Annotated in this window: 46 protein-coding genes (1 of these 46 only partly in view); 24 read left to right on the top strand and 22 right to left on the bottom strand. The window is 75.5% G+C overall.

Features of this window, described 5'->3' with window-relative positions; all coding sequences use genetic code 11:
• A protein-coding gene (locus AB0E19_RS33505; protein ID WP_362187111.1) for a dipeptidase crosses the window boundary here: on the bottom strand, positions 1-1,309 show its 5' portion. It extends 59 nt beyond the left edge of the window; 1,309 of the gene's 1,368 nt are visible here — the first part of the coding sequence; it begins with the start codon at positions 1,307-1,309; its stop codon lies beyond the left edge, outside the window.
• Between the two features lie 360 nt (positions 1,310-1,669).
• Between AB0E19_RS33505 and AB0E19_RS33500 the strand changes: the two genes are divergently transcribed.
• On the top strand, positions 1,670-2,935 hold the full coding sequence (locus tag AB0E19_RS33500) for a geranylgeranyl reductase family protein (RefSeq protein WP_362187128.1): 1,266 nt from the start codon (positions 1,670-1,672) through the stop codon (positions 2,933-2,935).
• A gap of 58 nt (positions 2,936-2,993) precedes the next feature.
• Here AB0E19_RS33500 and AB0E19_RS33495 read toward each other — a convergent pair whose 3' ends face one another.
• On the bottom strand, positions 2,994-3,464 hold the full coding sequence (locus AB0E19_RS33495) for a nitroreductase/quinone reductase family protein (RefSeq protein WP_362187108.1): 471 nt from the start codon (positions 3,462-3,464) through the stop codon (positions 2,994-2,996).
• 208 nt (positions 3,465-3,672) lie between these two features.
• Between AB0E19_RS33495 and AB0E19_RS33490 the strand changes: the two genes are divergently transcribed.
• The 3 genes from AB0E19_RS33490 to AB0E19_RS33480 all read left to right on the top strand — a co-directional run bounded on the left by AB0E19_RS33490 (position 3,673) and on the right by AB0E19_RS33480 (position 6,595).
• Positions 3,673-4,377: a TetR/AcrR family transcriptional regulator gene (locus tag AB0E19_RS33490; RefSeq protein ID WP_362187105.1), complete on the top strand. Its 705-nt coding sequence runs from the start codon at positions 3,673-3,675 to the stop codon at positions 4,375-4,377.
• A gap of 156 nt (positions 4,378-4,533) precedes the next feature.
• Positions 4,534-5,760 carry an ROK family protein gene (locus tag AB0E19_RS33485; protein ID WP_360610400.1) on the top strand — a complete coding sequence of 409 codons (1,227 nt, stop codon included), beginning with the start codon at positions 4,534-4,536 and terminating at the stop codon, positions 5,758-5,760.
• 64 nt (positions 5,761-5,824) lie between these two features.
• Positions 5,825-6,595 carry a methyltransferase gene (locus AB0E19_RS33480; protein ID WP_362187101.1) on the top strand — a complete coding sequence of 257 codons (771 nt, stop codon included), beginning with the start codon at positions 5,825-5,827 and terminating at the stop codon, positions 6,593-6,595.
• Positions 6,596-6,702: 107 nt separating this feature from the next.
• On the opposite strand, the gene AB0E19_RS33475 is transcribed toward AB0E19_RS33480, so the two are convergent.
• Positions 6,703-7,293: an ATP-binding protein gene (locus AB0E19_RS33475; protein ID WP_362187098.1), complete on the bottom strand. Its 591-nt coding sequence runs from the start codon at positions 7,291-7,293 to the stop codon at positions 6,703-6,705.
• A 188-nt stretch (positions 7,294-7,481) separates the two neighbouring features.
• Positions 7,482-7,799, bottom strand: coding sequence for a hypothetical protein (locus tag AB0E19_RS33470; protein ID WP_362187095.1), 318 nt, complete (start codon positions 7,797-7,799; stop codon positions 7,482-7,484).
• Positions 7,800-8,034: 235 nt separating this feature from the next.
• Between AB0E19_RS33470 and AB0E19_RS33465 the strand changes: the two genes are divergently transcribed.
• Positions 8,035-9,132: a PLP-dependent cysteine synthase family protein gene (locus AB0E19_RS33465; RefSeq protein WP_360610453.1), complete on the top strand. Its 1,098-nt coding sequence runs from the start codon at positions 8,035-8,037 to the stop codon at positions 9,130-9,132.
• Here the strand turns inward: AB0E19_RS33465 and AB0E19_RS33460 are convergent.
• The 3 genes from AB0E19_RS33460 to AB0E19_RS33450 form a co-directional block, all read right to left on the bottom strand.
• Entirely contained in the window at positions 9,092-9,592 is a 501-nt protein-coding gene (locus AB0E19_RS33460) for an SRPBCC family protein (RefSeq protein ID WP_362187092.1), read from the bottom strand. The two genes, AB0E19_RS33465 and AB0E19_RS33460, sit on opposite strands and share 41 nt — an antisense overlap.
• 153 nt (positions 9,593-9,745) lie before the next feature.
• Positions 9,746-10,198 carry an SRPBCC family protein gene (locus AB0E19_RS33455; RefSeq protein ID WP_362187089.1) on the bottom strand — a complete coding sequence of 151 codons (453 nt, stop codon included), beginning with the start codon at positions 10,196-10,198 and terminating at the stop codon, positions 9,746-9,748.
• Positions 10,195-11,013 carry a DeoR/GlpR family DNA-binding transcription regulator gene (locus tag AB0E19_RS33450; protein ID WP_362187086.1) on the bottom strand — a complete coding sequence of 273 codons (819 nt, stop codon included), beginning with the start codon at positions 11,011-11,013 and terminating at the stop codon, positions 10,195-10,197. Before AB0E19_RS33450 ends, AB0E19_RS33455 begins: the two co-directional genes overlap by 4 nt.
• Positions 11,014-11,148: 135 nt before the next feature.
• Here AB0E19_RS33450 and AB0E19_RS33445 point away from each other — a divergent pair, with 135 nt between their 5' ends.
• Positions 11,149-13,497: a hypothetical protein gene (locus AB0E19_RS33445; protein ID WP_362187083.1), complete on the top strand. Its 2,349-nt coding sequence runs from the start codon at positions 11,149-11,151 to the stop codon at positions 13,495-13,497.
• Here AB0E19_RS33445 and AB0E19_RS33440 read toward each other — a convergent pair.
• The 5 genes from AB0E19_RS33440 to AB0E19_RS33420 form a co-directional block, all read right to left on the bottom strand.
• On the bottom strand, positions 13,467-15,896 hold the full coding sequence (locus AB0E19_RS33440) for a right-handed parallel beta-helix repeat-containing protein (protein ID WP_362187080.1): 2,430 nt from the start codon (positions 15,894-15,896) through the stop codon (positions 13,467-13,469). The two genes, AB0E19_RS33445 and AB0E19_RS33440, sit on opposite strands and share 31 nt — an antisense overlap.
• A 340-nt stretch (positions 15,897-16,236) precedes the next feature.
• Complete coding sequence (locus AB0E19_RS33435; protein ID WP_362187077.1) at positions 16,237-16,845, bottom strand: hypothetical protein; 609 nt, start codon at positions 16,843-16,845, stop codon at positions 16,237-16,239.
• A 112-nt stretch (positions 16,846-16,957) separates the two neighbouring features.
• Entirely contained in the window at positions 16,958-17,782 is an 825-nt protein-coding gene (locus AB0E19_RS33430) for an MOSC N-terminal beta barrel domain-containing protein (protein WP_362187074.1), read from the bottom strand.
• Positions 17,783-17,836: 54 nt separating this feature from the next.
• Positions 17,837-18,352, bottom strand: coding sequence for a DUF6643 family protein (locus tag AB0E19_RS33425; protein WP_362187071.1), 516 nt, complete (start codon positions 18,350-18,352; stop codon positions 17,837-17,839).
• 316 nt (positions 18,353-18,668) lie between these two features.
• Positions 18,669-19,988: a glycosyltransferase gene (locus AB0E19_RS33420; RefSeq protein ID WP_362187068.1), complete on the bottom strand. Its 1,320-nt coding sequence runs from the start codon at positions 19,986-19,988 to the stop codon at positions 18,669-18,671.
• Between the two features lie 58 nt (positions 19,989-20,046).
• Here AB0E19_RS33420 and AB0E19_RS33415 point away from each other — a divergent pair, with 58 nt between their 5' ends.
• The 9 genes from AB0E19_RS33415 to AB0E19_RS33375 all read left to right on the top strand — a co-directional run bounded on the left by AB0E19_RS33415 (position 20,047) and on the right by AB0E19_RS33375 (position 31,518).
• On the top strand, positions 20,047-20,844 hold the full coding sequence (locus AB0E19_RS33415; protein WP_362187065.1) for an aspartate/glutamate racemase family protein: 798 nt from the start codon (positions 20,047-20,049) through the stop codon (positions 20,842-20,844).
• Between the two features lie 91 nt (positions 20,845-20,935).
• Entirely contained in the window at positions 20,936-21,496 is a 561-nt protein-coding gene (locus tag AB0E19_RS33410) for a hypothetical protein (protein WP_362187062.1), read from the top strand.
• A 109-nt stretch (positions 21,497-21,605) separates the two neighbouring features.
• Complete coding sequence (lnt, locus tag AB0E19_RS33405) at positions 21,606-23,219, top strand: apolipoprotein N-acyltransferase (RefSeq protein ID WP_362187059.1); 1,614 nt, start codon at positions 21,606-21,608, stop codon at positions 23,217-23,219.
• A 40-nt stretch (positions 23,220-23,259) separates the two neighbouring features.
• Positions 23,260-23,742 (top strand): NUDIX domain-containing protein, encoded by a 483-nt coding sequence (locus AB0E19_RS33400; RefSeq protein ID WP_362187056.1) that lies wholly within the window; start codon positions 23,260-23,262, stop codon positions 23,740-23,742.
• A 98-nt stretch (positions 23,743-23,840) separates the two neighbouring features.
• The gene (locus AB0E19_RS33395) at positions 23,841-25,736 is read left to right on the top strand and encodes a GAF domain-containing protein (protein WP_362187053.1); all 1,896 of its coding nucleotides are present in this window, start codon (positions 23,841-23,843) and stop codon (positions 25,734-25,736) included.
• Between the two features lie 195 nt (positions 25,737-25,931).
• Entirely contained in the window at positions 25,932-27,698 is a 1,767-nt protein-coding gene (locus AB0E19_RS33390; protein WP_362187050.1) for a CoA transferase, read from the top strand.
• Between the two features lie 128 nt (positions 27,699-27,826).
• Positions 27,827-29,530: a class I adenylate-forming enzyme family protein gene (locus AB0E19_RS33385; RefSeq protein WP_362187047.1), complete on the top strand. Its 1,704-nt coding sequence runs from the start codon at positions 27,827-27,829 to the stop codon at positions 29,528-29,530.
• A 95-nt stretch (positions 29,531-29,625) separates the two neighbouring features.
• Positions 29,626-30,882 carry a nucleotide sugar dehydrogenase gene (locus AB0E19_RS33380; protein ID WP_362187044.1) on the top strand — a complete coding sequence of 419 codons (1,257 nt, stop codon included), beginning with the start codon at positions 29,626-29,628 and terminating at the stop codon, positions 30,880-30,882.
• Between the two features lie 117 nt (positions 30,883-30,999).
• Entirely contained in the window at positions 31,000-31,518 is a 519-nt protein-coding gene (locus AB0E19_RS33375; protein WP_362187041.1) for an EF-hand domain-containing protein, read from the top strand.
• A gap of 76 nt (positions 31,519-31,594) precedes the next feature.
• Here the strand turns inward: AB0E19_RS33375 and AB0E19_RS33370 are convergent, their stop codons facing one another.
• From AB0E19_RS33370 to AB0E19_RS33350, 5 genes are read right to left on the bottom strand one after another with little or no spacing between them, the layout of a single operon-like run.
• Entirely contained in the window at positions 31,595-32,041 is a 447-nt protein-coding gene (locus tag AB0E19_RS33370) for a hypothetical protein (protein ID WP_362187038.1), read from the bottom strand.
• A complete protein-coding gene (locus tag AB0E19_RS33365) occupies positions 32,038-32,982 on the bottom strand; it encodes a Gfo/Idh/MocA family oxidoreductase (RefSeq protein WP_362187034.1) in 945 nt (314 codons plus the stop codon). The genes AB0E19_RS33370 and AB0E19_RS33365 overlap by 4 nt, the downstream gene beginning before the upstream one ends.
• Entirely contained in the window at positions 32,979-34,130 is a 1,152-nt protein-coding gene (locus AB0E19_RS33360) for an Ldh family oxidoreductase (RefSeq protein ID WP_362187031.1), read from the bottom strand. The genes AB0E19_RS33365 and AB0E19_RS33360 overlap by 4 nt, the downstream gene beginning before the upstream one ends.
• Positions 34,127-36,352 (bottom strand): M20/M25/M40 family metallo-hydrolase, encoded by a 2,226-nt coding sequence (locus AB0E19_RS33355; RefSeq protein ID WP_362187028.1) that lies wholly within the window; start codon positions 36,350-36,352, stop codon positions 34,127-34,129. The genes AB0E19_RS33360 and AB0E19_RS33355 overlap by 4 nt, the downstream gene beginning before the upstream one ends.
• The gene (locus tag AB0E19_RS33350) at positions 36,336-37,367 is read right to left on the bottom strand and encodes a Gfo/Idh/MocA family oxidoreductase (protein ID WP_362187025.1); all 1,032 of its coding nucleotides are present in this window, start codon (positions 37,365-37,367) and stop codon (positions 36,336-36,338) included. Before AB0E19_RS33350 ends, AB0E19_RS33355 begins: the two co-directional genes overlap by 17 nt.
• 336 nt (positions 37,368-37,703) lie before the next feature.
• Here AB0E19_RS33350 and AB0E19_RS33345 point away from each other — a divergent pair, with 336 nt between their 5' ends.
• The 8 genes from AB0E19_RS33345 to AB0E19_RS33310 all read left to right on the top strand — a co-directional run bounded on the left by AB0E19_RS33345 (position 37,704) and on the right by AB0E19_RS33310 (position 47,074).
• Complete coding sequence (locus AB0E19_RS33345; protein ID WP_362187022.1) at positions 37,704-38,786, top strand: DegT/DnrJ/EryC1/StrS family aminotransferase; 1,083 nt, start codon at positions 37,704-37,706, stop codon at positions 38,784-38,786.
• Positions 38,783-39,958 carry a DegT/DnrJ/EryC1/StrS family aminotransferase gene (locus AB0E19_RS33340; protein WP_362187019.1) on the top strand — a complete coding sequence of 392 codons (1,176 nt, stop codon included), beginning with the start codon at positions 38,783-38,785 and terminating at the stop codon, positions 39,956-39,958. The genes AB0E19_RS33345 and AB0E19_RS33340 overlap by 4 nt, the downstream gene beginning before the upstream one ends.
• A gap of 58 nt (positions 39,959-40,016) precedes the next feature.
• Positions 40,017-41,369: an NAD(P)/FAD-dependent oxidoreductase gene (locus AB0E19_RS33335; RefSeq protein ID WP_362187016.1), complete on the top strand. Its 1,353-nt coding sequence runs from the start codon at positions 40,017-40,019 to the stop codon at positions 41,367-41,369.
• On the top strand, positions 41,366-42,982 hold the full coding sequence (locus AB0E19_RS33330; RefSeq protein ID WP_362187013.1) for a class I adenylate-forming enzyme family protein: 1,617 nt from the start codon (positions 41,366-41,368) through the stop codon (positions 42,980-42,982). The genes AB0E19_RS33335 and AB0E19_RS33330 overlap by 4 nt, the downstream gene beginning before the upstream one ends.
• The gene (locus AB0E19_RS33325; protein WP_362187010.1) at positions 42,979-43,821 is read left to right on the top strand and encodes a methyltransferase; all 843 of its coding nucleotides are present in this window, start codon (positions 42,979-42,981) and stop codon (positions 43,819-43,821) included. Before AB0E19_RS33330 ends, AB0E19_RS33325 begins: the two co-directional genes overlap by 4 nt.
• Positions 43,818-44,819, top strand: a complete 1,002-nt coding sequence (locus tag AB0E19_RS33320; RefSeq protein WP_362187007.1) for a UbiA family prenyltransferase — start codon at positions 43,818-43,820, stop codon at positions 44,817-44,819. The genes AB0E19_RS33325 and AB0E19_RS33320 overlap by 4 nt, the downstream gene beginning before the upstream one ends.
• Before the next feature lie 210 nt (positions 44,820-45,029).
• The gene (locus tag AB0E19_RS33315) at positions 45,030-45,233 is read left to right on the top strand and encodes a cold-shock protein (protein WP_169093332.1); all 204 of its coding nucleotides are present in this window, start codon (positions 45,030-45,032) and stop codon (positions 45,231-45,233) included.
• An 89-nt stretch (positions 45,234-45,322) separates the two neighbouring features.
• A complete protein-coding gene (locus AB0E19_RS33310) occupies positions 45,323-47,074 on the top strand; it encodes a DEAD/DEAH box helicase (RefSeq protein ID WP_362187003.1) in 1,752 nt (583 codons plus the stop codon).
• Between the two features lie 27 nt (positions 47,075-47,101).
• Here AB0E19_RS33310 and ligA read toward each other — a convergent pair whose 3' ends face one another.
• From ligA to AB0E19_RS33295, 3 genes are read right to left on the bottom strand one after another with little or no spacing between them, the layout of a single operon-like run.
• Positions 47,102-49,219, bottom strand: coding sequence for an NAD-dependent DNA ligase LigA (gene ligA, locus AB0E19_RS33305; protein WP_362187000.1), 2,118 nt, complete (start codon positions 49,217-49,219; stop codon positions 47,102-47,104).
• A gap of 57 nt (positions 49,220-49,276) precedes the next feature.
• A complete protein-coding gene (locus AB0E19_RS33300) occupies positions 49,277-50,311 on the bottom strand; it encodes a nucleotidyl transferase AbiEii/AbiGii toxin family protein (RefSeq protein WP_362186997.1) in 1,035 nt (344 codons plus the stop codon).
• Positions 50,308-50,952: a hypothetical protein gene (locus AB0E19_RS33295; RefSeq protein ID WP_362186994.1), complete on the bottom strand. Its 645-nt coding sequence runs from the start codon at positions 50,950-50,952 to the stop codon at positions 50,308-50,310. The genes AB0E19_RS33300 and AB0E19_RS33295 overlap by 4 nt, the downstream gene beginning before the upstream one ends.
• Positions 50,953-51,037: 85 nt before the next feature.
• Between AB0E19_RS33295 and AB0E19_RS33290 the strand changes: the two genes are divergently transcribed.
• Positions 51,038-55,297, top strand: coding sequence for a HEAT repeat domain-containing protein (locus tag AB0E19_RS33290; protein ID WP_362186991.1), 4,260 nt, complete (start codon positions 51,038-51,040; stop codon positions 55,295-55,297).
• A 113-nt stretch (positions 55,298-55,410) separates the two neighbouring features.
• Here the strand turns inward: AB0E19_RS33290 and AB0E19_RS33285 are convergent, their stop codons facing one another.
• Positions 55,411-56,199, bottom strand: a complete 789-nt coding sequence (locus tag AB0E19_RS33285; protein ID WP_362186988.1) for an ABC transporter permease — start codon at positions 56,197-56,199, stop codon at positions 55,411-55,413.
• On the bottom strand, positions 56,196-56,745 hold a 550-nt coding region (locus AB0E19_RS33280), incomplete at its 5' end, for an AAA family ATPase (protein WP_362186985.1). The genes AB0E19_RS33280 and AB0E19_RS33285, both read right to left, overlap by 4 nt.

The following is a 56,745-nucleotide window of genomic DNA, read 5'->3' as shown; positions in this document are numbered from 1 at the left end:
GCTCCAGTTCCTCCGGCGACACGGACTCGTTCACCGCGTGGATCTGCGCCTCCGGCTCGCTCAGGCCGATGAGCAGGATCTCCGCCTCCGGGTAGAGCGTGGCGAGCGTGTTGCACAGCGGGATCGAGCCGCCCATGCCGGCCGCCTGCATCTCCTGGCCCGGGTACGCCACCCGCATCGCCTCGGCCATCGACGCGTACGCCGGGCTGGAGGTGTCCGCCTGGAACGGCTGGCCCTGGCCGACCTGCTCCAGGGTCACCCGCGCGTTCCACGGCGTGTGCTTCTCGATGTGGGCGAAGAGCAGCTCGGTCGCCTTGGCCGCGTCCTGCCCGGGCCCCACCCGCAGGCTCATCTGGGCGCGCGCGGTGCGCGGGATCGACGGGGTGGCGCCCGCCACCGGGTGGCAGTCGATGCCGATGACGGTGACGGCCGGACGCGCCCAGATGCGGTCGGCGACCGACCCGGAGCCCGGCAGCTCCACGCCCGGCAGCACCTTCGCGTCGGCCCGGAACTGCTCCTCCGGGTACTGGAGGCCCTCCCACACGGCGTCCGCCGGCAGGCCGTCGATCACCGTCGAGCCGTCCTCCGCCCGCAGCGAGTCCAGCACTCTGATGAGCGCGGCGAGCGCGTCCGGCGCGGCCCCGCCGAACTGGCCCGAGTGGAGGTTGCCCTCCAGGGTGTCGATCTGCACCCGGATCATGGTCATGCCGCGCAGGGTCGCGGTCACCGTCGGCAGGCCGACGCGGAAGTTGCCCGCGTCGCCGATCACGATGGTGTCGGCGGCCAGCAGCTCGGGGTGCTGCTCCGCATACCGCTCCAGACCGCCGGTGCCCTGCTCCTCCGAGCCCTCGACGATCATCTTCACGGTCACCGGCACGCCGCCGTTGGCCTTGAGGGCCCGCAGCGCCAGCAGGTGCAGGATGAACCCGCCCTTGCAGTCGGCGGCGCCGCGGCCGTACCAGCGGCCGTCCTCGCGCTCCGTCAGCCGGAACGGCGGGGTCAGCCACGCCGACTCGTCGAGCTTCGGCTGCACGTCGTAGTGGGCGTAGAGGAGTACCGTCGGCGCGTCCGCCGGGCCCGGCAGAACGCCGTACACCGACTGCGAACCGTCCGGGGTGTCGAGCAGCGCCACGTCCTGGAACTCCTCGGCGCGCAGGGCGTCGGCGACCCAGCGCGCGGCGCCCTCGCACTCGCTGCGGGGCGCCACGGCCTCGTCCGCGACCGACTCGAAGGCGACCAGCTCCGTCAGCTCGGCCTTCGCGCGAGGCATCAGGGACCGGACGGTCTCGGCGATCGGATTCGGGGACATGGGCACGCTCCTCGTGGGTGCGACGTTGAGAGTCAGGGGAGCGAACGGCGTATCGGGTGGTACGGCGTTCGCACCGTCGATCCTACGACCGGGCTCCGGCCTACCGAGCCGTAGGATGCGGGAAGCAGACGCCGGTCGGATCAGGAGCAGAAGCACATCGTGAGCAGCGAGAACGCAGAGAACGCCGGTCCGGAGCCCATCGAGCCGCTCGCGCCCGGCGATCCCGCCGCGGCGGCCGGGCCGTCCGCCCCGTCGGCTGACGCGGCGACGGACGCGGCGACGGACGTTCCGGCGGATGCGGAGCCCGGTGCGGAGGTTGGTGCGGAGCCCGTCTCCGCGGACGACCAGGACCGGCCCGAGGTGTGGGACGTCGTGGTCGTCGGCGCCGGCCCGGCCGGTGCCTCGGCGGCGTACGCCGCGGCGGTCGCGGGCCGCCGGGTGCTGCTCCTGGAGAAGGCCGAGCTGCCCCGGTACAAGACCTGCGGCGGCGGCATCATCGGCCCCTCCCGCGACTCCCTGCCGCCCGGCTTCGAACTCCCCTTCCTGGACCGGGTGCACGCGGTCACCTTCTCCCTCGAAGGCCGCTTCGCCCGCACCCGCCGCTCGCGCCGGATGCTCTTCGGGCTCGTCAACCGGCCCGAGTTCGACGCCCAGCTCGTCGAGCACGCGCAGAAGGCCGGCGCCCAGCTGCGCACCGGCGCGACCGTCACCCGGGTGGAGCAGCACGGCCCGTCCGTGCCGGACCGGCGGACCGTCGCGGTGGTCCTCGCCGACGGCGAGACGGTGCTCGCGCGGGCCGTGGTCGGCGCGGACGGCAGCGCCAGCCGGATAGGGGCGCACGTCGGGGTGAAGCTCGGCCAGGTGGACCTGGGCCTGGAGGCGGAGATCCCGGTGCCGCCGTCGGTGGCGGAGGACTGGAAGGGCCGGATCCTCATCGACTGGGGCCCGATGCCGGGCAGTTACGGCTGGGTGTTCCCGAAGGGCGACACGCTCACGGTCGGCGTCATCTCGGCGCGCGGCGAGGGCGCGGCGACCAAGCGGTACCTGGAGGACTTCGTCGCCCGGCTCGGTCTCGCCGGCTTCGAGCCGTCGATCTCCTCCGGCCACCTCACCCGCTGCCGCACCGACGACTCCCCGCTCTCCCGTGGCCGGGTCCTGGTCTGCGGCGACGCCGCGGGCCTGCTCGAACCGTGGACCCGCGAGGGCATCTCGTACGCGCTCCGCTCCGGCCGGCTCGCGGGGGAGTGGGCGGTCCGGGTCGCGGAGGCGAGCGACGCGGTGGACGCCCGGCGCCAGGCGCTGAACTACGCCTTCGCGATCAAGGCGGGACTCGGGGTGGAGATGGCGGTCGGGCGGCGGATGCTCGCCGTCTTCGAGCGCCGCCCGGGGCTGCTGCACGCGGTGATCACGGGCGTGCGGCCGGCCTGGAAGGCGTTCGCGGACATCACCCGGGGCTCGGCCACGCTCGGCGGCATGGTCCGCTCGAACGGCCTGGCCCGGCGGGCCCTCGAAGTCCTCGACAAGCGCATGGACACGGAGTCCGGCGTCGGCCCGGCGGGCCGTGGGGTGACCCGGAAGGACGAGGAGGACGCCGCCGCTCCGGAAGAGGCGGCCGGGACGCTCTGACGACCGGGCGTCGCCGGGGTTACGAGGGTGGGTGCGGGCCAGGGGGCCGCGCCCACCCTCACGCGTGCGCGGCGGCCGTGATGCGGAACACGGGGTGCTTGTGCGCGATGGCGCGCAGCTCGTCGTCGGTGGAGTCCGGGCCGACACCGCCGAAGAAGACGCCGACCTCGGCCTTCCAGCGCTTGAGGTAGGCGCGCAGCACCGCCACCTTGGCGTCGTCGTCGCCGACCTCGGCCGCGGTGAACGGCTCGACCTGCTTGCCGAGGTGCAGCTCGCCGCCGCCGACCGCCCGCATGTTGCGGGTCCACTGGACGTGGCCCCGCGGGGCGACCAGGTAGCGCTCGCCGTCGAGGGTGAGCACGTTCACGGGGGTGGTCCGCCAGGCGCCGCTCTTGCGGCCCCGGACGGCGAGGATCCGCGAGCCCCAGACGCTGACGCCGCGGCGGGTCAGCCAGGCGACGGAGCGGTTGACGACGTGGACGGTGAACCAGCCGGGCTTCATGACGTGGGCGGTGGTCTCGGCGGACATCGGATCCTCCTGGAGGGGGTGGGCGTCGGCGGGGCCGGCGGGCGGGCGGACTGGTGCTGCTTGTGTGAGCACTGCTCTCGATTCGTACCGACCCCCTGAACCGTGAGCATTGCTCTCACTTGAGAACAGTCTGCACGGATCGCCGCTCACAAGCAAGAGCACCGCTCTCATTTCAGTGCGCCGCTCCGAACCGTGGCAGACTGCTCCCATGACCACCGTTCAAGGAGCCCGTGCCCGAGCCCGGGTCGAGATCACCGCCGCCATCAAGGACGAGGCCCGCCGGCAGCTCGCCGCCGAGGGCGCCGCCAAACTCTCGCTGCGCGCCGTCGCCCGCGAGCTCGGCATGGTCTCCTCGGCGCTCTACCGCTACTTCCCCAGCCGCGACGAGCTGCTGACGGCGCTCATCATCGACGCGTACGACTCCGTCGGCGCCGCCGCCGAGCAGGCCCACGCCGCGGCCGTCCGCGCGGCCCCCGCCGACCACCTCGTGCAGTGGACCGCCGTCTGCCGCGCCGTGCGCGTCTGGGCCCTCGCCCACCCCCACGAGTACGCCCTGATCTACGGCTCCCCGGTCCCCGGCTACACCGCCCCCCGGGACACCGTCGTTCCGGCCGGGCGCGTCGCCCTGCTCCTGGTGGGGACCGCGCGTGCCGCGTACGAGGCCGAGGGCGTCGCGCTTCCGCCGCTCCCGGACGTCCTCGCGCCGGAGGCGGAGCGGCTCGCCGCCGACGTGGCCCCCGACCTGCCGCCCGCGCTCGCCGTCGCCCTCGCCTCCGCGTGGGCGCAGCTCTTCGGCCTGGTCTCGTTCGAGGTCTTCGGCCAGTTCAACCGGGTCGTCGAGGACCGGGACGCCTTCTTCGCCGTCGCCGCCGAGCGCCTCGGCCGCGAGGCGGGCCTGCTCCCGCGGCCCTGACCGCCGACGGTGGATCCGGTCGCCGGTCGCCGGATCCGGTCGCCGGGGCCGGTCACGGCGTCCCGTCCGACCGGTGCGCGCGGCCGGTGCGTCCGGGGGCGAGGACCGGTCCGGCCGCGTCCGGCGGGTGGCCCCGATCATGGCAGACTCGGGCGCATGAACGGCAAGGCGACGACGACGCGTACTCGGCTGGACAGGGGGCGCAGCGCGCTCGGCCCCGCGCTGGAGCTGGTGCACACCGGCCGGGCGCCGACGCGGGCCGTCCTCACCGCGGAGCTCGGCGTCACCCGGGCCACCGCCGGTGCCGTCGCCGCCGAGCTGGAGGCCCTCGGGCTCATCCGGGTCGACTCCAACCCCGGGGCCGCCGCCGGTTCCCAGGGCCGGCCCTCGCACCGGCTCGCCGTCGACGAGAAGGGGCCCGTGGCGCTCGCCGCACAGGTCCACGCGGACGGGTTCCGGGCCGCGCTGATCGGCCTCGGCGGCACCCTCGTCGCCACCGTCCCGGGCTCGGTGACGGTCTCGGCCGACCCGGCGCAGGTCCTCGGCGCCGTCGTGGACGCGGGGGCGGCGCTGCTTCGCGAGAGCGGACGCCGCTGCGTCGGCGCCGGCCTCGCCGTGCCGTCCGCGGTCGCCGAGCCCGAGGGCACCGCGCTCAACCCGCTCCACCTGGCCTGGCCGGCCGGGGCGCCCGTCCGGGAGATCTTCGCCGAGCGGATCCGGGCCGCCGGCATCGAGGGCCCGGCCTTCACCGCCAACGACGTCAACCTCGCCGCGCTCGCCGAGCACCGGCACGGCGCCGGGCGCGGGGCCCGCGACCTGCTGTGCGTGGCGACCGGACACCGGGGCGTCGGCGGGGCGCTCGTCCTCGACGGGCGGCTGCACACGGGCAGTTCGGGGCTCGCCCTGGAGGTGGGCCATCTGACGGTCCATCCGGAGGGCCGCCCCTGCCACTGCGGCGGCCGCGGCTGCCTGGACGTGGAGACCGACCCGCTCGCCTTCCTCACGGTGGCCGGCCGGGCGCCGGGTCCCGAGGTGTCCCTGCTCCAGCAGGCCCGCGACCTGCTGCGGACCGCACCGGACGACCCGGGCGTGCGGGCGGCGGTGGCGGAGCTGATCGACCGTCTCGGCCTGGGCCTCGCCGGCCTGGTGAACATCCTCAACCCGGACCGGATCATCCTCGGCGGCCTCCACCGCGAGCTGCTCGACGCCGACCCGGAGCGGCTGCGCGCGGTCGTCGCCGACCGGAGCCTGTGGGGCCGCAGCGGCGGCGTCCCGATCCTCCCCTGCACCCTGGACCACAACAGCCTGGTGGGCGCGGCCGAACTGGCCTGGCAGCCGGTCCTCGACGACCCCCTGACCGCCCTGGCCGGCGCCCCCGCCTGACCGGGGCGGACCCCACGGAAAAGGAGGTGGGCGTCCGGGGCGCGGACGGGTAACGTCCCCGTTCATGATCTCTTCCGACGCCCCGCTCCCGCCCCGCCTGGGCAGCCTCACCTTCCACGGCCCGCTCTCCGAGGAGCGGGCCGGGCGGCTGGTCCGCCGCATCGCCGACTCCGGTCCGGCCGACGTCCTCGACATCGGCTGCGGCTGGGGCGAGTTGCTGCTGCGGATCCTCGACGCCGCCCCCGGTGCCAAGGGCGTCGGCATCGACATCAACGCCGAGGACCTCGCCCGCGGCCGGGGGCTCGCGGCGGAACGCGGGCTCGCCGACCGCACCACGTTCGTCGAGGAGTCCGCCCGCGGCAGCGAGCGCGGCCCCGTCGACGCGATCCTCTGCCTCGGCTCCAGCCAGGCGCTGTGCGACCCGGAGCTGCCGCTCGACCCGGCGGAGGCGCTGCGCGAGCTGCGCCGCCTCGTGCGGCCCGGCGGCGTGGTCGTGCTCGGCGAGGGCTTCTGGGAGCGCACCCCGACCGAGGCGGAGCTCGCCGGGATGTGGCCCGGCGCGAGCACCGGCGACCACCTTCCGCTGGGGGAGCTCGTCGACCTGGCGATCGCGGCGGGGTTCCGCCCGGCGTGGATCGAGACGGCGAGCCGCGAGGAGTGGGAGCACTTCGAGTCCGGCTACCGGTACGACACCGAGCTCTGGCTCGCCGCCCACCCGGACCACCCGCTGGCCGCCGAGACCCGCGAGCGGGTCGACCGGCAGCGCTCCGGCTGGCTGAACGGCTACCGGAACGTCCTCGGCATCGCGTACCTGACGCTGGTCGCCACCGCCTGACACCCGGCCTCCGACATCCGGGCGCCGACGGCCACCCGGCCTCCGACACCCGGGCGCCTGACACCCACCCGACACCCGGGCGCCTGACACCCACCCGGCGCCCGGGCTCAGGCGCGGGCGCCGCTCGCGGCGAGCGCCGGGGTCTCCGCGGGCGTGCCCAGGGGGACGCCCGCGAGCCGGCTGTACGAGACGATCGGGGCGAGCGGCACCGCGTCGAACCCGAGCCCGAAGCCGAACCCCGCCTCGGCGCCGGCCGCGGCCGGTCCGTCGGCGGACGGCGGCGCCGTCAGGGTGAACCAGACGACCTTGCCGCTCGCGCCCCGCGGGCGGACGCCCCAGCTGTCGCTGAGCGCCCCGACGATGGCGAGGCCGCGCCCCGAGGTGGCGAGCGCCTCCGGCTCGTCCCACGGGTCGAGGAAGGCCGACTCGGTCGCCACCGGTATCCGGGGGTCGTTGTCCCGGACCGAGACGGTCAGCCGGTCGAGCAGGAGTTCCAGCTCGACGGTGCACTCCTTGTCGGGCTGCGCATGGCGGTGCACATTGCTCAACAGCTCGGTCACTCCCAGTTGGACGGGATCGACCAGAGCGTCGAGGCTCCAATGGCGCAGATGGGCGGCGACGATCCTGCGGATCTGACCGATCCGCGACGGCAGGGCCTGGAGCTCCACCGCGTAAAACCTGCTCGGCTCGCTGATCACGGCTGCGACTCCCCGAAGTAGTCCTGAGAAACGGAGATTCGGATCTGTCCTGCGGTACATCAGGGGCGGCGCACTGAGCACAGTGTCACCACCGTTGAACCCTCAGTGAGGTGGTTCCAGCGTGAACCACCCGTGACCGCGCCGCAACCCGCCGCGAGCCGCCCCAGGTCAGCGCCCCGACGAGCCGGTCACCTGCCGCCGCCCGCCCGCCTGAGCGCGGCGAGGAAGCGCCCCGCCTGCTCGACGTCCCGGGCGTCGTCCTCCCCGGCGGCGTCCATGGTCAGCCGGTAGCGCGTGCCGTTCACCGTCGCCACCGTCTCGTCGCCCTTCGCGAACCACGGGCGGCCCGCCCGCACCGCCTTGACGGGCGCGCTGTCGATCTCGGAGCCGTAACTCGTGAGCAGCGCGAGCCGGCCGTCCTCGATGCGGACCTCCCCGGCCCGGGTCAGCGAGCGCGGCCACCGCGCGATCCGTACGCCCCTGGCGCTGAACTCCGGCTCCGCCATGCCGATCCACCCCTTCCGACTGCCCGTCCCTCCCAGTGTGCCGGGCCGTCGGCGCGGACGCCAGGGCCCCCGCGCAGGTGTTCCCCAAGGCGTTCCTATGGAGCGTCAAAGTGAACGTTTGCCCAGGTCGGAGCGGTATCGTCGGCAGCGGGAAGCCGGGTTCCGACCCGGCGGGACAGCGAGGAGAGAACCGTTGAGCACCGCCCCCAGCACCACCCCCCACGGCGGCGAGGCGATGGCCACCGTGGACGTCGACCGCACCGACCCGGCGTACCGCACCTGGCTGAAGGAGGCCGTCCGCAAGGTCCAGGCGGACGCCAACCGCTCCGCCGACACCCACCTCCTGCGCTTCCCGCTCCCCGAGAAGTGGGGGATCGACCTCTACCTCAAGGACGAGTCCACCCACCCGACCGGCAGCCTCAAGCACCGCCTCGCCCGCTCGCTCTTCCTGTACGCGCTCTGCAACGGCTGGATCCGGCCCGGCAAGCCCGTCATCGAGGCGTCCAGTGGCTCGACCGCCGTCTCGGAGGCGTACTTCGCGAAGCTCATCGGCGTCCCCTTCGTCGCCGTGATGCCCCGCACCACCAGCCCCGAGAAGTGCCGGCTCATCGAATTCCACGGCGGCCAGTGCCACTTCGTCGACGACTCGCGCACGATGTACGAGGAGGCGGCGGCGCTCGCGGCGCGCACCGGCGGCCACTACATGGACCAGTTCACCTACGCCGAGCGGGCCACCGACTGGCGCGGCAACAACAACATCGCCGAGTCGATCTACCAGCAGCTCCGCCTGGAGCGGTACCCCGAGCCGGCCTGGATCGTCGCCACGGCCGGCACCGGCGGCACCTCCGCCACCATCGCCCGCTACGTCCACTACACCCAGCAGAACACCCGGATCTGCGTCGCCGACCCGGAGAACTCCTGCTTCTTCGACGGCTGGGTGCACCACGACCCCGACGCCACCTCCGACTGCGGCTCCCGCATCGAGGGCATCGGCCGGCCCCGGATGGAGCCCAGCTTCGTGCCCGGCGCCATCGACCGCATGATGAGGGTCCCGGACGCGGCGAGCGTGGCCGCCGTCCGGGCCCTGGAGGGCGCGATCGGGCGGAAGGCGGGCGGCTCCACCGGCACCGGCCTGTGGAGCGCCCTCAAGATCGTCGCGGAGATGGTCGCCGAGGAGCGCACCGGCAGCGTGGTCACCCTCCTGTGCGACCCGGGCGACCGCTACCTCGACAAGTACTACTCGGACGCCTGGCTCGCGGAGCAGGGCCTCGACATCGCCCCGTACGCCGCCGCTATCGAGCGCTTCCTGGCGACGGGCGTCTGGCCGGAGTGAGCCGCCGGTCCAGCGCGGCGGCGGCGCGCCGGAAGGAGAGCCCCAGGCCCGGGGAGGCGAGCCGCAGCCCCGCGCGGAACGCCGCGGGACCGTCGGCGGCCATCGTCCAGAGCAGCCGGGTCCCGGTGCCGTCCGGCGCCAGGGCCCACTCCTCGGCCAGCGCGGAGACCGCGGGCGCGTTGGTGAGGTCCACCCGGTAGGCGTAGCGCAGGTCCGGCTCGGAGGCGAGGATGGTCTCCTCGAACCGGATCCCGCCGCGCAGGCGGATCGTCCGGCGCGCCCCGTCGTCGAGCGGGACGGCCGAGGCGACGGGGGTGAACCAGGCGGGCAGGCTGCCCACTTCCACCGCGATCGAGCGGTAGACCGCCGAAGGCGGCGCCTGGAGGGCGGCCTCGAAGGCGAGGCGGACGGGCGCGTTGGCGGTGAAGCCGAGCTCCACCGGCCGCAGTCGGCGCTGCATGGACCGGACCTCCCGGATGAGTGGAAGAAGCACCCTAGCTGACAGTGCGTCAGCGCGAAAGTCCGTTCGAGGAACGGCTGTCGGGGGATCGCCGGCGGGGGTATGGGGCGTCACCGTCCGGGCGCGCGCCCCCGCCGGACGGCGCCGGACCCTTCACCGCCCGCCCCCGGGGTCCGCGGCCAGCAGGCCGTCCAGCGCCCGGCCGAACACCACCCGCCCCGCCCGCGCCAGCACCCCGTCGAAGACGCGCGGCAGCCCCCGCACCGCCAGGTCCTCGGTCCACACCACCCGGGTGCCGCCGGCCTCCGGAGCCACCTCGATCTCGGCCCAGCCCCGTACGAGCCGCCCGTACTTCTCCAGTCGGCACAGCCCGGGCCGGTCCGCGTGCGGCGGCTCCCAGCGGACCACCTCCATCGGATCGTCGAAGCCCAGCGGGCCGAGCCCGGTGCGCGCCGTGAAACGGGTCCCGGCCCGGCTCGGGCCGGACGTCAGGACCGTCGTCCGCGTCAGCGGCACCCGCCGGCCGTGCGCCGGCCAGTCCGTCAGCCGCCGCCACGCCTCCGCCGGAGGCAGCGGCACCGCCCGCACCACCCGGAAGCGGCTCACGCCGCCGTCTCGCCGGCCACCAGCAGCCCCGGCACGTGCTCGGCGACCTCGGCCCGCAGCTCCGCGGCCATCCCCCGGTCGGTCACCCAGGTGTCCACCTCGTCGAGGGTCCCGAAGGAACTCAGGCCCACTGTCCCCCACTTGGTGTGGTCGGCGACCACGACCACCCGGCGCGCCGACCGGATCAGGCAGCCGTTCGTCTCCGCCTCCGCGAGGTTCGGCGTCGACAGGCCCGCCTCCACCGACAGACCGTGCACGCCCAGGAAGAGCAGGTCGAAGTGGAGCGAGCGGACCGCCCGGTCCGCCACCGGCCCCACCAGCGCGTCCGACGGCGTCCGTACCCCGCCCGTCAGCACCACCGTCGCCGCCCGCCGGCCCTCGCCGGACGTCTGGCGCGCCTCGTGGAAGACGTCCGCCACGCGGACCGAGTTCGTCACCACGGTCAGGTCCGGCACGTCGAGGAGCTGCCGCGCCAGCGCGTACGTCGTCGTCCCGCCCGACAGCGCGATCGCCGAACCCGGCAGCACCAGCGCCGCCGCCTCGCGCGCGATCTCGTCCTTCGCGCTCGGCTCCAGCACCGACTTCGCCTCGAACCCCGGCTCGTGCGTGCTCGGATCCGTCACCGGCACGGCCCCGCCGTGCACCTTCGCGACCATGCCCTGCCGGGCCAGCGCGTCCAGGTCGCGGCGGATCGTCATGTCCGAGACGCCGAGCCGACGGGTCAGTTCGTTCACCCGTACGCCGCCGCGCCGCCGCACCTCGTCGAGGATCAGGGCGCGCCGCTGCTCCGCGAGGAGGTTCTGATTGTCAGTCACCGCCGGGGCCGGTCCTTCCGCAGGAGACGAGGGGATGGCTGTCGGATTCGGTGAGAGACCGTGCGCGGGCACACGGTCGTCCGCGATCCTGGAGCCGACGTCGCATCCTCCCACTCCCGAGAGGAGGACTCCTAAGTGTCCCCTGCCACACCCGCCCCGGAGCACGGGGGCGCGGCGCTCGAACTCCTCGTCCACGGAGTCGGCGGCGCCACCCCCCAGTCGATGCTGGACGACCCCAGGACCGTACGGGTCACCGGCGACGAGACCGCCGCCGTGCACCGGCGCGCCGAGGACCTCGACGCCGAGGACCACCCCGGGCGGTACGCCGCCCGGCCGGTGCCGGAGGCGTACGTCTGGTCGCACCTCACCTCGGGCGACGGCGCCCGCGCCCTCTGGCTGCTGCTCCTGCCGTTCATGGTGGTCAACCTCGCGCACTGGATGCGCCCGCCCGCCGCCGGCCGCCCCGGACTCGTCCGGCTCTACGGCGTCCTCGTCCGCCTCCTCGCCCTCACGCTCACCGCGCTGCTCACCGCCGCCGCCTGCGAGGTCGCCCTCGACCTGACGGCCTGGCAGTGCGCCGGGACCGCCGGCTGCGCCGACGGGCGCGCCTGGCTCGGCTTCCTCGCCGCCGACCGGGGCGGCTGGTGGTCGGGGCCCGGCCGCCGGCTCGCCCTCGCCGCCGTCCTCCCGGCCGCCCTCGTCGGCCTCCTCTGGTACCTCTCCCACCGCACCTGGAGCGCCTACGAGGCCCAGCGCCCGCCCACCGACGAGGCCCCGCCCGGGCCCGTACCGCCCGGATCCGGGGCCCCCGGGCCCGTACCGCCCGAGGACCCGCGGCCCGCGCTCGGACGGCCCGGATTCTGGTACGGGAGGCGGCTCGTCGCCCGGCTGCGCGCCGCGCACACCGTCGCCGGCCTCCTCACCGTCGCCGGCGCCCTCGCCGCCGCGCCCGCCCGCCACGACACCGGCGCCCTCGCCGCGACCGGACTCGCCCTGCGGGCCGCCCTCCTGGCGGTCGCCGCCGTCGTCCTGTGGTCGGTCTGCGCCCGCGGCCGCAGCGAACGCCGGCTCGACCAGCGCGTCGAGAGCGCCCTCTTCACCCGGCTGCCCACCGCCGCGCTCGTCCTGCTCGCGCTGACCGCCCTGCACACCGCCTGGGACCGGCCCGGCTGGACCTCCGCCGGCACCCTCCCCGGGAACGCCGCCTTCGGGGCGCTCACCCTCGCCCAGGGCGGGCTCGTCGTCGCCCTCGGCGCCGTCGCCCTGCTGCTCCAGCGGCCCCGGCGCGATCCCCGCACCGCCCTCGCCGGACTCGGCGGACCGGCCACCGCCATGCTGGCCTGCGCCCTGGGCGGCGTCATGTCGGGCGGCGTCGCCCAGTGGGTCGCCGACCGCCTCGGCGACTCCGGTCCCCTCGCCGGCCCGCCCGTCCTCCTCAGCTGGCAGGCGTCCGCCATCCCGGTGCTGCTCCTGCTGCTGCTCGTGCCCGCCGCCCTCCTCGGCGTCAGGACCGTCCTTGCGACCCGCCGGCTGCGGGCCGCCGTCGAGGCGGACTACGCCGGCGAGCACCCCGACCCGGTGCGTACCGGCCAGATCGCCACCAGCCGCGCCCGAGCCTCGCTCACCGACTCCGCGCCCGTCCTGATCGGCGTCGTCTCCGGCACCGCGCTGCTGCTCGGCGCGGCCTCCGTCGCCGGGGCCTGGGCCAGCGGAGAGGTCCCGGGCAGCGCCTTCTCCGGCGCCCACCCGGCGATCGCCGCCCTCGCCTCCACCACCCAGGAGCTCGGCTCCTGGATGATCGGCTTCGGCTTCCTGCTCTTCGTCACCTGGGGCCGCCGCGCCTACCGTGACGCCTCCGCCCGCCGCACCATCGGCATCCTCTGGGACGTCGGCACCTTCTGGCCGCGCGCCGCCCATCCCTTCGCGCCGCCCTGCTACGCCGAGCGGGCCGTGCCCGACCTCACCTGGCGGATGAGCTCCTGGACCCGGCACTCCGGCGGCCGGCTCGTCATCTCCGGCCACTCCCAGGGCAGCGTCCTCGCCGCCGCGGCCGTCTGGCAGCTGCCGTCCGCGACCCGGGCGCGCGTCGCCCTCCTCACGTACGGCTCCCCGCTGGAACGGCTCTACGGCCGCTGGTTCCCCGCCTACTTCGGCCCCGAAGCGCTGCGCGGACTGCACCGCGCCGTGCACTGCTGGACCAATCTGCACCGCGCCACCGACCCCATCGGCGGCCCCGTCCGCGTCCCCGCCGAGGACGGCCGTCCGCCCGTCGACGCGCCGGTGCTGCTCGACCCGGTCGCTTACGGACGCACCCGCGCCCACCCGCTGCCCGAACCGGTCCTCGGCCACTCCGACTACCAGGCCGACCCGGCCTTCGCGGCCTGCCGGTCCGACCTCCTCGACCGGCTGCCGCCCGCCCTGCCCCGCCAGCGCACGGCTGACGGGACGGCGGATCAGGGGAGTTCGGGCAGGTCCTCCGGATAGAGCAGGGTCAGGTCGTCGGTGCTCGCCTCCGCGAGCACCGCGACCCGGCCCGCGTGCCGCTCCACCATCGACTCGAAGGTCTGCCGCGCGGTGCGCCCGTTGCCGAACGCCGGCCCCTTCGGCAGCTTCTCGAAGTACCTCAGGAGGGCGTCGTCCGCGCCCTCCGCCAGCCGGTACTCGTGCTCGTCCGTCTGCTGCCGCACGATCCGCAGCAGCTCCTCCGGCGTGTAGTCGCCGAAGCTGATGGTCCGTGAGAAACGGGACGCCACACCGGGGTTGACGGTGAGGAAGCGCTCCATCTCGGCGGTGTACCCGGCGACGATCACCACCACCGCGTCCCGGTGGTCCTCCATCAGCTTCACCAGCGTGTCGATCGCCTCGCGTCCGAAGTCCCGCCCCGAGTCCTCCGGCGACAGCGCGTACGCCTCGTCCACGAACAGCACCCCGCCGCGCGCCCGGTCGAACGCCTCCTGCGTGCGGATCGCGGTCGACCCGATGTGCTCGCCGACCAGGTCGACCCGGGAGACCTCCACGAGGTGACCGCGCTCCAGGACGCCGAGCGAGGCGAGGATCTCGCCGTAGAGGCGGGCGACGGTGGTCTTGCCGGTGCCCGGGTTGCCGGTGAAGACGAGGTGGCGGCGGACCGAGGCGGCCTTCAGCCCCGCCTCCTGCCGCTTGCGGCCCACCTCGATCATGTTGGTGAGCGTCCGCACCTCGTGCTTCACGCTGTCCAGGCCGACCAGCGCGTCCAGCGCCCCGAGCACGTCGTCCGAGGAGCGCGGAGCCGGGACCGGCACGGTGGCCGGGGCCGCCGGGGCGGGGGCGGCGGCGGTACGCGCGGGGGGATAGGCGCCGAGCAGGCCGGGGGAGTGCTGGACGGCCGTCAGGGCCGGGGCCGGAGCCGCCGCGGCGGCCGCCGGAGGGGTCCGCACGGCGCTCTCGTCGCCGGTGCAGTCCTCCACGACGGGCCCGTCGTCGGGGAACTCGTACCCGCCCCGCGCGCACCGCTCGGTCCGGCAGCGGCGCAGCACCGTCCGGCAGCCGTCCATCACGTGGAAGCCGTAGCCGCCGCTGCCCGTGACCCGGCAGCCGAGGAAGGTGCCCCGGCCCTCCGCCGACACGTAGAAACCGGCCTCGGCGGGGGAGGTGACGACACAGCGCTCGACCGTGGGGTCCGCGCCCTTGGTGACGATGACGCCCGTCTGCACGGTGTCCACGGTGCAGTTGGCCAGGGTGCCGCCGCTGCCGTGGTCGCGGAACCACGCCCCGGTGGACGCCTCCTTGATCCGGCAGTCGTCCAGCTGGGCGGTGGCGCCGTCGCTCACCGACACGGCGGTGTTCCGCACCTGCGTGAGGTCGCTGTCCACGACGTCCACCCGGGAACCCCGGTCGAGCACGAACAGCGCGTCCGGCACGTCGTGCACCCGGCACGCGTCGAGCACGGCGCTCGCCCCGTCGCTCACCCACACCGCCGGATAGTCGCCGGTGCTGTCGTGGATCTCGCACTGGTGGGCGTCCACGCGCGTGCCCGGGTCCCACACCGACAGACCGTTGCGCCCGAAGCGGCGCACGGTCGACCGGGTGAGCGTCAGCACCGAACGCGACCGCAGGTCCACGGCGTTCTCCGGCACGTCGTGGATGTCGCAGTCGGAGAGCGTGAGCACGGCGTCGGTGTCCAGGGTGACGCCGTCGGCCGAGGTGCGGTGCACGGAGGAGTCCACGAGGTGCGCGGTGGCGCGGCCCGCGATCTGGAGCCCGGCGCCCTTGATCTCGTACACCTCGCAGCCGACGCCCTCCAGGCCGCTTCCCTCACCGGTGACGGCGATGCCGGCGCCGGAGGCGTGGTGCACCCGGCACCGTTCGAGCCGGGGGTGCGCCCCGCCGCGCACGGCCACCCCGGCCTGCCCGGCCGCGACGACCTCGCACTCCTCGAAGACCCCGCCGGCGCCGTCGACCGCCGCGATGCCGACGCCCGCCGGATTGTCCACCGTGCAGCGCCGGGCCGTCGGCCTGGCCTGCCCGCGCACCTCGATCCCGGCGGCCGAGCGGGTCATGATCCGCAGGTCGAGCAGTTCGGGCGTGCCGTCCTCGACGAGCAGCGCCGGCGCCGCCACGTCCTGGCCCTCGATGTGCAGATCCTGCACGATCGCCGAGGCGCGCAGCGTCAGCGGCACCCCGTCCGGGGGCGCGATCCGCACCGGCCCGGCCCCGTCCTCCGGCCCCCGCAGCGTCACCGCCCGGGTCACCACGAGGTTCTCGCGGTACGTGCCCGGCGCGACGGTGAGGACATCGCCGTCTCCGGCGGCCTCCAGCGCGGCGGCGAGGGAGGCGTACTCGCCCGTGCGGCGCCGCCACCGCGACGTGCCGGTGTGCGTCACCTGGACCGTGCCCTGTGCCATGGGTGTGCTCTGCCCCCGCCTCGTGCCGTCGACGCTGAACCGGATCCAGGATCCGATGCATGGGATCCGACGTAACGCATCCTGGATCCAATACAACGGATCCTGGATCCGACCTACGGGATCCGATGTACCGGATCCGATGTACAGGATCCGATGTACAGGATCCGGTGTACTCGGGATCCGGTGTACTCGGGATCCGGCGTATTGGATCCCATGCGGTGGATCCGATATCCGGGATCGTGGACCCGATGCCCCACCGTAGCGCGCGCGGCGGCGCGGGGTTGACGGGTCGTCGAGCCGCACCCTTACGGGGCACGGAACCCGGGGTTCCAGGGTGGGGTCAACTGCCGGTGCCGGTACGTCCCCAGTCGGGGCCGACGGCCGCCCAGGCGCGGTCCAGGCGCGCGTACCGACGGGAGCACAGACGGCGCATGACCAGCCGTCGGACCAGCTCGACGCCGACCCCGGCGAGGACGGCCGCCATCAGGCCGACGAGGACCGCGTGGGCGCGGGCCGTGTCGCGGGCCAGGGGCGCGGCGACGGGCCGGCCGTCCCGGTCGGTCCAGAGGGAGAAGGCGTCGCCGGGCGCGGAGCTGGCCCGGGAGGTGGTGACGGTACCGGTGCGGGAGGTGCCGTCGGGGGCGGTCCACCGGGCCACGACCGCGCGCCGGAAGCGCTGCTCGGCGGCCTGGTCGCCCGACGCGGCGGCGCTCGACGGCTTCGCGGCGGGACGCAGCACATGGGCCGTGGTCTCCACGCGCCCCTGCTGCTGGGCGTGGACCGCGCGCTGGAGCGAGTGCTGCGCCGCGGCACCGGCCGTCCAGCCGGCCACGGGCACCGCCAGGCACAGCGCGAGGGCGGCCACGAGCGCCACCCACGCCTCGACCAGGTCCGTCGTGCGGCGCAGGGGATTGTGCCGCCAGCGCCAGAGTCCGGTGACTGCGCGCATGTGCCGGAACCCCCTCGTTCGTCGGTCCTCCGACGAGTCTGCCCTCGGGGCGCGCGGTTCGCCTGTCGAGCGGGGAGGGGGAAGGGAGGAGGGGGAGGGAGGGGGACGGCGGTCAGTCGAGGATCTTCACCGGATCGCCGACGCGGACGGTGCCGCGCTGTTCGGGGACGAGGTTCTGGCCGAAGACGAGCTTGCCGTTCAGCTTGCGGTGTCGGCCGAGGGTCCGCAGCGGTTCCTTGCCGCGCGCCGCGGTCGTCTGGTCGGTGGTGGTCACGACGCACCGCCCGCACGGCTTGGCGACCCGGAAGGTCACGTCGCCGACGGCGAGCCGGGTCCAGCCGTCCTCCGCCCACGGCTCGGTGCCGTCGACGACGAGGTTGGGCCGGAAGCGGCTCATGGGCAGCGGGCCCTCGTGGGCGTGGTCGCCCTCGCCGATCAGCGCGTTGAGGGCGTCGAGGGAGGCGCTGGAGGCGACGAGGAGCGGGTAGCCGTCGGCGAGGCTGACGGTCTCGCCGGGGAGTGCGTACGCCGGGTCGATCGGGCGCCGGTGCTCGGGCGCGTCCAGGTGCACGAGGCGCGCGTCGGTCTCCAGGTAGGCGGAGAACCAGGCGGCGGCCGGTTCGCCGGCGGGCACCGTCTCCACGTCCTTGTCGAAGAGGTTCGTGGTCAGCGTGGCCGAGGGCTCCGGCACCGGGACCACCAGCGGTTCGCGTCCGGGCGCGGTCAGCCGCAGGCCGCCGTCCGGGAGGGGCTCGGCGGCGGCGAGGGCGAGCAGGGGGTGACGGCGCTGGGTCATGACGGTGCCGGTGGCGTCGACGACCGCCCAGCGGCGGTCGTGCGCGAGGCCCCAGGGCTGCACCTCCGCCTCCGCGCGGTCGAGCGCGCGCAGGGCTTTCACCGGATGGACGTGGACGGAGCGGAGGACGGGATCAGCCATGGGCTCATCCTGCCAGCCGCTCCGCCCCCGCCGTGACCGGAGCCGCGCGTGCCGTCAGTAACCGCCGCCCTGGTAGGGGCGGTTGTACGGGTCGTGGTACTGCGCGGGGGCCGGGACCGGCGCCGGTGCGGGGCGCGGGGCGGCCGGGCGCATCGCCTCGTAGCCGGGGGCGACGGGCCGGGCCGGCTGCGGGACCGGTCCGCCCGGGTAGCCGCGCGGCGGCATGGGCTGCTGCGGGATGTACGGCGTCGGCGCCGGCTGGAGCGGCGCGGGCGCCGTCATCTGCGGGGCCGGCTGCGGATAGCCGTAACCGCCGCCGAGGTAGCCGGGCGCCGGCTGGGGGGACGGCGCCGCCGGGAGGGCGGGAAGGGCCGCCGGGAGCGCCGGCAGGTAGGAGCCGGTCGGCGCGGGCGCCGGATAGCCGACGGGGGCCTCGTACGCGGCGGGCACTCGGATCGGGGCGATCTGAGGCGTGCCCCGCTCCGCGACCAGGGAGTCGTAGATAGGGGTGTCCGGGAAGGACGGCGCGGTGTGGTAACCGCCTCCATAGCTGGAGCGGGGGGAGGTCATGGCACATAAGTTAAGCCCACGATCTGCCGATTGGGGAGCCTGCTCAACGGCTTCTTTGACGGGCTTCCGGCGGCCGTGGATCCCCAACCAGAGCGAACTCGTAGAAAACGGGCACGCCGCTGTCCCATGATCGCGTAAAACCCGAGTTGAGAGGGGGTTACCGCCGGGTCGGGCCGCAAGGCGCCGACGACTCCGTCCGGTATGAAGAACGGATAAAGAAAAGGCGTCCGGAAGGAGTGGGAGAAGCGATCTTGGGTAAGTCGAATCGTCAATCCGATGCCGAACGGCGAGACGCGCACACGCCGAATTCGCCGCGTTACTCCCCGTGGCGGGGAGTGAATTCCCCGCCCTCCGTCGCCGTCCGGCCCCCGGAGTAGACCCGGCCCTTCCACGCCCCGCCCCGCCCGCGGTAGTGCCGCACCGCCGAATCCACCGTCATCAGCAGATAGAGGAAGGCGGTGAACGGCAGCAGCGGCGCCGTCCACACCGGCTGGCGGTAGTAACGGAGCATCGGCACGTACGTCCCCGTCATCACCGCCCAGGCCGCCCCGCCCGCCCATGCCGCCGGCGCGTCCCCCGACACCAGCCCCGCCACGCACGCGGCCGGCGGAACCAGATAGACGAGCACGAGCCCGGCGACCGTCCCGAGCAGCAGCGGCGGGCTGTAGCGCAGCTGGGCGTACGCGCTCCGCGTCACCATCCGCCACAGCTCCCCGAGCCCCGGGTACGGGCGCACCGAGTCGACCCGCTCGGCGAGCCCCAGCCAGATCCGGCCCCCCGCCGCCCGCACCGCCCGCGCCAGCGACACGTCGTCGATCACCGCCGTACGGATCGCGTCCGGCACCCCGGCCGCCACGGCGGTCTCCGTCCGCAGCAGCACGCACCCCCCGGCCGCCGCCGTCGCCCGCGGCCGGGCCGCGTTGATCCGGCGGAAGGGGTAGAGCTGGGCGAAGAAGTAGACGAAGGCCGGGACCACGAGGCGCTCCCAGAGACTCGTGACCCGCAGCCGGGCCATCTGCGAGACCAGGTCCCGGCCGTCGTCCCGCGCCGCGGCCACCAGCCGCCGCAGGCTGTCGGGTTCATGGGCGATGTCCGCGTCCGTGAGGAGCAGGAACTCCGGCCCACGCGCGCGTGCCAGCGCCATCCCGTGCCGCAGCGCCCACAGCTTCCCCGTCCATCCCGGCCCGGGCTCGCCCGGCGACACCACCGTGAGCGGCAGCCCGTCGTGCCGCGCGGCCAGCTCTGCGGCTAGCCGGCCCGTGCCGTCCGTGCTGCCGTCGTCCACCAGGATCACCTCGGCCCGGCCCGGATAGTCCTGGGCCAGGAGCGACGGCAGGCTCAGCGGCAGCACCCCGGCCTCGTCCCGCGCGGGCACCACCACCACGACGCCGGGCCACACCTCCGCCCTCCCGTCCGCCCGCCTCCCGTCCGCCCGCCTCCCGTCCGCCCGCCTCCCGTCCGCGTCCGCCCTCCCGTCCGCGTCCGCCCGCCTTCCGTCCGCCCGTACGCGCGCGCGGCCCCCGCCGCGGCCGGTCTTCGGCAGGCGCTGGTCGGTACGCCAGAAGAAGCCCTGTCCGAGCAGGAGCCAGACCCAGACGACCAGGGAGACGGAAGCGAACCAGGCGAGAGGGCTCATTTGCCGCAGTCTGCCCCAGAACGCCGGGCGCGGCGGGCCCATCGGCTAGGGTGACCGGGTGAAGATCGCGCTCATGGACTCCGGAATCGGCCTCCTCCCGGCGGCCGCCGCGGTGCGCCGGCTCCGCCCGGACGCCGAGCTGCTGCTCTCCAACGACCCCGACGGCATGCCGTGGGGACCGCGTACCCCCGAGGACCTCACCGGACGCGCCCTCGCCGTCGCCCGCGCCGCCGCCGCCCACCGGCCCGACGCCCTGATCGTGGCCTGCAACACCGCGACCGTCCACGCCCTGCCCGCGCTGCGCGCCGCCCTCGAACCGGTCATCCCGGTCGTCGGCACCGTCCCCGCGATCAAGCCGGCCGCCGCGGCCGGCGGCAAGGTCGCCATCTGGGCGACCCCCGCCACCACCGGCAGCGCCTACCAGCGCGGACTCATCCGTGAGTTCGCCGGGGGCGCCGAGGTCACCGAGGTGCCCTGCCCCGGCCTCGCCGACGCCGTCGAGCACGCCGACCCCGAGGCCGTCGACCGGGCCGTCGCCGCCGCCGCCGCCCTCACCCCGCCGGACATCCGGGCGCTCGTCCTCGGCTGCACCCACTACGAACTCGTCGAAGACCGCATCCTCGCCGCCCTGGCCCCCGGCCGCCGCCCCGGTCTGCCGCCGATCGTCTTCCACGGCTCCGCCGACGCCGTCGCCGCCCAGGCCCTGCGCCGCGTCGGTGCCGCACCGGCCCCGGACGCCGAGCCGACCGGCACCCTCTCCGTCCTGCTCAGCGGCCGCCCCGGCGTCCTCCCGGCCGCCGCCCTCGCCTACGCCGACGGCCGGCTCCTGGCCGCTGCCCCGGCCCCCACCGCCTGACCGCTTCGGGCCCTCGACGGCATCACCCAGGGTCACCGGACGGCTCCCCTCCGACGCGCTGAACCGGGCACCGCTGGGTAGTCTTCCCGGTATGAGGAAGCAATCCGGCCAGGTGCGTGCCGGCGGGCGTCCGCCCGCCGTGTGGACCGGCCGCGCGACGAACCGCTTCCAGTGGATCGCCGCCGTCGCCGGCGCCGCCTTCATGGCGCTCGGGATCACCCTCGCCGTCGAGTCCGCCTGGACCTCCGGCATCGCCGCGCTCGTCATGGCGGTCTTCGGCTGCGTCGCCGCCGGACTCCTCGTCCTCTTCGGCACCCTCGCCTTCGTCCACGTCGAGGTCCGCGTCGACGACCGGGCCATGGAGGTCCGCTGCGGCCACATCGGCGTCCCCCGCCGGACCATCCCGCTCAGCGAGGTCGTCGACGCCGACTACGCGCCCCGGGTCAACCCCCGCCACTGGGGCGGCTGGGGCTACCGCTGGCGCCCCGACCGGGGCACCGCCGTCGTCGTCCGCCGGGGCGAGGGACTGGTCCTCCGCCTCGCCGACGGACGGACCTTCACCGTCACTGTCGACGGCGCCGAGGGAGCGGTCGACTCCATCCGGGGCCGCCTCGGCCACCCGGCCCCGCCCCAGACGCACGCCGGCGCCTGACCGGCACGCGCGCGGACGGGTGGGACGCTCCCGTGGGGCCCGGCGTCGCGCCCGGAGCCGTACGGTGCCGGACCGGGCGTCAACAGGCACGGCACGTACACTCCGCAAGGTGAGCACCACCATCACCCCCGAGGCGGCCGGAGCCGCCGACGACCCGTCCGCGACCGACGACCGGCCGCGCCGTCTCGCCCGGCTCCAGCGGTTCGTCCGCCCCGGAACGGCCCTGCTCTCCGGCGTCCTGCTCTACCTGAGCTTCCCGCCGCGCCCCCTGTGGTGGCTCGCGCTGCCCGCCTTCGCGCTCCTCGGCTGGAGCCTGTACGGGCGCCGCCTCCGCGCCGGCTTCGGCCTCGGCTACCTCGCCGGTCTCGGCTTCCTGCTGCCGCTCCTCGTCTGGACCGGCGAGGAGGTCGGCCCGGTGCCGTGGCTCGCCCTCGCCGCCATCGAGGCGCTGTTCGTCGCCCTCGTCGGTCTCGGCGTCGCCGCCGTCTCCCGGCTGCCCTGGTGGCCGGTCTTCGCCGCCGGGGTGTGGATCCTCGGCGAGGCGGCACGCGCGCGTGTGCCCTTCGGCGGCTTCCCCTGGGGCAAGGTCGCCTTCGGCCAGGCCGACGGGATCTTCCTGCCCCTCGCCGCCGTCGGCGGCACACCGGTGCTCGGCTTCGCCGTCGCCCTCTGCGGCTTCGGCCTCTACGAGGCCGTCCGCCTGGTCCGCCTCCACCGCGCCACCGGCGCCGTCCCGCGCGGACCGCTCGCCGCCGCCGCGCTCTCCGTCCTCGTCCCCGTCACCGGCGCCCTCGCCGCCCTGCCGCTGGTCAGCGACGCCCCCGAGGACGGGACCGCGACCGTCGCCGCCATCCAGGGCAACGTGCCCCGCCTCGGCCTCGACTTCAACTCCCAGCGCCGCCAGGTCCTCGACAACCACGCCGCCCGCACCCGCGAGCTCGCCACCGAGGTGAAGGCCGGGACCAAGCCGCAGCCGGACTTCGTCCTGTGGCCGGAGAACTCCTCCGACATCGACCCCTACGCCAACCCCGACGCCGCCGCCGTCATCGAGGGCGCCGTCGACGCCGTCAAGGCCCCCACGGTCGTCGGCGCCGTGATCGCCCCGCCCACCGGCAAGCTCCGCAACACCCTCATCCAGTGGGAGCCCGGCAAGGGACCCGTCGCCACCTACGACAAGCGGCACGTCCAGCCCTTCGGCGAGTACATCCCCATGCGGTCGGTCGTCCGGCTCTTCAACAGCGACGTCGACCGCGTCGCCCGCGACTTCGGCCCCGGCAGCGAGGTCGGCGTCTTCGACCTCGCCGGCACCAAGGTCGGCCTCGCCACCTGCTACGAGGCCGCCTTCGACTGGGCCGTCCGCGACACCGTCACCCACGGGGCGCAGCTGCTCACCGTCCCCAGCAACAACGCCACCTTCGGCCGCAGCGAGATGACCTACCAGCAGCTCGCCATGTCCCGCGTCCGGGCCGTGGAGCACAGCCGCGCCGTCGTCGTCCCGGTCACCAGCGGCGTCAGCGCCGTCATCCGCCCCGACGGCGAGATCGTCTCGCAGACCGCGATGTTCACCCCGGACTACCTGGTCGAGGAGGTCCCCCTGCGCTCCACGCAGACCCCCGCGACCCGGCTCGGCACCCTTCCCGAGGCCCTGCTCGCCGCCGTCGCGGCCGCCGGCCTGGGCTGGGCCGCCGCCCGGGGCGTACGGGCCCGCCGCACGCGCGCCTGATCCCCGGGACCCGTCCGGAAAGATGATCTAGGGTCGGCCCATGGCTACCCCTGACTTCATCCGTGAACTGCGCAAGACCGCCGGGCACCAGCTGCTCTTCCTGCCCGGGGTCAGCGCCGTCGTCCTCGACGACCGGGGCCGGGTCCTGCTGGGCCGCCGCGCCGACACCGGCGCCTGGGCCGTGATCGGCGGCATCGTCGAGCCCGGCGAGCAGCCCGCGGACTGCGCGGTCCGGGAGGTCGAGGAGGAGACCGGGGTGCGCTGTGTGCCCGAGCGGGTGCTCCTGGTCGAGACCCTGCGCAAGCCCGTCGTCTACCCCAACGGCGACATCTGCCAGTACATGGACGTGACGTTCGCCTGCCGGGCCGTCGGCGGCGAGGCCCGGGTCAACGACGACGAGTCGACCGACGTCGGCTGGTTCGAGATCGGCGCCCTCCCCGAGATGAAGCGTTTCTCCCTGCGCCGGATCGAAAAGGCGCTCGCCGACGAACCCACCTGGTTCCGCGCCGCGTCCGGCGACTGAGGCACGGCCCGGCGGCGCCCGGCACCCGGCGGACGTTGTCCACAGGAGCCGTCCACAGGGGTGGTGCGGGCACACGCCCGCCGGGTATTCCTGTGTCCATGTCCCACGAACACGTCTCCTATCTGGAACTCCTCGCCCGGGGAGCCGCCACGGAGGCTTACGACCGGCCCGTGCTCCTCGCCCGCGCGAGCGGCGCGGGGGCCGAGGTGCTGGCCGGGCTCGAAGAGGCGAAGCAGCTCGCCCTGCGGGTCCGCGCCGACCTGGAGGGCCGGCGGCGGCGCGAGGCGGAGCTGTCCGCGCTCTTCGCCACCGCCCACGACCTCGCGGGACTCCGTGACCTCGACGCCGTGCTCCGCGCCATCGTCCAGCGCGCCCGCGCCCTGCTCGGCACCGAGGTCTCCTATCTGAGCCTCAACGACCCGGTCGCCGGCGACACCTACATGCGGGTCACCGAGGGCTCCGTCTCCGCCCGCTTCCAGCAGGTCCGCCTCGGCATGGGCGAAGGGCTCGGCGGTCTGGTCGCCCAGACCGCCCGCCCCTACGTCACCGCCGACTACTTCGGCGACGACCGCTTCCAGCACACCGGCACCATCGACTCCGCCGTCCGCGACGAGGGCCTGGTCGCCATCCTCGGCGTGCCGCTCAGCCTCGGCAGCCAGGTCATCGGGGTGCTCTTCGCCGCCGACCGCCGCGCCAGGGTCTTCGAGCGCGAGCAGGTCGCCCTCCTCGGCTCCTTCGCCGCCCACGCGGCCGTCGCCATCGACACCGCCAACCTGCTCGCCGAGACCCGCTCCGCCCTCGCCGAGCTGGAGCGGGCCAACGACATCATCCGCGAGCACAGCGCCGTCATCGAGCGCGCCTCCGAGGTCCACGACCGCCTCTCCGAGCTGGTGCTGCGCGGCGGCGGCGTCCACGACGTCGCCGAGGCCGTCTCCGAGGTCCTCGGCGGCACCGTCGACTTCACCGAGACCCCCGCCGGCGGCGCCGCCCGCCGCTCCGGCGGGCACGCGGTCCGCGAGGGCGACGACTGGGTCGCCGCCGTCTCCGCCGGAGGCGAGCACCTCGGCGCCCTCGTCCTGCGCGGCAGACCCGACCTCGACCCCGTCGACCTGCGCACCCTGGAGCGGGCCGCGCTCGTCACCTCCCTGCTGCTGCTCGCCCGCCGCTCGGCCGGCGAGGCCGAACAGCGGGTGCGGGGCGAACTGCTCGACGACCTCCTCGACGCCCCCGACCGCGACCGCCGCCTGCTGCGCGAGCGCGCGGCCCGCCTCCGCACCGACAGCGCCGCCCCGCACGTGGTCCTCGCCGCCCGCATCGACCGCACCGGGCCCGCCGACGACACCGGTCGGCCCGGCCGCGAGAGCGCCGACCGGCAGCGGCTGTGGTCCGCCGCCTCCCATCTCGCCGCCACCCGCGGCGGCCTCGCCTCCGCCCGGGACGGCGGTACGGTCCTCCTGCTGCCGCTGGGCCCCGGCGAGGACGCCGCCGAACTGGCCCGCCAGACCGCCCGCCACCTCGGCGGCACCCTCCGCGAGCCCGTCACCGTCGGGGCCTCGGCCCCCGTCCGGCACCTCCTCGACCACCCGGACCGGGTGGCGGGCGCGTACCAGGAGGCCCGCCGCTGCCTCGACGCCCTCGGACTCCTCCACCGCGCGGGCGAGGGCGCCGCCGCCGAGGACCTCGGCTTCCTCGGCCTGCTGCTCGCCGACGGCCGTGACATCGGCGGCTTCGTGGAGCGCACGATCGGCCAGGTCGTCGCCTACGACCGGCGGCGCGGCACCGATCTGGTGCGCACCCTCGACGCCTACTTCGCCAGTGGCATGAGCCCGGCCCGCACCAAGGACGACCTGCACGTCCACGTGAACACCGTGGCCCAGCGCCTGGAGCGGGTGGGCCGGCTCCTCGGCCCGGACTGGCAGGCGCCCTCCCGCGCCCTGGAGATACAGCTGGCGCTCCGCCTGCACGCCCTCTCCTCGGCCGTCTCCCGCGCCTGACCGCCCGCCCGCCGCCCCCGGAGTGGCCGGTACTGCTCCCGGACGGCCGTGCGAGCGCTCGCCCGTCGGGCGGAAGCCGGGGCGGTGGCCGTGCCCTCCCCGTCCGTCCGCTGTTCTCACCCGGAGATCAAAGATCGTTTCGACGGTGGGAGAGGGACGGCGCATGCTGCGGGACGGGGAAGGCGGTCGGCGTAGGTGAGCCTGTCCGAGGAGACCGGTACGAGGGCGCCGTCCGCGCCCGCCGACGCCGCCCGCACCGCCCGCGCCGTGGCCGGGGCACTGCTCGACCGCACGCTCGACGCCCTGCCCGGCGAGGACCGGGACCGCCCCGCCTGGACCGTCGGCGGCGCCGGACCCGTCGGCATCGACGCCGGCGACGAGCGGGCCGCCCAGGCCGCCTGCGGCCTCATGCACGTGCACGGCCGGGCCACCGGCGCCCCCGCGCCCCTCGCCGCGGAGTACGTCTCCGCCGTCACCGGCGTGCTCGCCGCCCAGGGCGTCACGGCCGCCCTGTTCGCCCGCGCCCAGGGCCGCCCGCCGCTGCGCACCGGCACCTCCCTCGCCCAGGGGGCGCTCCTCACGGTCACCCAGTACCTCGCCGCCGCCACCGCGCCCGAGGACGCCCCGCCGTCCGGCGGCCCGCCCGGACTCGCCACGCTCGTCACACGCGACGGCGCGCGCGTCGAGATCGAGACGCTCGACCCCGACGCCTGGGCCGGATTCTGGAGTCGCCTGGGCGTTCCCCCGCGTACGGCGGGCCGCGGCTGGCTGCCCTTCCAGTCCCGCTTCGGGACGGCGGTCTGCCCCCTCCCTCCGGAGCTCCGCGCCGCCGTCCTGGCCCTGCCCCTGGAGGCCGTCCGCCGCGCGGGCGCCGCCCACGGCGTGTCCGTCGCCGAGGTCGGCGAGTCCACGGCACCCCCGCCGGGCCTCACCCCCTGGACGCTGGAACCCGCCCCCCACGCACCCCACCGCCCCCCGGCCGCCATCCCGCTCGGCGGGGACGCCCCGCCGCTGGCAGGGGTGCGGATCGTCGAATCGGCCCGTCGCGTCCAGGGCCCGATGGCCGGACACGTCCTGCGGATGCTCGGCGCCGAGGTCGTCCGCGTGGAACCGCCGGGCGGCGACCCCCTGCGCCACCTGCCGCCGGTCGCCGCCGGCTGCTCGGTCCGGTTCTCCGCGCTCAACCACGGCAAGGCCGTCGTCGAGGCCGACCTGACCACCCCCCGGGGCCGGGACGCCGTCGCCGGACTCGCCGCCGACGCCGATGTCTTCCTGCACAACTGGGCCCCCGGCAAGGACCGCGCCCTCGGCCTGGACGCCGACGCGCTGCACGCCCGCCACCCCCGCCTGGTGTACGCCTCCGCCTCCGGGTTCGGCACCGCCCTCGGACCCGTCCCGCCGATCGGCACCGACTACCTCGCCCAGGTCCACGGCGGCCTCGCCGCCGCCCTGCGCCCCTCGGCGGAGCCCCCGGCCCCCTCCCTGATGACCGTCACCGACGTCCTCGGCGGCCTGGTCCTGGCCCAGGCCGTCCTCGCCGGTCTCCTCGCCCGCGAGCGGACCCGCCGCGGCGCCCGCGTGCACTCCTCGCTGCTCTCCGCCGCCGCGCTGGTGCCCCGGGCCGGCCACCGGGTCGCCCTCTCCCCGCTCGACCACCCGCTGCCCACCGCCGACGGACTGCTCTACCTGGGCGCCCGGGCCCGCTCCAGGCCCGCGGAGCTCGCCCGGGCCCTGGGTGCCACCGGGGCAGGCACGGTGGGGGAGCGGCTGCGGAGCCGGACGACGGAGGCCTGGCTGGCCGAGCTCCGCGCCGCCGGACTGCCGTCGGTCGCCGTCCGCACCGACCTCGCCGCCCTCGCCGCCGACCCGGCCTTCGCCCGCGCCGTCCTCCCGCCGGACGAGCACCTCCCGTACGCCCGTCCGGCCGCGCCCTGGACCTTCACCGAGGATCCCTCCGCGTGAGACGCCGCCGCCCGACCCCCGGCGTACCGGCGCCCACGCCGGCCCGTACGCACTGACCCCACGCTCGTACGCGCGTCGCGCCGAGGCCCCACGCGCGACCCGAACCCACCCCGGAAGGCAGAACACCGATGACCGCGACGACCGCCGTGCGGGAGACCCCCTGGCGTTCCCGCAACGGCCTGGAGCTGCCCGACCGGGTGCCGCGCGCCGACCGCGAGGCGTGGGCGGCCCGGGGGCTGTGCCCCGACGCCGACCTCTTCACCCTCTTCCGGCGCAACGCCCTCGCCTTCCCCGACCGCGAGGCGGTCGTGGACGACCGGGGCAGCCTCACCTACGGCGAGCTGTACGCCGAAGTACTGCGCGTCGCGGGCCTGTTCGCGGAGGCCGGGCTCGGCGCCCGGGACGTGATCGCGCTGCGACTGCCCAACGGGCGGCTCGCCGCGGCGGCCGAGCTCGCCGTCTACGCCCTCGGCGCGGTCGCCCTGCCGTATCCGCTCGGCGGCGGGGTCCGCGACACCCGAGCGCTCCTGGCCCGCTCCCGGGCGGGCGGAGCCGTCCTCAGCGAACCGCAGGACGCCGAGGCGGCGGCCGAACTGCCCTGGACGCGCGCCGTGTTCCGCACCTCCTCCGGTGCGGACGGCCTGGACCGCGCCGTGCCGCGTACGGCCTACCGGCCGGCGGACCGCCCCGCCGGGCCCGGCGCGCCGGCGCGGTTCCTCGTCTCCTCCGGTTCCGAGGCCGAGCCGAAGCTGGTGGCCTACAGCCACCAGGCGCTGGCCGGGGGCCGGGCCGCCTACGTACGGGCGCTCGCGGGCTTCCCCGCGGAGCCGCCCCGCTTCCTCGTCCTCGTCCCGCTGGCCTCCTCGTACGGTTCGCTCGGCGTCCCGGTGGCGCTCGCCGCGCTCGGGGCGACCCTGATCGTCCGCGAGCGGTTCGACGCCCGCGAGGCGCTCCGGGCGGTCGTCGACCACCGGCCCACCCATGTCTTCGGGGTGCCGACCATGCTGCGGCGGATGGCTGACCTGCCCCGGCTGCCCGGGGAGTCCGCCTCGGGGCTGCGGGCCGTCGTCTCCAGCGGCGCCGCGCTGCCCGCCTCCACCGCGACCGCCTGCCGGGAACGCTTCGGCGTGCCGGTCGTCACCGTCTACGGCTCGTCCGACGGCGTCAACTGCCACACCGTCACGCCGTCCGGGGACACCGCCGGCACCCCCGACCCCGCCGTGGCCGAGCTCAGGATCGTCCGGCCGGACGGCACGCCCGCCGCCGTGGGCGAGCCGGGGGAGATCCAGGCCAAGGGGCCGATGACGCCGCTGTGTTACGTGGACGCGCCCGAACTCGACGCCCGCTACCGCACCGCGACGGGCTGGGTCCGCTCCGGGGACCTCGGGGCGCTGGACGGGGCGGGGCGGCTGAGGGTTCTCGGCCGGCTCAAGAACGTGGTGATCAGGGGCGGTTACACGATCAGCCCCGCCGAGGTGGAACGGGAACTGGGCGCCGACCCCCTGCTCGCGGAGGCGGTCTGCGTGCCCGTGCCCGACGAGGAGTTCGGCGAGCGGCTGTGCGCTGCCGTACGCCCGGTCCCGGGGGCGCCCGCGCCGGACCTGGGGACCGTGACCGCGCACCTCGCGGCCCGGGGCCTGGAGCGCCGCAAGTTCCCCGAGTACCTCCTGGTGCTCGACCGGATGCCGCTGCGGCCCACCGGCAAGGTCTGCCGGCGCACCGTCACGGCCTGGGCCGTGGACGCCCTGGGCGGCGCCACACCGGCCGGCACGACGGTGCGCGTCGACTTGAAGGCAGAAGATGTCACTCATGCGGGCGAACTCGTGCATTGATTGCGCAACAGCCCGGAATTGCATGCAATCCTGTTACTGCAAACGGAATCTTTGATTCAACTTCTCTTGCCGGGAAGTGAATCGCGGGGGGACGAATGTTCACAGAAGTCGCCGTGGTCGGTCTCGGCTACGTCGGTCTTCCGCTGGCCCGCCGGGCCTGCGAAGCAGGGCTCGTGACCGTCGGCTTCGACGTCGACGCCGAGGTCGTCGAGGGGCTCGGCCGGGGGCGCTCGCACATCGAGGACATCCCGGACGAGGACGTCGAGGCGATGCGCGCCGCCGGCTTCCGGGCCTCCACGGACCCCGCCGTCCTCGCCGGCGCCCACACCGTCGTCGTCTGCGTGCCCACCGGGCTCACCGAGACCGGCGAGCCCGACCTTTTACCGCTGACGACGGCCGTCCGCACGGTCGCCCGCCACCTGGAACCCGGCGTGCTCGTCTGCGTCGAGTCCACCAGCCACCCGGGCACCACGGAGGAGATCGTCCGGCCCCTCCTCGAAGCGCACGGACTGCGCGTCGGCGAGGACTTCCACCTCGCGTACTCCCCCGAGCGCATCGACCCCGGCAACCGCCACTACGGCCTGCGCACCACGCCCAAGGTCGTCAGCGGCTGCACCAAGCTCTGCGCCAAGCACGCCACCGCCTTCTACGAGCGGCTCGTCGACGAGGTCGTCGTCGCCGCCGGGACGCGGGAGGCGGAGATGGCCAAGCTCCTGGAGAACGCCTACCGGTACGTCAACATCGCCCTGGTCGACGAGGTCGCCCTCTACTGCGACCGGGTCGGCATCGACATCTGGGACGTGCTGCGCTGCGCGGACACCAAGCCCTTCGGCTTCACCGCCTTCCGGCCGGGCCCCGGCGTCGGCGGCCACTGCATCCCCGTCGACCCCCGCTATCTGATGACGCACGCGGCCGAACAGGGCTTCACCTTCCACACCCTGGGCGCCGCCCGCGCCGTCCTCGACGCCATGCCGGAACACGTCGCGGGCCGGGCCCGCGACCTGCTCATCGCGGCCGGGAAGGACCCCGCCGGCGCCAGGGTGACCCTGCTCGGCGTCGCCTACAAGGCCGACATCTCCGACACCAGGGAGTCGCCCGCCTACCCCGTGGCCCGGGCGCTGGGCGCGCTCGGCGCCCGGCTCTCCTACCACGATCCGTACGTCGGGCGCTTCGAGGTGGACGGCGTCGCCGTACCCCGACAGCGCTCGCGCGAACAGGCCCTCGCCGACAGCGACCTGGTGGTGCTGCTCCAGGAGCACGCCGAGTACCGGTCCACCGACTGGGACGGCGCGGACTGCCCCGTCCTGGACACCCGGGGGACGGCCGAGGGCAGACGCGTGGTGCGGCTCTGACGCCGCCCCACGCCCCACAGACCTCCGGTCCGGCCACGCGCGCGCGTGGCCGGACCGAGGAAAGGCCGTCCGGACGCCTGTCCGAACGGCACCATGAAGAAATCTAAGGAGAAAATCATGACCATCGCCCAGGAGCGTCTCGAGAAGCGTTTCGAGAAGTGGGACGTGAACGGCGACGGTGTGCTGGAGCTCTCGGACTTCACCACCGAGGCCGCCAACATCGCCCGTGCCTTCGGTGAGACCCCGGAGTCGGCGAAGGGCGTCCAGCTCCGCAACGGCTTCACCGAGATGTTCGAGAAGCTCGCCGACAAGGCGGGTGCGTCGGGTCAGATCAACCGCGCGCAGTTCCTCCAGGCCGCCGGTGACGTCGTCAAGGGTGGCCCCGCCACCTTCAACCCGGTCCTCGGCCCGGTCACGAAGGGCATCGTCGCCCTCGCCGACAAGAACAACGACGGCGTCATCGACGAGGCCGAGTTCGCCGCGTGGCTCGGTGCCATCGGCCTCGACGAGCAGGCCGGCCGCGCCGCCTTCCAGCAGATCGACACCGACAAGAGCGGCTCGCTCTCGGAGGACGAGCTGCTCGACGCCGTGCGCCAGTTCCACACCGGTGAGCTCGACGTAGAGCTGCTCGGCTGAGCCCCACCGTGCCGACGGCGGCCGGCCGGCACCCTCTCGGGGGGTGCCGGCCGGCCGTTTCCCTGTCCGTCGCGGCTCAGTCGGCCGGAGCGAAGACCACGGGCGTCTCGGGTACGAGGGCCAGGGAGCGGCCGGTGAGCAGCCGGGGCGCGTGGATCACGATGTTGTAGTGGTTGGGCAGGTGGCAGCCGTCGAAACCGAGCACGGTGCCGACCGGCTCCCCGCCGATGAACACCGTGTCGCCCCGGTCGACGACCCCTCCGGCCTCCAGTTCCACGAAGCCGAGGAAGCCGACCCGGTCCACCCGCGCGCCCGGCGCGTCGGTCCACCGGTCGGTCGTCAGCAGCTCGTGGACCTCGCCCCGGCGGACACAGCGGGCCGCGAACGGCTCCAGGGTCATGCCCCGGTCCGTGCGCTCGTGCAGCAGCACCTTCACCAGCGTCCCGGTCACCGCGCGCTTGGCGCCGTTCTCGTGCCGGCCGGCGTCCAGGGAGGCGGTCGGCAGCGCGGGGGACGCGGTCATCGGGCCGCCTCCGCGGCGTAGACGTCGGCGACCAGTCCGAGCGCGGCCAGGCCGCCCTCGACGGCCCGGGAAGGGTCGGGCAGGTCGCGGAGCCCGGCGACCTCCCTCAGCACGCCCTCGTACTCGTGCCACAGCGACTCCTTGAAGCCCGGCCGGCCGCCCAGCATGTCCGCGGTGAGCTCGGTGCCGTCGCTGAGCCGTACCACGACATCCTTGACCTCCCCGGGGTACGACCAGTCCAGTTCCACGAGGCCGCGCCCGCCCGGACCGGCGAGCTCGACCACGGCCTGCCGGTCGATGCCGGCCCCGTCCCGGGTCACCTTCGCCCCGACCACCTCCAGAGGCGTCTCGCCCAGCAGCAGACGGACGAGGTCGAAGGCGTTGGGGCCGTTGTCGGCGACGCAGCCGCCGCCGCAGCGGGCCGGGTCCAGGTACCAGGTGTCGGTGCCGATGTGCTCCTCGATCCGCTCCAGGTACCGCACCCGTACGGACTCCACCCGCACCGGCGCGTCCGGTGCGGGCAGCCGGCCGAGCAGCGCGAGGACCCGGTCGTTGTAGCGGCGGTGGAAGGCGGTGAGGAGCGGGACGCCGTGCTCCTTGGAGAGCGCGGCGAGGCGGTGGCCGTCCGCGGGGTCCAGGGCGAGCGGCTTCTCCACGCAGACCGGGACGCCGGCCCGCAGCGCGTCGGCGCACACCTCGGCGTGCGCGTGGTTGGGCACGGCGACGACCAGGGCGTCCAGCGGGCCGGCGGCGAGCAGCTCCCGGTGGTCGGTGTGGCAGGCGACCCGGCCGCGGAAGGGGGCCAGGGCCTCCTCGCGCAGGTCGCAGACCGCGGCGACCTCCCATGCGGGCATCGCCTCGGCGGCGGCCACGTAGAAGCGGGAGATCACGCCGAGTCCGGCGATCCCCAGGCGGAGGGGGCGGTCCGCTGCGGGCGTCATCGGTTCTCCTCCGGGGCGAGCGGGAGGCGGAGGCCGAGGGCGGTCAGCTCGGCGTGCAGGGCTGCGGAGAGCGGGACGCCCGTGGCGCGCCGCCGCTCGGCCCGCTCGGCCTCCGGGTGGCCCGGGTAGCGGACCGGCCCCTGGCCGGGCAGCGGCGGGCAGTCGACGATCGTGCCGAACATCTCCCGGGCGTCGTCGTCGAAGCCGTCGCGGAGCACGTGCGGCGCGAGGGCGAGGACGAGGAAGCCGATGTCGTCGTCGCTGCCGCCGGGCCTGCCGTCGCCCTCCAGCGCGGCGGGGGAGGGGCCGGTGGCGGCGCCGGGCAGCACGGCGGCGAGAAGCTCCACGGCGAGGCCGAGGCCGAAGCCCTTGAAGGCGCCGGTCGCGGGGGTGCCGCCGAGCCAGCCCAGCCAGGCCTCGCCCCGGTCGTAGGCGGCGGCGTCCCGCACCGGCCGTCCGGCGTCGTCGGTGAGCCAGCCCTCGGGCGCCTCCCGGCCGTCGCGGGCGGCCGTGCGGATCCGGCCGGTGGGAACGACGGTGGTGCTCATGTCGAGGACGAACGGGCGGCCTTCGAGGGCGGGGGCCGCCACGCTCAGCGGGTTGGTGCCCAGGAGGGCGGTGGCGCCGAGCGGCGGGCGGGCGATGCGCTGGCCGCCGCAGTTCGAGGCGACGACGCCGATCATGCCCCGGTCGGCGGCCCGCTTGGCGTGCACGCCCGCGCAGCCGAAGTGGGTGGCGCCGCGCACCGACACGAGGCCGATGCCGCAGCGGGAGGCGCGCTCCACGGCGAGGTCCATCGCCTCCGACGCGGCCCACAGGCCGAGCGCCCGGCGGTGGTCGAGGACCACGCAGGGGCCCAGGTCGCGCAGGACCAGCGGTTCGGCGGCGGGGTCGGCGCCGCCGGAGCGCAGCAGCGGCCCGTAGAGACGCGCCAGGTTGAACACGCCGTGCGAGTCCATGCCGGTCAGATCGCCGTAGCAGAGCGCCTCGGCGGCGAGTCGGGCCCGGCCCTCGGGGAGGCCGAGCCGGACGAAGCAGGCGGCGGTCTCGTCGAGCAGCGTCTCGTACGCGACCGTCACCTCCCGGCTCTCTCCGGGTGCCGGGCCGGCGCTCCGGGGTACGGCGCCGTCGGGCAGCGTGGACGTCATGCGGTTCCTGCTTTCTCGGTAGGGGCCGGCAGGGCGCGGTGGTCCGCGTCGTGCCGGAGGTCGTCGGCGAAGGCGGTCAGCAGCGCGGCGACGTGGTCCGCGAAGGTCTCCAGGTCGGCGAGGTCGACGAACTCGCCCGGCGCGTGGGCCCCGTTCGCGTCCAGGGAGCCGGGGCCGAACACGGTGGTGTAGGTGGCCTCCGTGCCGTCCAGCCAGATCGCGTCACAGGTGAAGGCGGGCTCGTCGTCGGGCCACCGGGGGATGCCGGCGCGGGCCAGCAGTTCCGCGCCCCAGGCCGGTTGGGGGCCGAGCGCGGGCAGGCCGCGCTTGTCCCAGTCGAGGCGGGTGATCCGGGCCGCGTCGGCGGCCGTCCGCGCGAAGAGGGGGAGGCCGGAGAAGCGGGCGGTGAACTCCCGCAGCCCTTCGTCGAGGGCCCGGGCGAGCGCGCGCTCGGCGGCGGCGCCCGCCTCGGCGGTGGCGTAGGCGAGGTTCAGCAGCAGAGTGCCGGTGCCGTGCACCTTGTTGTGCAGGGTGCCGGTGTGCAGCCCCGCGACGCAGACCGTGGGCGAGGGCCCGCCGGAGGGGGCCGGGCCGAGTGCGCCGGCGAGGTGCTGGGCGAGGAAGCCGAGGAGGACGGTGGCGTTGTGCCCGGCGCCGGGCCGGTCGTCCACGGCGTCCTCGCCGTCGACCGTGACGCGGGCGGTGGCGGCGGCCGTGGCGCGCGGCAGATGGCGCAGCCCGGTCGGTTCGCAGAACACGTTGAGCCGGCCCACGTGGCCCGCCTCCACCAGCGGCCGGGTGCCGAAGGTGCCGAGCGCTCCGCCCTCCTCGCCGGCCACCGCCTGCACGAGGACCGTGACGTCCCGCCCGATCGCCGGGCGGCGCGCGGCGGCCGCCGCGATCCCGGCGAGCAGCGCGACCGCGGGGCCCTTCGCGTCGACGGCGCCCCGGCCGTGGAACCGGGCTCCGTCGAAGGCCGGGGGCGCGTCGCCGGCGACGGTGTCCAGGTGCGCGTTGAACATCACGGTGCGCTCGCGGGGCAGTTCGGGGCCGAGCCGCAGCACGAGGCTCGGCTGGCGCTGCAGGAACGCGGGGTCGGCGGCGACCGCGCGGCGTACCGGCCGGGGGGTGTCCTCGCGCAGCACCGACTCGGGGGCCGGGGAGCCGAGGCGTACCGTCGTGAAGCCGATCCGGGCCGCGGCCGTGGCATAGGCGTGCAGCGCGGCCGTCAGGTGGTGGGGCGCCTCGGGGCCGGTCTCCAGGGGGCCGGCGGTGGGCGTGTGGAGGAGGTGCAGCAGCAGGCCCGTGTCGACGCCGGACGGTTTCCGGGGCCGGTCGGGGTCCGGCGCCGGGGCGGGGACGGCGGGGGCGGGGATCCGCAGGGCGGCCAGGCGGCGGGCGGCCCGGACGAAGGGCACGGCCGGGTCGGTGTCCTCGGCGCGGCGGCCCTCGTGCGGGACCACCGCGAGATGGGGTTCGAGGGAGTACGCGCCCCGGTAGCCGTGCTCCTCCAGGAGCCGTACGCAGTCGGCGACCCGGGCGACTCCCTCGCCGGGCAGCGTGTACTCGGCCTCGCCGGGGCGGTCGCCGGGCAGCGCGTCCTTGACGTGGACGTGGGCGACGTGCGGCAGGAGCCGTTCGAGGAGGGCGTGGCCGTCGTAGCCGTACGGGACGCCGTTGCCGATGTCGAAGAGGAGGCGCAGCGCCGGGCTGTCCACCTCGGCGAGGAGCCGGAGCGCGCGGTCGGCGTCGGAGCCGGCCCAGCCCGCGCAGTTCTCGTGGAGCAGTTCGACGCCGAGCCGCTCCGCCCGGCGGGCGAGCCGGCGCATGCGGCCGATCGCCTCGGCCGCCCACTCCTCCTCGGGCAGCCCGCCGTCCGTCCACGACATGACGCGGAGGCTGCGGCAGCCCAGCACCCTGCCGTGCTCGGCGAGCCGGTCCAGCTCGTCCAGGTCGGCGGAGAAGGGGCCGGTGACCGGGCGGGCCCAGTTGCCGATGCGGGAGTCGAGGCAGACCACGCCGAGCCCGGCCGCCTGCAGCCGCGCCGCCGCCTCCCGTACGGCCTTCGCCGGCAGGTCGGCCAGGGCGGTGCCGTCGAGGCTGCGCAGCTCCAGCGAGGACCAGCCCAACTCTTGTGCGACGGCGATCTGTTCGGTGAGGCCGGGGGCGGCCTCGTCACCGATGCCGGTGATCCGGCCGGTCAGGTCAACGGGCCACGGCACGGCGGTCCTCCTTGTGGAGCTCGCCGGCCGCGTCCGCCGCGCAGCGCCTCTTGGCCGCGTCGAGGATGCGGACCACGTCGGCGTGCAGGGCGAAGTCCGCGCCCCAGGAGGGCTCTTCGGCGGGGACGGTGGCGAAACGGGTGTAGGTCCGGTGCAGGAAGGCCGACAGGGCGTCGTCGCGGAACACCTCGCGGTGCCCGTCGGCCTCCAGCTGGACGTGGTCGTCGGCGTCGCTCGGCGCGAAGTGGCCCACGACGGTGCCGCGTTCGAAGGTGAGGGCGACCCGCCGCTCGCGCACCGGGGCGGTGAGGTCGGAGTGGATCCGGGTGCGCGCCCCGCATCCGTGGAGGAGGTCGAGGACCGCGGAGCCCAGGCCCGGTCGGACCGTCTCCCCGATCCGCAGGTCGGTCAGCCGGGCGCCGGTCGTCTCGGCCGGGCCCGCGAGCGACAGGACCAGGCCCAGGGAGTGCGGCAGCTCCACGTCGAACGCCGTGGGGTGGCCGTCGTCGGGGCGCAGCGAGCGGGTGAAGCGCGGCTTGTGCTGGACGACGTCGATGCGCAGCAGCCGCCCCCGCTCCCCCGAGGCGAGGGGGGCGCGCAGCCGGTCGGCGAGGCCGGAGGCGGGCCAGTGCGCCACCACCGCGACCCGCAGGGCGTGCCGGGTCACCAGCTCGGTGACGGCGGCCAGTTCCGCGGCGTCGGCGGCGAGCGGCTTCTCCACGATCAGGTCGCGGTAGCCGGCGGCGGCCAGCTCGGCGAGGACGGCGAGCCGGGTGGACGGAGGAGTGCAGACGTGGACCACGGCGCGCCCGGGGGGCAGCAGGGCGCGCGCCTCGGCGAGCGTGGCCGTCACGGTGACGCCGTCGGGCACCGGGGCACGCTCGCCGGGCCGGGGGTCGACGGCGACGGCCGGGCCGTGCCAGAGCCCGGGCGAGCGGTCCCGGGCGGTGCGCAGGGCCCGCAGATGCAGCCCGGCGCCGGCCCGGCCCAGTCCGATGATCAGGGGCTGCCTCATACAGTTGTTCCCTTTCGGTGATTCGGGCGGGACGCAGCGAAGAATCTCGCCGTCGCGCGCGACATCGGTCAAGGAAATCGGAGGCATGATCACCGAGAAGTATGAATTTCCATGAGGGATTCGTGACGCAGATCTTCGTACTGTTACGCTCGCTCGGCAGGCTTCCAGGGCAGGCAGAGACCGGCCCTTCATCCCTCTCGGGCCTTCTCTCCGGCCCCAGTTGACGCCGGCGTCCCGTCGGCCGAGAAGAATTGTTTCCGCGTGACGCGATCCAGCATTCCCTTTTTCTCCCAGGCGAAGACGTTCGAAAAGATCTGGCCGGAACTCCGGGCCGGAGTGGACGAGATTTTCGCCGACGGCAAGTTCTCGCATTCCCGCCGGGTCGGCGTCCTGGAAGACGCCCTCGCGCGGTACACCGGCGCCCGCCACGTCATCGGCGTGAACAGCGGCACCGACGCCCTGGTGCTCCTCCTCCAGGCGTGCGGGCTGCGCCCGGGGGACCGGGTCCTCGTCCCCACGTACTCCTTCGTCGCCACCGCCAGCGCCGTCGTCCTGGCCGGCGGCCGGCCCGTCTTCACGGACGTCGAACCGGACACGTACGCCATGAGCCCCGACACGATCCGGGACGAGGACGCGGACGGCGCACGGTTCCTGATGCCCGTGCACCTCTTCTCCCGGATGGCCGACATGGCGGCGCTCTCCGCCTACGCCGCCGACCGGGGCCTCACGCTCCTGGAGGACAGCGCCGAAGGCATCGGCATGCGGCAGGACGGCGTCCACGCCGGACTGCACGGGCGCGGCGGCGTGCTCTCCTTCTTCCCCAGCAAGACCCTCGGCGCGCTCGGCGACGCCGGCGCCGTCCTCACCGACGACCCGGAACTCGCCGAGCACGTCGCCGCCCTCCGCCACCACGGCCGCACCGGGCGCACCCTCGCCCACTTCCCCGGCATCTCCCACGAGACCGTGCACATCGGCCACAACAGCAAGATGGACGACCTCCAGGCCGCCGTCCTGCTCGCCAAGCTCACCGTCCTCGACGAGGCCATCCGCCACCGGGCCGCCCTGGCCCGCCGCTACGACGAAGGCCTGCGGGGCACGCCCGGCCTCACCCGGCTGCCCGCCGTCACCGGCGCCCCCGACGAGGTCTTCTACGTCTACCTGATCGAGACGGAACGGCGCGACGCCCTCGTCGACCACCTCCAGGACCAGGGCATCGGCACCGAGACGTACTACCCGCGCCCGCTCCACCTCCAGCCCTGCTTCGCCGGACTCGGCCACCGGCCCGGCGACTTCCCCGTCGCCGAGGCCGCCGCCCGCGCCGCCGTCGCCCTGCCCCTCCACGCCGATCTGACCGAGGCCGAGGTGGACCGGGTCTGCGCCGCCGTCCGCGCGTTCCACACCGGGAAGGTGCCCGCATGACCACCACCAGCGACCGGACCGGCGAGCCGACCGCCGGCCCCGGCGACCGCGTCCCCTTCTTCCCGCCCGACCTCTTCCACGAGGACCGCGACACCCTGCTGCGGCTCCTGTACGAGATCGGCACCGGCGCCGACCAGAAGTTCATCCTCGGCGACCGCACCCGCCGCTTCGAGGACGCCCTGCGCGAGCGGCTCGGCGCCGCCGACGTCGTCGCCTGCTCCAGCGGCACCTCCGCCCTCCAGCTGATCCTCACCGCCCTCGGCATCGGCGCCGGCGACGAGGTCGTCGTCCCCGCCTTCGGCTGCGCCCCGCTCGCCGCCGCCGTCCTCCACACCGGCGCCGTCCCCGTCTTCGGCGACATCGACCCCCGCACCCTCACCCTCGACCCGGCCGACGCCGAGACCCGCGTCACCCCGCGGACCAAGGCCCTGATGCCGGCCCACATGTTCTCCGTCATGGCCGACATGCCCCGCTTCACCGCCCTCGCCGCCGAGCACGGCCTGCGGCTCGTCGAGGACTCCGCCGTCGCCCAGGGCGCCGTACTCGACGGCACCCCCGCCGGACTCTGGGGCGACGCCGGGCTCTACTCCTTCGTCCAGGTCAAGTCCTTCGGCATGCCCGGCGAGGGCGGCGCCGTCGTCACCCGCGACGAGGAGACCGGCCGCACCGTCCGCATGCTCCGCAACCACGGCCAGGACGGGGTCAACCGCTTCCTCCACCACCGGATCGGCGTCAACAGCCGCTTCGACGAGATCCAGGCCGCCTTCCAGCTCCACCGGCTCGCCGGCCTCGACGCCCGCCTGGAGCGCCGCGCCCGCATCGCCGCCCACTACACCGCACACCTCGCGGAACTGCCCGGCATCACCACCCCGCCACCCGGCACCGACGGCCGCTGCTACTACGTCTACACCCTGCTCGCCGACGACCGGGACGCCCTGCGCGACCACCTCTCCGCCGCAGGCGTCGACACCCACGTCTACTACCCGAGGACCCTCCCCGAGCAGATCGCCTTCGCCCCCGTCGCCGCCGCCCAGCCGGGCCCCGGCCTGCCGCACGCCCGCGACGCCGCCCGCCGACACCTCTCCCTGCCCGTCCACCACCGGCTCACCGACACCCAGGTCGAACGCGTCACCGACGCCGTCCGCGCCCACGTCCTGCGCACCCGCCGGTGACCGCACGGCCCCGGACGGGCCGCGTCCCCCGCCCCCGCCCCGCACGGAGTAGCCCCGCATGACCCCTGACCTCGACATCGCCGTCATCGGCTCCGGCCTCGCCGGACTCGCCGCCGCCCACGAACTGCGCCGCAACGGCCACGAGGTGTGCGTCTTCGAGGCCGCCGACGCCCCCGGCGGCCGGATGCGCAGCGTCCGCCGCGACGGCTACCTCATCGACACCGGGGCCGAACAGATCTCCGCCCAGGGCTACCGCGCCACCTGGCAGCTGATCCGCCGCGCCGGACTCACCCCCGACGACGTGCCCCGCATCGGCCGTCCCATGGCCGTGTGGCGCGGCGGCCGGCCCCACAACGGCGTCGGCGAACCCCGGGCCGTCCTCACCGGCGCCGGCCTCGTGCCCGCCGCCCGGCCCTCCCTGGCCCGCTTCCTCTCCTGGAGCGGGCGCCGTCGCGCCGAGATCGACCACGACCACCCCGAGACCACCCCGCTCGGCTCCGACACCATCGCCGACGCCGCCCGCGCCTACCACCCCGACCTCCACGACCACCTGCTCCAGCCGCTCTCCGCCGCCTTCTTCGGCTGGGACGCCGGGCGCAGCGCCGCCGCACCCCTCGTCGGACTGCTCCTCGCCGTCGGACCCGTCTCCGCCTGGCGCACCTACCGGGGCGGCATGGACCTCCTCGCCACCCGCCTCGCCGCCGGACTCACCACCCGCTACGGCCACCGGGTCGACGAGGTCACCGACCACGGCGACCACGCCCGGCTCACCGTCGACGGCGCCACCCTCACGGCCCGGGCCGTCGTCCTCGCCGTGCCCGCCCCGGTCGCCGTCGGGCTCACCGGCGGCCCCCACCCGGCCGACGCCGGCTACGTCGCCGCCTCCACCTTCCGGCCCATGTTCAAGGTCAGCTGCGCCCTCGACCGGCCCCTCGCCCCGCGCGGCGGCGGCTACGCCCTGCTCACCCCCGCCGTCGAGGAACCCCTCCTCTCCTGCGTCATCGCCGACCACCTCAAGTGCGCCGACCGGGCCCCCGCCGGCGCCGGCCTCATCAGCCTGCTCGCCTCGCCGCGCCACATCCCCGAACTCGCCGGCGCCACCGAGGAGGAAGCCGCCCGCCGGCTCACCGCCGCCGCCGAACGGTACGTCCCCGGCCTCGGCGCCGCCCTCACCGCCACCCACGTCCACCACTGGCCCGAGGCCATGCCCGAACTCACCCCCCGCGCCCTCGCCGTCCGCGCCGCCTTCCTGCGCCGCCCGGCCCGCGCCGTCGAGTACGCCGGCGACTGGGTCGCCGCCCGGCCCTCCAGCGAGGGCGCCGCCCGCTCCGGGGCCCTCGCCGCCGCCCGCGTCCTCGCCCACCTCGCCCCGCACCGGGGCCGTACCACCCGGCAGGAGACCGCCGCATGACCCCGCACGACCTGGGCACCCTCTTCGACGAACTCGCCGACGCCGGCACCCCCACCCGGATCCACCTCGACCGCCCCTTCGACCTGGCCCCCTCGCCGACCGGCAACGGCGCCACCGAATGGACCGTCCCCGAACTCGCCCTGCTCGTCCGGGAGACCGCCGGCGCCCTCGCCACCGCCGGAGCCGGCCCCGGCGACCGCGTCGCCATCGTCAAGGCCAACCACTGGGACTACGACCTGATCGCCTGCGCCGCCGTCCGCGTCGGCGCCGTCCCCGTGAAGCTCTCCGACCGGCTCGCCCCCGGGGTCCTGCGGGTCCTCCTGGACCGCTGCGCCCCCGCCGTCCTCGTCACCGACGCCGACGTCCTGCGCCGCGACCCCGCCGTCGACCTCGCGGGAGCCGCCCGCACCACCGTCGTCGTCGGCCCCCGCGACGCCCTCCCCGACGGCACCGTCCACCTCGACGAGCTCGCCGGCGGGACCGACCCCGGACCGCACCCCCGCGACGACGACGCCCCCCTGGTCGTCGTCCACACCAGCGGCACCACCGGCGTGCCGAAACTCGTCTCCCACACCACCCGCACCCTCATCCACCAGCTCGCCCGCTTCGAGACCCTGCCGACGCCCCGCATCGGCCTGCGCCGCGACGACACCCTCTTCAACGCCAGCTCCTACGCCCACGGCCGCACCATCTGCTGGACCGCCGTCGCCCCCGTCCGCGGGCCCCGGCACATCTCCATCGACTCCCAGGGCCGGCCCGACACCGCGGACCTGCTGCTGCGCGCCCACCCGCCGACCGTCGTCGAGGCGCTGCCCTCCCACTACGTACGGCTCCGCCCGCTCACCCGCCGCCTGGACCAGCCCTTCCGGGACGTCCGCACCTACATCAGCACCTACGACGCCGTGCACCCGCCCGTCATCCGCTCCTACCTCCAGGCCAGCACCCGGCGCCGCCCGCTGTGGATGCAGGGCTGGGGACAGAGCGAGACCGGGCCGCTGACCTTCGCCTTCCACACCCGCCGCTCCGTCGCCCGGGCCGCCGACGGCACCGCGACGACCGCGCGCGACCTCGGGCGGCCCGTCCCCCTCAAGACCCGCCTCAAGGCCGTCGACCCCGACACCTTCCTCCCCGTGCCCGCCGGCACCCCGGGGCTCATCCTGTGCCGCACCAAGGCCCTCGCCCCCGACTACCCCGGCGAGTCGGAGCGCTGGGCGGCCAAGGCGCACGGCGACTGGTGGAACACCGGCGACATCGGCACGATCGCCCGCGACGGCAGCGTCCGGCTCCTCGACCGCGAGGTCGACCACCTCCCCGGCTTCAGCTGCCTCCAGGCCGAGGACATGCTGGAGGACCTGCTTCCCGAGGCCCTGGAGTGCGTCGTCCTCGCCCGGACCGGCGGCGCCGCACCGCTGCCCGTCATCGTCACCGAGGACGGTGTCCTCGACCCCGCGAGCTGGAAGCGCGCCGCGGACGGCCTCCCGCCGCTCGCGGAACCCGCCGTCGTCGCCTGGGACGAGGTCCCGCGCACCGCCACCGGGAAGGTCCGCCGCGCCGTCCTCCTCGAACAGCTCACCGGCAGCGCCGAGACCTGCGGCACCGGCCGCTGGACATGACCGCGCCCCCGCCCCCCGCGCCCGAGGGCTACGTCTTCGACAACGACAGCCCGCACAGCGCCCGCCACCACGCCTCCCTCGAAGGCGCCCTCGACCCGCTCACCCTCGGCCACCTCCGGGAGGCCGGGGTGACGCCCGGCATGGACTGCCTGGAGATCGGGGCCGGCGCCGGCAGCGTCTCGCACGCCCTGCTCCGGCTGGTCGCGCCCGGCGGCACCGTCACCGCCACCGACATCAAACCGGGCCGGATCGCACCGGCACCCGGACTGACGGTCCTCGACCACGACGTCGTCACCGACCCGCTTCCCGAGGAGGCGTACGACCTCGTCGTCGCCCGCCTCGTCCTCCAGCACCTGCCCGGACGACAGGCCGTCCTGGCCCGGCTGGTCCGCGCGCTCAGGCCCGGCGGACTCCTCCAGGTCGACGAGTTCGACGCCGGACACGAACCGTGCCTCCTCGCGCCCTCCCCGGAGGACGCCCGGCTCTACGAGCGCTTCACCACGGCCAAGACCGACCTGATGCGCGCGGCGGGCGGCGACCCCACGTGGGGCCGCCGGGCACCCGCCGCGCTGCGCGAGGCCGGCCTCACCGGCCTGCGCATCCGGCCGCACGTCCTGGTGCGCGCCCCCGGCACGCCCGCGCTCGGCCTCCAGCTCCACCACCTCGCCCATCTCGCGCCCCGGCTCCTCGACGCGGGCTTCACCCCCGTCGAGCTGGACCGGCTCGGCGCGCTGATGCGCGACCCGGGGTTCGCCGCCGCGACCGGCGTCCTCTACTCCGTGCAGGGCCGCCGCCCCGCCCGTACCCCCCTCTCCACCCCACGCTCCGAGGCGACATGACAGACTCCACGCTCACGACGACCACCGCGCCCGACACCGCCGCGGCCCCCGACGGCCCGGCCGCCGCCCCCGCCGCCGACAGCAGGCTCCGGACCTACGCGCGGCTCGGCAAGCTGGACGTCTACGACTACTACCTGGGCACCTTCATCGCCCTCTCCGCCGTCCTGCTGCCCGCGGGAGCGCTCACCGGGCGGACGGCCGCGCTCTTCGGCGTCTTCCTCGTCGGACAGGTCTTCCTGCTCATGGCGATGACCGCCTTCGACGACGTCACGGGCTTCCGCGACGGCAGCGACATCACCAACTACGGCCCCGACCACCCGCTGCGCAACGTCAAGCGCAAGCCGCTGGTGGCGGGGGCGCTCACGGTGCCGGAGGCGCTGCGCTTCGCCTGGGCGAGCGCCGTCCTGGCCGCCCTGCTGTTCGGGGTGACCGCCGTCCTCGCCCCGCACCGCCCGGCCTGGACCGCGATCGGGCTCGTCGTGCTGTGGGTGGTGACGCTCCAGTACTCGTACGGGGTCAAGCTCAGTTACCACGGCTTCCAGGAGCTCTACCTGGTCGCCCTCGGCTTCGCCCTGGTGATCCTCCCGTACGGCATGGTCACCGGGCAGGCCACCGGCTTCCTCCTCGTCCAGGCCGTGCTCTTCGGCTTCGGCCCGCTGATGTTCGGCGTCTACTCGAACACCAACGACGTGGACGGCGACCGCGCGGTGGGCAGGCCCACCGTCGCCGCCCTGGTCTCGGAGCGCGGCAACGCCCGGTTCATCGGCGCGCTCTCACTCGCCGAGTTCCTGACGATCGCCGTCGCGAGCCTCGTGGGCGTCGCCCCCTGGTGGTTCGTCCTGGTGATGCTGCCGGCCTCGCTGCTGCGGCTGCGCCAGTACCTGCTCGGCTTCCGGTCCGGCGACATCATGCGGGCCCGCCGCACCGGCTTCGCCGTGCACCGGCTCGGGGTCGTCCTGATGATCGCGGCGAACCTGCTGGCGGCCGTCACCGCCTGAGCCGCGAGGGCGGAGGAAGAAGCAGGGGGCGTGCGGCGTGTCGCCGCGCGCCCCCTCCCTCCTTGAGGGCCGGATCGTGCTACGGTGGACTTGTTGCAGTTGTGGTACCCATGAACCTATGTGCGCCTGACCGGAATGCTTTTCCGCAGGCGCATTATTCGTTTTTCCGGCATCTCCGGATGGGGCCTCTGCCTACAGAAGGAGAAGGTCATGGCACAGGGAACCGTGAAGTGGTTCAACGCGGAAAAGGGCTTCGGCTTCATCGAGCAGGACGGTGGCGGTCCGGACGTGTTCGCCCACTACTCGAACATCAACGCCTCCGGCTTCCGTGAGCTCCAGGAAGGCCAGCGCGTCACGTTCGACGTCACGCAGGGCCAGAAGGGCCCCCAGGCGGAGAACATCGTCCCCGCCTGATCGCCGGACATTTGTCCGTCGCCCGCCGGGGTCCGCACCTTCGTGGTGCGGACCCCGGTTTGTGCTGTTCGAAGAAAGGCAGAACTCTTATGTCCCGCAGGCCCCGGAAGTCGAGCAAGCGAGGCTCCGCTCCCGTCTCGGCTCCTTCCTCGGCTCCCTCCTCGGCCTCGGTGGGCGAGTTCCGCATGCCGGAGAGCGCGACGCCCGCCCTCCCCGCCGTGGACGACTTCGCCGCCCTGGACATGCCGGCGGGACTGCTCGCGACCCTCACCGCACAGGGCGTGACCACGCCCTTCCCGATCCAGGGCGCCACCCTGCCCGACTCGCTCGCCGGCCGTGACGTGCTGGCGCGGGGGCGGACCGGCTCCGGCAAGACCCTCGCCTTCGGGCTCGCGCTGCTGGCCCGCACGGCCGGGCTGCGTGCCGAGTCCCGGGCGCCGCTCGCGCTGGTCCTGGTGCCCACCCGCGAGCTGGCCCAGCAGGTGACGGACTCCCTGGCCCCGTACGCGACCGCGGTGAACGTCCGGATGGCCACCGTCGTCGGCGGCCTCTCGATCACCAAGCAGGCCGCCACCCTGCGGCGCGGCGTCGAGGTGGTCGTGGCGAGCCCCGGCCGGCTCAACGACCTCGTCGAGCGCGGCGACTGCGTCCTCGACGACGTGCGCATCACGGTCCTGGACGAGGCCGACCAGATGACCGACATGGGCTTCCTGCCGCAGATCACCAAGCTGATCAAGCAGGTGCGGGACGACGGGCAGCGGATGCTCTTCTCCGCCACCCTGGACCGGAACATCGACCAGCTGGTGAAGCGCTTCCTGACGGACCCCGTGGTGCACTCCGTGGACCCGTCCGCGGGCGCGGTCACCACGATGGAGCACCACGTGCTCCACGTGCTGGACGCCACCGACAAGAAGGCCGTCACCACCCGCATCGCGGCCCGTGACGGCCGGGTCATCCTCTTCCTCGACACCAAGCGGTCGGCGGACCGGCTCGCCAAGCGGCTGCTCTCCGTCGGCGTCCGGGCGGCGGCGCTGCACGGCGGCCGCACCCAGCCGCAGCGCAACCGGACCCTGGAGCAGTTCAAGAACGGCCAGGTCACCGCGCTGGTGGCGACGAACGTCGCGGCGCGCGGCATCCACGTCGACGACCTCGACCTCGTCGTGAACGTCGACCCGCCGGGCGACCACAAGGACTACCTCCACCGCGGCGGCCGCACCGCCCGCGCCGGTGGCTCCGGCAGCGTCGTCACGCTGGTCCTGCCCGAGCAGAAGCACGAGGTCACCAAGCTGATGCGGGACGCGGGCATCCAGCCCCGTACGACCCGCCTGAAGTCGAGCGACGAGGAGCTGACCACCCTCACCGGCGCCCGTGAGCCGTCCGGTGTCGCCGTCACCATCGAGGTGCCCCAGCAGGCCGCTCCCGCCGCCTCCCGTCCGGCTCGCAAGCCGGCGGGCGAGGCCGGCACCCGTCCGCCGCGGCGTCGCCGCGGCGGGGGCGGGGGAGCCGGCGCCGGCGCCGGTGGTGGTGCCGGCGCCCGTGGGGACGGTGGCGCCCGTGGTACCGGCGGTGCCCGTGGCACCGGCGGCGGCAGTGAGGCGAAGGCCGGCGCGGGCGCGGGTGCCCGTGGCGGTGCCGGTGGTGGCCGTGGCGGTGCAGGTGGCGGCGGTGGTGCCAAGGCCGGTGGCCGGGGCTCCGTCGCCGGTGGGCGGGGAACCGCTCGCCGCACGGGCTCCGGCGCGGCGGGTGCCGCCAAGGGCGACGGCCCCGCCAAGCCCGCGGCGCGGGGCGGCGAGCGGCGGTCGCGCCGGCGCACGTCCGCGCAGGGCGGCGGAGCGGCGTAACCCGCCCCCTCCCGGAGCCGTGGGCGGTCAGGTGAGGTAGTCGGCGACGAGGTCGGCGAAGGCCTCCGGGGTGAGGACCTCGACGCCGAGCTTCTCGGCGGCGACCGCCTTCGAGCTCGGCCTGCCCGTGGGGGAGGCGGCGGCGACGAGGTAGCTCGTCCTTCCGTTGACGCCGCTGCCCGCCCGGCCGCCGGCCCGTTCGATGAGCTCGTTCATCTGCGAGCGGCCGAAGCCGTCGAGCCGGCCGGTCATCTTCCCGGTGACGACGACCGTCCTGCCGGTGAGCGGGCCCTCGGCGGGCGCGGAGGCGTCCGTGCCGTCCGCGTCGGCCCCACCGGCGGCGTCGGCCGCTCCGGCCGGGCGTCCGGGCTGCCGAGGCTCCGTCATGTTCACGCCCGCCGCGATCAGCTTGTCGACGACGGGGGCGAGCGCCGCCAGTTCGGCGACGACCACCGGGGCCTTCTCCGGGCCGATTCCCTCCACGGCCAGCAGGTCCTCGGCGCTCGCGGCGCGGATCGCCTCCATCGTGCCGAAGTGGGCGGCGAGCCGCCGCGACATGCGGCGGCCGGTGCCCCGGATGCCGAGGGCGCAGAAGACCCGGCTCAGCGGGCGGCTGCGGGCCAGCTCGAACTGCTCGGCGAGCTTCGCGCCGCGCCGGGCGCTGCCGGAGGCGACCGTCAGCTGCTCCTCGGTGAGGGTGAACAGGTCGGCCACGTCGGTGACCAGGCCGGTGTCGATCAGCGCCTTGACGTAGGTCCTGCCGAGGCCGTCGATGTCGAGGACGTCGCGCCCGGCCGCGTACTCGACGAGCGGGGCGAGCGCGCAGCCGGCGCCCTTGGCGCACCGCCAGCGCTCCTGGCTCTTGTCGATCTCGCCGCCGCAGTTCGGGCACGCGGCCGGCAGCGGGACCGGCACCGCGTCCCCGGGGCGCAGCTCGACCACGGGTGCCTGGACGCGCGGGATGATGTCGCCGGCCTTGTACACGGTCACGGTGTCGCCGAGGTGGAGGTCGCGGCGGGCGATGTCCGCGGGGTTGTGCAGGGTGGCGCGGGAGACCGTGGAGCCGTCGATCTCGACCGGGTCGAGGAGGGCGGTCGGCGCGAGCACGCCCGTGCGCCCCACCTCCCACACGACGTCCCGCAGCACCGTCTGCCGCTCGACCGCCGACAGCTTGTACGCGATGGCCCAGTACGGGAAGCGGCTGCCGAGCCCCGCCTCGGCCTGCTCGGCCGCGCTGTTCGCCTTCACGACGACGCCGTCGATGCCGAAGGGGAGCCCGGCGCGCAGCGCGCCGATCGCGTCGACCCGGGCCTGCGCCTCGGCGACGGTGGCGACCACGTGCAGCCCGGCGGGCGTGTCCGCCGTCGTCCGGACGCCGGCCGCGGCGACCGCCGCCAGCGTCTCGGCGTGCGTCGCCCCCACCGGAAGAAACGATCCGCCGTCCAGGTCCACGGCGCCGTACGCCCAGAACGCCATCTCCAGGCGGTACGGCCGGTCCTTGGCCCGCAGGGTCCCCGCGACCGCGTTCCGCGGGTTCGCGAACGGCGCGCCGCCGTGCGCCGCGCGGACCTGCTGCGCCGTCTCGAACTGCTCGTGCGTGAACAGCACCTCGCCCCGCACCTCGAACGTCACCGGCTCCGCCAGCCGCTCGGGCAGCCCGACGACCGAGCCCACCACGTGACTGACGTCCTCGCCGTGCGTGCCGTCGCCGCGCGTGACGACCCGCACCAGCCGGCCGTCCCGGTAGCGCGCGGCGATCGCCGCGCCGTCCAGCTTCGGCTCGACGGTGAAGCCGCCCTCCACCGGCCGCCCGAGCCGCCGCTGGAGCGAGGCGTCCCACGCGACCAGCTGCTCGGGTCCGAACGCGTTGTCCAGGCTCAGCAGCCGGGTGGTGTGCGCGACGTCGCCCTCCGGGGCGGCCCCGTCGGCGACGAGCCCCGTCGGCGAACCGGGCGTCTCGCCCGGGTGCGCCGCCTCCCACGCCAGCACGGCCAGGCGCAGCGCGTCGTACGAGGCGTCGTCCAGCGGGCTGTTCTCGCCCACGTAGTAGGCGCCGGACGCGGCGCGCAGCCGGTCGAGCGCGTCCTCGTAGGCGGCGGAGCTGGACAGGACAAGGTGCGCCTCAGCGGCGGGAATCGCGGTCATGGACCCATGGTGTCGTGAGGGTCTGACAACGCCCCTCCGGCGCCCGGCCGGGGCCGTTCAGGAGGCGAACGTCGGGGCCAGCGCGGTCACCAGACGGGTCACCAGCTCCTCCCGGAAGGACGGGCCGGAAGCGGCTCCGGCGTTCCCGCCGTGCCCGGCCTTCCCGGCGCCCCCGTGGTCGTCGGGGAAGGCCGACCAGTCGACCTCGCGGGCGGCCCGCTCGAACACGGCGAGGTCGAGCGGCACGCCGACGCCCAGCGGCCACTCGTCGGCCTCGTTCAGGACGGTCTCCAGGAGCGGGAGGGGCAGGGTGCAGCTCTCGGCGAGGAGGACGGCGTCGTACAGGTCCTTGGCCTGCGGATACATGTCGCAGCTCAGCCAGAGCAGCTTCCACGCGAGGGACAGTTCGCGGTCCGCCGCCCGCACGCGCACCCCGGCGACGTCCGCCGGCCGCGGCGGGGTCGGCAGGCGCTCGTGGAAGACGAAGTCGAGCTGCACCTGCCCGCCGGGCAGGCCCGGCGCGCTCCACGGCAGCACGAGACGGTGGCCGGGGACCCGTTCGTACGTCCAGATGTACTCGGTCACGGCGCCGGCGTCGTCGATCACCAGGTCCAGGTCGAGCGCCCGGGCGAGCCGGTCGGCGGACCGGGCGATGTCGTCGAGCATGGCCCGGGTGCGGGGCTCCTCGATGCGCCAGGTCTCGGGGACGACGACGAAGTCGATGTCCTTGGGCGGCCGGGCGGCCTCCCCGAACCACGCCGACATCAGCATGCTGCCCCGCAGCACCAGCGACTCCGCCCACGCCGAGCCGGCCACCGCCGCGAGCACCAGGTCCAGGGCGGCACGGCGGGCCGCCTGCCAGCGGGCGCGCAGCTCCGGGTCCCCGATGACGTCGTCCGTGGGACGGAAGGCGTCCCGGAAGTGCTTCAGGGCGGGGTCGAAGGCGCGGTGCCGGACGGCCGCCGCCCCGACGCCGGCGGTCAGCGTGCCGGGGTGCCCGCCGTTGCGCCGCCGGTACTCGGCGGCCGGTTCCCCGGCGGTGCCGGGGCCGTCCGGGATCGGATCCGTCCAGGCCGTGCCGTCGCCGCTCATGTCTTCTCTCCAGGGGTGTCGGGTTCCAGCCAGCCCGCGTCCACCGAGAGATCGCTGTCGTGGAGGACCCGTTCGCGCTCCTCGCCGACCACGTCGTATCCGGCGGCGAGCAGGTCCGCGAGCAGGGCGTCGCAGGCGCGGAGCGCCTCGGGCGCCGGGCCGGGGTGTCGCTGCGTCACGAAGCGTTCGTGGCGGCCCCGCGGGCCGGGCAGGGCCCTCCGGGCGTTCCAGGAGACATGGGCCCCGTGGGGGACGACGAGCGCTTCGAGCGCGGCGCGGTCGTACGGCGACGGCAGCGCCAGTTTGAGGTGGTGCTCGTGGTAGCCGCCGCCCGGCCCCACCGGCTCCGTGCTCCACGGCACGGTCTCCACCTTGACCCGCACCGGCTCGAAGCCGTCCGCCCGCAGCGCGGCCACCAGCGCCGGGTGCCCGGTCCGGTCGGGGAGCGTGAGCATCGGCTGGACGGGCGTCCGGCCCCGGGCGAGCACGATGGTGGTGAGCTTCAGGCCCCGTCGCGCCGCCCACGCCTCCAGGCGGGCCACTTCGGTCCGGGTCGCGCAGCGCAGGGTCACGTGCGTCTCGTACGCCCCCTGGTCGTCGGCGGGTTCGCCGCCCTCGGGGGCCCGGTCGTTCGGGTGCACGTTCGAGCCTTTCTGCCTGCGGGGGTGAGTGTGCCAGACCGACCGCCGTCCCCTCATCCGGATATGCGGACCGTACGATCCCTGGGTGCGCCCCACGTCGAACCCGCAGGCCGACCCGTGTCCGCAGTCTCCGCAGCCTCCGCGGCCCGTCCCGGTGAGCCCGGAGGCGGCGCTCGCCCCGGCCGCCGCCGGTGCGGCTCCGCCGGGGTGGCGGGAGTGGCCGGACGACGTCCTCGCGCCGTCCGTACGCGTGGCGTTGCTGCGGGCGGAACTCGTACGGGAGCCCGCGGCGGTGCTCGGCCACGAGGAACGCGGGGAGGCGCTGTACCAGGCGGTCCGCGGCGTGCCCGCGCGCGGGGCGGAGCCCACCGGTGCGGCGGAGCTCGTCGGGGGACTGGCGCGCGCCGGGGACGCCGTGCTGGAGGGGGAGGCGCTGCGGCTGGCCCGGGACGGGCTCCGGACGGGTGGGCTCGCGCCCGGCTTCGTACGCGGGATTCTGAGCGGGCTGCTGGACTCGGCCGCCGAGGCCGTGGTGCGGGGCGCGTCGGCCGAACTCGCCGAGCCCTGGGCCGCGTCCGAGCCGCTGCCGCGCGCCCGGCTCGCCGATCTACTCGTTCCGTCTGTTCCGTCTGCTCCGTCTGCTCCGTCTGCTCCGTCTCTGCCGTCCGAGCTGTCCGAGCCGTCCGTGTCGTCGGCGACCGTCGGGGCCGTGCTCACCGTCGCCGCCGCGCATGGGCACGGGGATCTGCTGTGGCGGGTCGCCGCGGACGCGGACCGGACGCCGCCCGGGACGCGGAAGCGGGCGCTGCAGCTGTACGGGGAGCGGGCGCGGCGGGAGGACGTGACCGCGGTCCTGGACCTGGCCGGTGAGGACCCGCTGCTGTTCGCCGGACCGGCGGTGGAATGCCTGCGGGCGATGCACCGGCGCGGCCACTTCGTCACCGAAGCGGCCGTGCCGGCCGTGCTGGCCCTCGCGCTCGCCGACCACACCGTCCCGGCCGAGGCCGTGGCGACGGTGCTCTTCACCGAGCGGCACGCGGTGCTGCGCCTGCTCGTCGACGCGCCCCCGGACGATCCGGCGTGGCCGCGCCGGCTCGACCTGCTCGTCGCCCTCGACGGGCAGGGGGTCGGGGGCCTGCCCGTCGCCGGGGAGATCGCGCGCCGGCTGCCGCTCGCGCAGACGCCGGGACCGTTCCTGAGCGCCTTGCGCGTCCTGCGCGACCCCGGCACCGAGGACGCCGTCCTCGACGCCCTCCCGCACGCCCCGGCCGACGCGCTCGACGCGCTGGAGGCCGTGGGCGGCGCGCGTACGGTACGCGTCCTGGGCGCGGGCCTCGGCCTCGACGCGGTCGCCCCGGACGACGGCCCGACACCCGAACCCGCCCACGTCGAACGGGCGTTGCGCGGTCATCGCCGGCGCGCCCTGGAACTCGTCTGGCTGCTGAACGACGACGTCGAGGTCCGGCGGGAGCTGCTCGCGCGCGTCGACGCGGCCGAGCTGCCCACCCGGATGGCCGCCGACCTCGGCGGGCCCGACGAGCGCGAACTCTCGCTCCTCGCCGCCCACCTGGACCCCGATCGCCCCGTCGCCGCGCTTCAGCGCCTCGCCGCGCACGCCGGTCCCGGCCTCCTGCCCCTCCTCGCCGACCTGCTGCTCCGCATCGCGGGGGAGGAGGCCGCCGCCTGGGAGCCGGGCGGCGCGGGGCCCGTGCCGGAGGCGGAGCCGGTGGTGCCGGAGGCGGCCGTGAACGCGCTGAGTTCCCTCGGGAGCCGACTGCGGGAGCGCGGCCGGATCCGGCCGGTGTGCCTCCTGGACGTGTCCCAGGACGAGGCGGGCCCGGCGCTCGTCACGGACCTCGTCCTCGGACTGCTCGACCGGCCCGGACTCACGCCGGGCGAACAGGCGGTCCTGCTGCGGGTGTTGCTCGACCTGCCGCGGGCCCCGCACCGGACGGTCCGGCGCCGCGTCCACCACCTCCTGCGCCACCCCGACCGGCATGTGCGCAAGCACGTCGTCGCCCTCCTCGCCCGCGACACGACGGGCGACGGCGTCGCGGCCGTGTCGGCGACGCTCCTCGCCCTCACGGGGCCCGACCGTGATCCGCAGACCGTGCGCCGGACCCTGGGCGCCCTCGGCGACGCCCGCGCCCGCTGGGCGTCGGACGCGATCGCCGGCTGCCTCGCGCACCCCGTCATGAACGTCCGCAAGACCGCCGCCCGCGCCCTCGCCACCGCGGGAACGCCCCGGGCCGTCCCCGCGCTCCTCGACCGCCTGGCCCGCGACGACAACCCCGGTCTGCGCGCCCACCTCCTCGACGCCCTGCGCGCCCTCCTCGGTGACACCCTCACCGCCACGGTCACCGAGGCGGCCGACCGTGCCACCGAGGCGCCCGCCCGCGCCCGCCTGCTCGCCGCGCTCGCCGCCGCACCGGACCCGGACGACACCGACCTGCGCCACCTCACGGAGGAGGGCTGGGACCCGGCCGCCGCCCTGCGCCTCGCCGGGTCCCGGCCGCGCGCGGTACGGCTCGACGCGACGCGCCCGTACCTCTCCGACTGGCTGGAGCTCGCCGCCACCACGGCCGAGGCGCGCAGGGCCGTCCTGGCCGTGCTGCCGACGGAGGTCTGCCCGGCTCCGTGGCCGGTCCACGAGCGCACGGCGATCGCCCGTCACGCCGCGGTCCTCCTCCGCGGCCTCGCGGAGGCGGAGGGAGAGGTGAGGGACGGACTCCTCGCCCTCCTGGAGTCCGTCGCGGACCGCCTGGCCGACCGGGGTGAAGTCCGCGCTGCCGTCAGGGCGTTGCCCGTGCTTCGACCGGGGCGGCGTTCCGTGCTGCCGCTGCTCCGGCGCGCCGGCGCGGTCGTCGTCCGCGCCGATCTGGACCGCGAACTCGCCTGCGCCGCCCGCGCCGCCGAGCCTTCGGTCGCGGGGGCGCGGGTGCTCCGGGAGGCGTTCGGAGTGGAGACCGGCGAGGTCGCCCGATCGGCCTGGCACACCGACCTCGCCGCCGCCGCGAGGAGTCCGCGCGCCCTGGCCGCCCACCGGCAGCGGGCGCGTCCGGCGTCGTCGCGCGAGCTGCTCGCCGCCCTGGTGGAGGCGTGGGCCGGGGCGGCGGAGGAGGTACGGAGTGCGCTCGTCGACTGGATGACGGACCTGCAGCCGCTCGACGCCCCGCCGTGGAACCTGGCGGAGACCGGGCCGGCGGGGGCGGCGCTCCCCGTCGACGTGGACGAGCCGCGTTCCGCCGCGCGACGGGACCGGCTGTTCGCGCTGCTGGCCTCCGCCGACCCGAAGCAGCGGAACACCGCCGCGCGTGCCCTCCTCGCCTGGCCCGAACCGGCGCCGCGCGCCGCCGTGCTGGCCGCGTACCTGCGCGGCCGGGTCGACGCGCCGACGGCCCACGCCGCGCACACCGCCCTGGCGCGCGCCCTGACGGAGGCGGACCCCGGGTCCCTGCGCGTCCCGGAGCTCCGGCCCGACCGGGTCGCCGGGCTCGCCGCCGCGGTCCGCGACGAACGGTGGCTCGCACCCCTGCTGCCCCTCCTCCTCGACCTGTGGCAGCACGGGCCGGCGGAGGCGCGGTCCGCCGCGTACACGGCGCTGCGAGGGATGGACGGCGATGCGCTGGCGGTTCACCTGGAGGACCGGCTCGCCGCGGGGGAGGCGGGCCTGCTCCAGCTGCTCACCGGCCGCCGCCTGCGGTCCACGCCCCTCCTCGCGCGGCTGGCCGAACGGCACCCCGAGGCCGGGATCGTCCTCGTCGACGGACCGCCGTACGGCCCGGAGGCCGCCGAGCGGCAGGCGGCGGCGCTCCGCGCACTCCGGGCCCGCGCCCCCGCTCCCGTACCGGACGGGTCCTCCCTCGCGTACGGGGAGCTGGTTGCCCTGCTGCGGTCGCCGGAGCCCCGGCGGGTCCGTCGCGCCCTGGCCGCTCTGGCGGAGCGCCCGGCGGAGGTCGAACCCGCCCACCTGGAAGGGGAGTTGCGCGCACTGCTGACCCGCCGTGAGGCGGGCGTACGCCTCCACGCGCACCGGGTCGCGCGGGCGCTGCTCGACCGGGACGCGTATCTGCGGCTGACCGAGGTGCTGCTCGGCGACCCGCAGCCCGACGTGGTGCGCAGCGCCGTCCGTGTCCTGTCGCAGGCGCGGCGGCGGGCGGCGGTTCCCGCGTTCGTGACCCTGCTCGACCACGGCCGGGAGACCGTACGCCGCACGGCGGAGGCGGCCGTGCTGCGCGCGGGCCAGGAAGCGGTGCCGCCCCTGCGGAGAGCCGCCGCCCGTGCCCGTCCCGACCGCCGGGCCGTGTACGAGACGCTGCTGGCGCGGATCGCCGACGCGGGGTGACGTCCGGGCGCGCGAAGGGGCGGCGCACGCCGACAGGTGTCGGGTACGCCGCCCGGGGGACGCGAGGACGCGAGGGCGCGAGGGCGCGAGGGCGCGAGGACGCCGGCGGAGGGCTACTTGGCGCCGCGGTCGAAGGTGGACTTCGACCACACGTAGCCGAGGACGGTGAGGCCGGCGCACCAGGCGAGGGCGAGCCAGGCGCTGTTGCCGATCTCCGTGCCGAGGAGCAGGCCGCGGAGGGTCTCGATGGCGGGGGTGAAGGGCTGGTACTCGGCGATCGGCCGGAACCAGCCCGGCATCGAGTCGATCGGGACGAAGGCGCTGGAGATCAGGGGCAGGACGACCAGCGGGAGGGCGTTGTTGGAGGCGGCCTCCGCGTTGGGGGAGACCAGGCCCATGCCGACGGCGATCCACGTCAGGGCGAAGGCGATCAGGGCCGTCATGCCGAAGGCGGCGAGCCATTCGAGGGCGGTGGCGTCGGTGGAGCGGAAGCCGATGGCGACGGCGACGGCGCCGACGAGGAGCACGCTCATCACGCACTGGAGGACGCTGCCGACGACGTGTCCGACGAGGATCGACGGCCGGTGGATGGCCATCGTGCGGAAGCGGGCGATGATGCCCTCGTTCATGTCGTTGGCGACGGAGACCGCCGTTCCCACGACCGTGCCGCCGACGGTCATCATCAGGATGCCGGGGACCACGTAGGCGATGTACGCGGCACGGTCCGCGCCGCCGCCCATGCCGGCGCTCATCACGTCTCCGAAGACGTAGACGAAGAGCAGCAGCATCATCACCGGGGTGAGGAGGAGGTTGAGGGTGAGGGAGGGGTAGCGGCGGGCGTGCAGGAGGTTCCGCCGGAGCATCGTGGACGAGTCGCGGGCGGCGAGGGAGAAGGCGCTCATCGGGCGGACTCCTGGTTCTGGGTCGTCGGGGCGGCGGAGGGGGCGTGGGCGGAGCCGGTGAGGGCGAAGAAGACGTCGTCCAGGTCGGGGGTGTGGACGGTGAGTTCGTCCGCCTCGATGCCGGCGGCGTCCAGCCAGTCGAGGATCGACCGCAGTTCGCGCTGGGTGCCGCCGCTGGGGATCTGGAGGGCCAGGGCCTCGTCGTCGCGCGTGGCGACCTGGATGGTCGTGACGGCGGCCCGGTAGGCGTCGGGGTCGGTGAAGCGGAGGCGGATGTGGCCGCCGGGGATCTGACGCTTGAGCTGGTCGGCGGTGCCTTCGGCGACGATCTTTCCGCCGTTGAGGACGGCGATGCGGTCGGCGAGTTGGTCGGCTTCTTCGAGGTACTGGGTGGTGAGGAAGACGGTGACGCCGTCGGCGACGAGTTCGCGGATGATCTGCCACATGTTGTGGCGGGAGCGGGGGTCGAGGCCGGTGGTGGGTTCGTCGAGGAAGATGACGCGGGGGCTGCCGACGAGGGTCATGGCGATGTCGAGGCGGCGTTTC

This window comes from Streptomyces sp. NPDC047974 (assembly GCF_040653375.1).
Lineage (GTDB): Bacteria > Actinomycetota > Actinomycetes > Streptomycetales > Streptomycetaceae > Streptomyces.
Note: the sequence above shows the minus strand (reverse complement) of the source record. Positions and strands in the feature narration are given on the sequence as shown.

What these genes read in the sequence shown, in the direction of transcription:
- AB0E19_RS33330 (WP_362187013.1), top strand. Translation starts at nt 41,366, where the DNA reads ATGACCCCGCACGACCTGGGCACCCTCTTCGACGAACTCGCCGACGCC.
- AB0E19_RS33435 (WP_362187077.1), bottom strand. Translation starts at nt 16,845, where the DNA reads ATGCGCGCAGTCACCGGACTCTGGCGCTGGCGGCACAATCCCCTGCGC.
- AB0E19_RS33325 (WP_362187010.1), top strand. Translation starts at nt 42,979, where the DNA reads ATGACCGCGCCCCCGCCCCCCGCGCCCGAGGGCTACGTCTTCGACAAC.
- AB0E19_RS33410 (WP_362187062.1), top strand. Translation starts at nt 20,936, where the DNA reads ATGAGGAAGCAATCCGGCCAGGTGCGTGCCGGCGGGCGTCCGCCCGCC.
- AB0E19_RS33335 (WP_362187016.1), top strand. Translation starts at nt 40,017, where the DNA reads ATGACCCCTGACCTCGACATCGCCGTCATCGGCTCCGGCCTCGCCGGA.
- AB0E19_RS33315 (WP_169093332.1), top strand. Translation starts at nt 45,030, where the DNA reads ATGGCACAGGGAACCGTGAAGTGGTTCAACGCGGAAAAGGGCTTCGGC.
- AB0E19_RS33460 (WP_362187092.1), bottom strand. Translation starts at nt 9,592, where the DNA reads ATGCAGCGCCGACTGCGGCCGGTGGAGCTCGGCTTCACCGCCAACGCG.
- AB0E19_RS33340 (WP_362187019.1), top strand. Translation starts at nt 38,783, where the DNA reads ATGACCACCACCAGCGACCGGACCGGCGAGCCGACCGCCGGCCCCGGC.
- AB0E19_RS33300 (WP_362186997.1), bottom strand. Translation starts at nt 50,311, where the DNA reads ATGAGCGGCGACGGCACGGCCTGGACGGATCCGATCCCGGACGGCCCC.
- AB0E19_RS33470 (WP_362187095.1), bottom strand. Translation starts at nt 7,799, where the DNA reads ATGGCGGAGCCGGAGTTCAGCGCCAGGGGCGTACGGATCGCGCGGTGG.
- AB0E19_RS33320 (WP_362187007.1), top strand. Translation starts at nt 43,818, where the DNA reads ATGACAGACTCCACGCTCACGACGACCACCGCGCCCGACACCGCCGCG.
- AB0E19_RS33375 (WP_362187041.1), top strand. Translation starts at nt 31,000, where the DNA reads ATGACCATCGCCCAGGAGCGTCTCGAGAAGCGTTTCGAGAAGTGGGAC.
- AB0E19_RS33495 (WP_362187108.1), bottom strand. Translation starts at nt 3,464, where the DNA reads ATGTCCGCCGAGACCACCGCCCACGTCATGAAGCCCGGCTGGTTCACC.
- AB0E19_RS33485 (WP_360610400.1), top strand. Translation starts at nt 4,534, where the DNA reads ATGAACGGCAAGGCGACGACGACGCGTACTCGGCTGGACAGGGGGCGC.
- AB0E19_RS33425 (WP_362187071.1), bottom strand. Translation starts at nt 18,352, where the DNA reads ATGACCTCCCCCCGCTCCAGCTATGGAGGCGGTTACCACACCGCGCCG.
- AB0E19_RS33310 (WP_362187003.1), top strand. Translation starts at nt 45,323, where the DNA reads ATGTCCCGCAGGCCCCGGAAGTCGAGCAAGCGAGGCTCCGCTCCCGTC.
- AB0E19_RS33465 (WP_360610453.1), top strand. Translation starts at nt 8,035, where the DNA reads ATGGCCACCGTGGACGTCGACCGCACCGACCCGGCGTACCGCACCTGG.
- AB0E19_RS33370 (WP_362187038.1), bottom strand. Translation starts at nt 32,041, where the DNA reads ATGACCGCGTCCCCCGCGCTGCCGACCGCCTCCCTGGACGCCGGCCGG.
- AB0E19_RS33420 (WP_362187068.1), bottom strand. Translation starts at nt 19,988, where the DNA reads ATGAGCCCTCTCGCCTGGTTCGCTTCCGTCTCCCTGGTCGTCTGGGTC.
- AB0E19_RS33365 (WP_362187034.1), bottom strand. Translation starts at nt 32,982, where the DNA reads ATGACGCCCGCAGCGGACCGCCCCCTCCGCCTGGGGATCGCCGGACTC.
- AB0E19_RS33440 (WP_362187080.1), bottom strand. Translation starts at nt 15,896, where the DNA reads ATGGCACAGGGCACGGTCCAGGTGACGCACACCGGCACGTCGCGGTGG.
- AB0E19_RS33285 (WP_362186988.1), bottom strand. Translation starts at nt 56,199, where the DNA reads ATGAGCGCCTTCTCCCTCGCCGCCCGCGACTCGTCCACGATGCTCCGG.
- AB0E19_RS33480 (WP_362187101.1), top strand. Translation starts at nt 5,825, where the DNA reads ATGATCTCTTCCGACGCCCCGCTCCCGCCCCGCCTGGGCAGCCTCACC.
- AB0E19_RS33385 (WP_362187047.1), top strand. Translation starts at nt 27,827, where the DNA reads ATGACCGCGACGACCGCCGTGCGGGAGACCCCCTGGCGTTCCCGCAAC.
- ligA (WP_362187000.1), bottom strand. Translation starts at nt 49,219, where the DNA reads ATGACCGCGATTCCCGCCGCTGAGGCGCACCTTGTCCTGTCCAGCTCC.
- AB0E19_RS33395 (WP_362187053.1), top strand. Translation starts at nt 23,841, where the DNA reads ATGTCCCACGAACACGTCTCCTATCTGGAACTCCTCGCCCGGGGAGCC.
- AB0E19_RS33360 (WP_362187031.1), bottom strand. Translation starts at nt 34,130, where the DNA reads ATGACGTCCACGCTGCCCGACGGCGCCGTACCCCGGAGCGCCGGCCCG.
- AB0E19_RS33350 (WP_362187025.1), bottom strand. Translation starts at nt 37,367, where the DNA reads ATGAGGCAGCCCCTGATCATCGGACTGGGCCGGGCCGGCGCCGGGCTG.
- AB0E19_RS33430 (WP_362187074.1), bottom strand. Translation starts at nt 17,782, where the DNA reads ATGGCTGATCCCGTCCTCCGCTCCGTCCACGTCCATCCGGTGAAAGCC.
- AB0E19_RS33380 (WP_362187044.1), top strand. Translation starts at nt 29,626, where the DNA reads ATGTTCACAGAAGTCGCCGTGGTCGGTCTCGGCTACGTCGGTCTTCCG.
- AB0E19_RS33490 (WP_362187105.1), top strand. Translation starts at nt 3,673, where the DNA reads ATGACCACCGTTCAAGGAGCCCGTGCCCGAGCCCGGGTCGAGATCACC.
- AB0E19_RS33400 (WP_362187056.1), top strand. Translation starts at nt 23,260, where the DNA reads ATGGCTACCCCTGACTTCATCCGTGAACTGCGCAAGACCGCCGGGCAC.